The sequence below is a fragment of the Quatrionicoccus australiensis genome, from assembly GCF_020510525.1.
GTDB lineage: Bacteria > Pseudomonadota > Gammaproteobacteria > Burkholderiales > Rhodocyclaceae > Azonexus > Azonexus australiensis_B.
The window spans coordinates 3,909,731-3,967,023 of sequence record NZ_CP075188.1; the positions used below are offsets into that span (position 1 = coordinate 3,909,731).

Below are 57,293 nucleotides of genomic sequence, written 5' to 3' on the forward strand. Positions count from 1 at the left end.
TTCCAGCAGCACCCAGTAGCGCGCCGGCGTCGGCCGGCTGACCTGCGCCTTCAGTTGTGCCGCATGGTTTTCCGTGAAAACGAAGGGTTCACCGCTGTGGAAGTTGGCATGCTCGCCAACGAATTTGCCCAGATTCAGGAGGTCGACCGTTGCCGGATTGATCAATACCGCATTCAGGCCGTAGTTCTCCGCCAGATGATTGGCGTAATGCCCGCCCAGCGAGGAGCCAACCAGCGTCAACGGGCCGTCGGCGGCTTCGACCAGCGCTGAAACGGCAGCCATCGCCTCGTCCGGCACCGGCGACAGTTGCGGGCAGGCAAAGTGTTCCGCCAGCCCGCGCCGCGCCATCTCAGCTTCGAGCAGGCGCGATTTCCACGAAGCCGGCGAAGAACAGAAACCGTGCAGGTAGATGATGCCGGGCGATTTCAATGTGCCGACCACTCGACCCAGCCGAACTGGGCGGTCAACAGCACGACAATGCCGAAAACGATGCGATACCAGGCGAACACCGTGAAATCGTGGCTGGAGATGTAACGCAGCAGCCAGCGCACGCACAGGAAGGCCGAAACGAAGGCAGAAATGAAACCGACCACCCACATGCCGAGATCGTCGGCATTGAGCAGGGCGCGCTCCTTGTACAGCTGATAGGCCGTCGCCACGCTCAGGGTCGGGATCGCGAGGAAAAAGGAAAACTCGGTCGCCGCCTGGCGCGACAGCCCGAACAGCAGGCCGCCGATGATCGTCGCGCCCGAGCGCGAGGTGCCGGGAATCAGCGCCACAGCCTGCGCCAGCCCCATCTTCAGCGCATCGAGCAGGCTCATTTCGTCTACCGTCTGGACCCGGATTTTATGTTCGCGCTTTTCCGCCCAGAGAATGACGAAGGCGCCCAGGATGAAGGTCGTCGCCACCGCATACGGGTTGAACAGATTGGCCTTGATCGCCTTGCCGAAGGCCAGCCCGAGCACGGCGAGCGGCAGGAAGGCAACAAACAGGTTGAGGATGAATTTCTGTGCCGCCGCTTCGTTCAAGGCGCCGCGTGCCACCGTGAGCAGACGCGCCCGGTATTCCCAGACCACCGCCAGGATGGCGCCGGACTGGATGACAATTTCGAACAACTTGCCGCGATCGTCGTTGAAATCGAGCAGATCGCCGGCCAGGATCAGGTGCCCGGTCGAGGAAATCGGCAGAAATTCGGTCAGCCCCTCGACAATGCCGAGGATCAGGGCTTTCAGGAGAAGAATCGCGTCCATGGGATGCAGCCAGTGTTGGGAGGCCGCATTCTACTATTCCGGACGGGTTGCCGCCTCCAGATTCGCCAGCCAAATGAGCGCCTGCTCACGCGATTCGCCGCACATTTCCACCGACGGCTGCAAGCCGCCGCAACAGGCCGGCCGCTCCGGTCGACCGAAAATCAGGCAGCGAAAATCCGCATCCAGATGCCGGCACGGCACGCCAGCCGGCTTGTCCAGCGAGGAAATCGACGGCGCAATGCAGCAGGCGCCGCAGCTGGGGCGGCAATCGAGTACGGGAGATTCGGGGACTTGGGGCACGCGGGTATTGTCGCAGAAAGGGGAGGAATCCTGATTTGGTGACGACAAATGGGGAGGCGCGCTATCGGCCAGAAACGGACAGCGGGGGTATATGCGATATGATTCCAACCCCTAAGAGGGAGATCAGATTGGATACTATCGTCGGACTTATTGGTGGTGTAGCGATTGTGCTGGTTTTGCTCGGCATCGCTCGCAGAGAGTGAAACAATAAAAGCCGTGGCGTCATGACGACGAAGAGGTACTCGGCTCTCTTACCGCTAGCTTTCACTATTCTGGCTGTATGTGGATTCTATTGGTCGTATGCCGCCGCTATGTCAGAACACTACATAGAGGCTGTCTCTCTATTACTTACCTCCATTATTGTCCTACCCAAAAGTGTTCGGGGTTTGTTTTCTCGAACGTAACCCTTTTAGGTGCTACCTACACTACCGTAGGTCAGCTTAGGGCACACAGAAGTCGCCCACCGGTCAACCACCCCAAAACCCCGTTTTTCCCCACCTCACTCATGCCGTAAGGCCTCGATCGGATCAAGCCGGGCCGCCCGGCGCGCCGGGACGTAGCCGAAGATCACGCCGATGGCTGCCGAGAAGCCGAAAGCGGTCAGGTTGATCGCCGGGTTGAACAGGAAGGGCATGTGCATCAGCGTGGACAGCCCGAGGCAGGCGACGAAGGCGAGGGCGATGCCGACCAGGCCGCCGAAGGCGGAGAGGACGACGGCTTCGATGAGGAATTGCCAGAGCACCTCGTTTTCCAGCGCGCCGATGGCCAGCCGGATGCCGATCTCGCGGGTGCGTTCGGTGACCGACACCAGCATGATGTTCATGATGCCGATGCCGCCGACCAGCAGGCTGACCGCGGCGACCGCGCCGAGCAGCGCGGTCATCGTGCCGATGGTGCCGGACAGGGTTTCGGCGATCTGCTTGGTGTCCATCACGTTGAAATTGTCGTCGGCGTTTTCGGCCAGCTTGCGGCGTTCGCGCAGCAGGCTGCGGATCTGGGCGATGGCGACGGTCGAATTGGTGCTGTCCTTGAGCGAGACCATGATGTTGCCGATATCGAGCGAGCCGGTCAGCCGGCGTTGCGCGGTGCGCAGCGGCATCAGCACGGTATCGTCCTGATCCTGCCCCATGCCGCCCTGGCCCTTGGCAACGAGCAGACCGATCACCTCGCAGTCGAAGGTCTTGACGCGAATGCTGCTGCCGACCGGGTTGCCGGCGCCGAACAGCTCCTTCCTGACCGTATTGCCGATCACGCAGACGGCCTTGCCGGCGCGTTCCTCGTCGTCGTTGAACTGCCGCCCGGCGGCGATTTTCCAGTTGCCGGAGATGAAGTAGTCGTTGCTCGTGCCGCTCACCGTCGACGACCAGTTCTGGGTGCCGGCGACCAGCGTCACGGCGCTGCCGACCACGGGTGCGACAGCCTTGAGGCCATTGACCTGCTGCTGGATGGCTTCGACGTCGGCGATCTTGAATTTGGGCGCGCCAGCGCTGTCGCGGCCCGGACCGAGGCGCTGGCCGGGCATGACCATCAGCAGGTTGCTGCCGAGACTGGAAATCTGGTCGGAGACCATTTTCGTCGCGCCGTTGCCCAGCGTCACCATGGTGATCACCGCGCCGACGCCGATCACGATGCCGAGCACGGTCAGGAAGGAGCGCAACAGGTTGCGGCGGATCTCGCGCAGGGCGAGCAGGAGGGCGTTCAGGAGCATGTCGCCTCCTGCATGCTGTCGCTGCTAACCAGACCGTCGACGAAATGCACGATACGGCGCGCGTACTGCGCCATGTCCGGCTCATGCGTGACCATGATGATGGTGATGCCCTGTTCGCTGTTCAGTCGTCCGAGCAGCTCCATGATTTCGTGGCTGCGCTTGCTGTCGAGGTTGCCGGTCGGCTCGTCGGCGAGCAGCACGAGCGGGCTGGTGACGATGGCGCGGGCAATCGCGACGCGCTGCTGCTGGCCGCCGGAAAGTTCGGCCGGGGTATGCGACTCCCAGCCGTCGAGGCCGACCTTGGCGAGCGCGGCGCGCGCGGCGGCGTGGCGCACTTCGGCCGGATCGCCGCGATAGAGCAGCGGTAGTTCGACGTTTTCCTGCGCCGAGGTGCGCGCCAGCAGATTGAAGCCCTGGAAGACGAAGCCCAGGCACTGGCGGCGCAGCAGGGCACGCTGGTTGCGGTCGAGCTGTTCGACGTGGATGCCGCGGAACAGGTATTCACCGGAAGTCGGCGTATCGAGGCAACCGAGCAGGTTCATTGCCGTCGACTTGCCGGAGCCGGACGGCCCCATGACGGCGACAAACTCGCCGGACGCTATCTTCAGGTCCACGCCGCCCAGCGCCTGAAACGCCGTCTGGCCGGTGCCGTAGGTCTTGGTGATGGCGCGCAGTTCGATCAGCGGCGAATTCATGCGCGGCCACCGGTCGACATGGCAAAAACGCCTTTTTTCAGCGGTCGACCGGTAAAAAAGGGCGAAATCACTTCTTCGCCTCCTGGTAATCGGTGATCACCGCCATGCCGGCTTTCAACTCGCCACCGAGCACTTCGGTCTGGCGGCCGTTGCTGACGCCGGTCTTGATCGCCACCGCCTGCGGCCCGCTGTCGCTCATCACCCAGACTTTCGCCTCGCCACTGCCGGCGGCGGCAACGGGCTTCTGCTTGGCCGGGCTGGGCGGCGGGCCGGGCAGCATGCGCGACAGGAAACTGCGCTCCGGCATCTGGGCACCGCCGGCGCCGGGCGGCGTGAAGCGCAGCGCCGCGTTGGGCACGAGCAGCGCGTTCTCGCGCTCGGCGGTGACGATGCTGGCGGTCGCCGTCATGCCTGGACGCAGCACCAGATCGTCGTTATTGACCTGCAAAATGGTCTTGTAGGTGACGACATTGTCGGTCGTCGTCGAGCCGAGACCGACGCGCTTGATCTGCGCCGGAAACTTGCGTCCCGGCCAGGCCGAGACGGTAAACGTCGCTTTTTGCCCGTTTTTAACGTTGCCGACATCGGCCTCGTCGACCTTGACCTGCAATTCCATCTTGGACAAATCCTCAGCCAGCACGAACAGCACCGGCGTCGTCATCGCCGCCGCCACGGTCTGGCCCGGCTCGACCTTGCGGGTCAGCACGACGCCATCGACCGGCGAACGGATGGTCGCCTTGCCGAGATTGGTTTCGTCGGTTTTCAGGGTCGCCCGCGCCTGCACGACATCGGCCCGGGCACTCGCCTCGCTGGCGATGGCGCGGGCCAGCGTCGCCTCGGCGGTATCGAGTTCGCTCTTGGCCGGCACCTTGCCGCCGGAGAGTTCGGCGACGCGCTGCATGCGGCTGAGGGAAGCCCGGCTTTCGGCAACCGTCGCCTGCGCCAGCGCGACGCCGGCCTCGGCCGCAGCCAGCGCCGCCTGCGACTTGGCGACCGAATCGCTCAACTTGGCGGTATCGAGCTGGGCCAGCAACTGGCCTTTCCTGACCACGTCGTTTTCGAGCACCAGCACGCTGGCCAGCGTGCCCGAGAGTTCGGAGCCGACGTCGACCGACTTGGTCGGTTGCAGCGTGCCGCTCGCCGAGGCAGTGACCAGCAGCTTGCCGCTGACCGCCTCTTCGCTGACAAACTGGCCGGTCGGCGCCTTGCTGCCGCCGGCCAGCAGCAAGCCGGCCACGATGGCGACGAACAGGCCGGCCGCCGGCAGACCCCAGCGTTTGAGACGGTTGCCGCCGCTTTTTGGCAGGGCGTTGCGGAGCAGCGCGTTGAGCGCTTCGGTGGAATTGTCGGTCGGGGTCATGCTTTGCCTTCGCCGGCCGCGGGCTGTTGCCAGCCGCCGCCCAGCGCCTTGTAGAGAGTGATCAGACTGGTCAGCACCGTCGTTTCGGCACTCGCCAGGTTGTCTTCGGCGATCAGCCGGGTACGTTCGGTTTCCAGCACCTTCTGGAAGTCGGCGAGACCGGACTCGTACTGGCTGCGCGCCAGCAGTGCGGCGTTCTTGGCCGCTTCCGCCGCGGCGCGCCGGGCGCTTACCCGCTCGCGGGCCTGCGCGTAGGCATAGAGGCTGTTTTCGATTTCTTCCAGCGCGGTCAACACTGCGGATTCGTAGGAAATCAGCGCCTGCTCCTGCACCGCGTTCTGGATTTCGACCTGGGCGCGCAGTCGACCGCCGTCGAACAGCGTCGCTGCGAGCGAACCGGCCAGCGAGCGCGCCAAGGTGCCGCTGCCGCCCAGCGCCGACAGGCCGTAAGCCTGCCAGCCGAAGCTGCCGGACAGCGTCAGGCTGGGGAAGCGCGCCGCGACTTTTTGCCCGACGCGCGCCGTTTCGGCGGCCAGCGTGCGCTCGGCGGCGACCAGATCCGGGCGCTGGCGCAGCACGTCGGCCGGGATGCCGGCGGCGACGCTATCCGGCGCTTCCGGCAAGGGCTTGGTCGCGGCGAGTTCGGCCTGCAGCGCGCCGGGTTGCCGGCCGAGCAGGATGGCGAGCCGGTTTTCGGCGGCGACCAGACCGTTCTGCAGATCGGGAATGCTCGCCCGCGTCTGCTCGCGCGTCGTGCGCGCCTGCTCGACGTCGAGACTGCTCGCCAGCCCGGCCTCGTTGCGCCATTGCGTGATCTGCAGGGTTTCCGCCTGACTGGCCAGATTGGCGCGGGCAATCGCCAGACGCTGCTGGTAGCCGCGCAGTTCGACGTAATTGCGCGCCACTTCGGCGACCAGCGACACGCGCGTGTTGTCGAGGCTGGCCTGACTGGCCGCGAGATCGGCATTGGCCGCCTCGATGCCGCGCCGCGTGCCGCCGAACAGGTCAAGCTCCCAGCTGGCGTCGAATCCGGCCTGGTACAGCGTGTTGACCGTCGCGTTCGGCGCGATCTCGCTGGCGCTCTTGCTGCGCGAAGCGCCGCCCGAGACGCCGACGCTGGGCGCCAGCCCGGCCACCGCCTGACTGCGGCTGGCGCGGGCCTGACGCAAGCGGGCCTGCGCCGCGCGCAAGTCGAGACTAGATTGCAGCGCGGCCGTGACCAGGCCATCCAGTTGCGGATCGTTCAGTTGCCGCCACCAGGTCGCCGGATCGACGGCCGGGGCGGCCATGGCGGCCGGTTCGGCGCGCAGCCAGGCTTGTGGCAGGCGCAGTTCGGGCAGGCGGTAATCCGGCCCGACCAGCGGCTGCAGCAGCGAGCAACCGCCGAGCAAAATGGAAAGGCTGGCGGCCAGCAGGGTTTGTCGGTATTTCATGATTCAGTCAGGCAAGGTCGAAGGCGTATTTTCCGGATGCGAGCGCGCTGCCGGACGGGTACGGATGTAAATCCGGGTAAAGACGCCGGCATCTCATTTGTGCCGCAACTCGCCGAGATCGCCCAGCCAGCGCTCGGCATCGCGCTCCAGCCACTCGCCGGCAAGCGCATCGCGGCGCAGGATGGCATCGAGAAAAGCGACGCTGACGCGCTGCACGGCGACCGCATGCCGCGGGTTATCCGCCGATGCCTGCCGGCTCATGCCGGCACTGCCCGGCCGCTCGCCTGCACCACCGCCCATCCCGCCGCCGGGACCACCCTGACCGCCACCCGGACCGCCTCTCGAGCGGCCGCCGGCATCGGCCCGAGGCGCATCTGCCGCGTCATCCGGCCCGCCGCCGCGCCGGGCATCACCCGACAAGGCGCGGTGCGAACCACCGGCGAGCAGCAACAGGTATTTGTCGCCGGCCGGCATGTAGGTATAGGGCGCCGTGCGCACACTCAGCGCCGTCACGACGCCGAAGCTGTCGCTGTCTTCGCTTGCCGTCGCAAGCAGCACCGGCAGGTGAACATCGCTGAAACGCCGCGCCAGACCCGCGCCGGCACTGGCATAGGGACTGATCACGATGGCCGCGCGCGGCGTCTGCGGCAATGCCGGCAGAACCACGCCGGGCACCTTTTCGCCGGCCAGCGCCTGCACCGTCTGGGCGCCGAGATCGTAGCCGGCAAATACGAGCTGCGCCGTATCGATACGGTCATACGGCGCTTCCCGCCGGTCGACCCGCTTTTTGAGCTCAAAAAGCACGCTGCCAACCGCACGCAAGCGCTCGTTGAGCGCTGCCGTTGCGTAGTTCTCGCGCGCCAGCGCCGTGTAATCGGCATCCTTGGCATAGCGTCCGGGCATCTGCGCGAAGCGCGGCAATTGCAGGGCGAGCACCGCGTAACCCGCTTCCGCCCAGGCGCTGCGCCACTGTTTGCCGGCGTCGGCCGGCTCGCCCAGACCGGGCAGATAGACGATCAGCGGATGCGTGCCGCTGCCACGCGGCACCAGCAGACTGACCGGGACAGGCGCGGGCGCGGCGGGATCGCCGCTCGGCCAAGGCTCGGCCAGGGTATCGAAGCCATGCCGGACTTCCGGCTGGTAAGCGCGCTCGGCGTAGCGCTGCACAGCCGCATCTTCGGCCGGCGGCGCCCGGCGCGGTGCGGTGCAGGCACCGAGCAACAGGCTCATGACGAGCAGCAGCAGGAGCGCAACATGCTCCTGCGGCCGGCCGAAGCCGGGCATCAGCGGAGCATAGGAATAGGACCAGGAAGCGAGCATGGCGGCTTTCTTGAAAGAGGTCGGGACGGCGGCAAAACAGGCCTCAGCCAGCGGTCGACCGGCCGGAAAGGGCAAAAATCAGGGCTACCGAAGCAGCCCCTGATGCTGGCGGCAGCGCACGGCTGCCGTCTGTGTCTCAACGCACCGGCGGCGGATTGCGCCCTTCACCGGCCGGACCGCGCGGAACATCTGCCTGCGCCCTGGTCTCGGCCAGTTGCTTGCGCTGTTCCGGGGTCAGGACGTCGGCAATCTGACGATCCACCTTGACCCGGGCCAGCGCCGACTCGGCAGCCGCCTTGCCGATCGCCTCGCTCAGGGCGCGCGCCTTGGCCTCGCTGTAATCAGGCGCGGCAGCCAGCTTGCGCAACTCCTCGTTGGCCTTCTGCTCGGCCTTGGCCCGCTCGCGCATGGCCGGGGCCTGCGCATGCATGATCTCGAACACCTTGTCGCGCTGCGCCTCGCTCAGATTGAGGCCGCGCAAAGCCAGCATCGGCGACTCCGGCCCACCCTGCGCCATCCGGTCCATAGCACCAGCCCGCTTGCCATGCGGGCCACGACTCTCCATGCCGGCGCAGTCGCCCTGCGGCCCGGGCGCCGCCGACACCGCCAGCGGCACGGCCAGCGCCAGCGCAGCAGCCGCGAGAAAACGTTTCAAAGTGGGGGAGCTGATCTTGTTCATGTCCTGTTCCTTTCGAGGGATAAGCAAGCCGGCAAAAGCGGCGTTGCGACAGGACGAATACTCTTACCAGCACGGGTTAATGGCGGTTAACGGGCTGTAAATGAACGTAAATGCGGTAAGCAAACATTTCATGGACGTAAAAAAAGGCGACTGAATCAGTCGCCTTTTTTGCTGCTTTTTCGCAGTTGACCGTATCAGACCTTGCTATAAACCTCAGCCCCGGCCTTCACGAACTCCACCGACTTCACTTCCATCCCCTTTTCCAGCGCCGCTGCTTCATCCAGCCCTTGCTGCGCCGCGAATTCGCGTACTTCCTGCGTGATCTTCATCGAGCAGAAGTGCGGGCCGCACATGGAGCAGAAGTGGGCGACCTTGGCGGATTCCTTGGGCAGGGTTTCGTCGTGGAATTCACGCGCCTTGTCCGGGTCGAGGCCGAGGTTGAACTGGTCGTCCCAGCGGAACTCGAAGCGTGCCTTGGACAGGGCGTTGTCGCGGATCTGCGCGCCGGGGTGGCCCTTGGCGAGGTCGGCGGCGTGGGCGGCGAGCTTGTAGGTGATGATGCCGGTCTTGACGTCGTCCTTGTCGGGCAGGCCGAGGTGTTCCTTGGGCGTGACGTAGCAGAGCATGGCCGTGCCGTACCAGCCGATCATCGCGGCGCCGATGCCGCTGGTGATGTGGTCGTAACCCGGTGCGATGTCGGTGGTCAGCGGGCCGAGGGTGTAGAACGGGGCCTCGTCGCAGTATTCGAGCTGCAGGTCCATGTTCTCCTTGATCATGTGCATGGGCACATGGCCGGGGCCTTCGATCATGACCTGCACATCGTGCTTCCAGGCGATCTGGGTCAGTTCGCCGAGGGTCTTGAGTTCGCCGAGCTGGGCTTCGTCGTTGGCGTCGTAGATCGAACCGGGCCGCAGGCCGTCACCGAGGCTGAAGGCGACGTCGTAGGCCTTCATGATTTCGCAGATTTCCTCGAAGTGCGTGTAGAGGAAGCTTTCCTTGTGGTGGGCGAGACACCACTTGGCCATGATCGAGCCGCCGCGGCTGACGATGCCGGTCATGCGGTTGGCGGTCAACGGCACGTAACGCAGCAAAACGCCGGCGTGGATGGTGAAGTAGTCGACGCCCTGTTCGGCCTGTTCGATCAGCGTGTCGCGGAAGATTTCCCAGGTCAGGTCTTCGGCCTTGCCGTTGACCTTTTCCAGTGCCTGATAGATCGGCACGGTGCCGATCGCGACCGGGCTGTTGCGGATGATCCATTCACGCGTTTCGTGGATGTTCTTGCCGGTGGACAGGTCCATCACGGTGTCGCCGCCCCAGCGGATCGACCAGGTCATTTTCTCGACTTCTTCCTGAATGCTGGAGCCGAGCGCCGAGTTGCCGATGTTGGCGTTGATCTTGGTCAGGAAGTTGCGGCCGATGATCATCGGCTCGCTTTCCGGGTGGTTGATGTTGTTCGGGATGATGGCGCGGCCGCGGGCGATTTCGCTGCGCACGAATTCCGGCGTGATTTCTTCCGGAATCGAGGCACCGAAGTTCTGGCCGGGGTGCTGGCGGCCGAGCAACTTGGCCATCTTCTCGCCCATCGGGCCCGTATTCTTCAGGCTTTCCATGTAGGCGCGACGATTGTTGTTTTCGCGGATGGCGACGTATTCCATCTCCGGCGTGATGATGCCCTGGCGTGCGTAGTGCATCTGGCTGACGTTCTTGCCGGCCTTGGCGCGCAGCGGCTTGCGGTGCAGGCCGGGGAAGCGCAGTTCGTCGAGGGATTTGTCGTCAGCCCGCTTCTGGCCGAATTCGGAGCTCAGGCCGGGCAGTTCCTCGACGTCGCCACGTTCGGCGATCCAGCCGGCACGCAGGGCGGGCAGACCGGAGCGGATGTCGATCTTGGCGGCCGGGTCGGAGTACGGACCGGAACAGTCGTACACGTAGATCGGCGGGTTCTTTTCGCCACCGAAGGCGGTCGGCGTGTCGTCCTGCGAGATTTCGCGCATCGGGACGCGGATGTCGGGGCGGCTGCCCTCAATGTAAACCTTGCGCGAATTCGGCAGCGGCTGGACAGCGGCCGCGTCCACATGGGCGTTGGCGGCGAGAAATTGTTCGGTGGCGTTCATGGTTCTTCCTTGCGTGGGTGCAACGGGGTAAGACGGGCAAGGAGCGATCAGGTTCCGCGAGTGCGAAATTCGTTTCCCTACGACGGCATGACCCGGTCAGGTTCGAAGGGTTTTTCTCAGCCCTGGGCTTGCCGGGCACCCCTAACGAGTGGGTCGCAAGTTACTGGAAACACAGGCAAAATGCAAGGAAGGCCATTCTGCGCTCAAGATTTCTCGAATCTGGTCGAAATAACGTTACCAAGCGCCAGAATTCAAACGAAAAAGATCAAAGGGGTTTCAGATGCGTCTTCTCACCATTGCCGCCGTCCTGCTCAGCCTGCCCTTCGCGGCCGGCGCAGCGCCGACCTGGCAGACCATTTCCTCCGAGCCGGGCAAGAAGATCGAGCTCGACCGCACCAGCATCAAGCGCGAAGACGGCGACAAGGTGCAGGCACTGGCCCGCGTCATCCTCGACAAGGAGCTGATCGACCAGAAGACCGGCAACAGCTACCGCTTCATCGAGGCCACCACCCGCTACGACTGTGCCGGGCGCAATGCCAGCACACTCAAGCGCGTCCTCAAGAAGGGCGAAGGCGATGTGGTCCGTGAAGAAAACCTGAAGAGTCCCGACCTGCCGGTACGTAGCGGCACGCTCGACGATAAGGTGCTGCGCGAAGTCTGCCGGCCGCAGAAGGAAAGCGCTGCCGAACTCGCGCAAAAGGCCAACGAAGCCGCCGGCCAGCTGAAACAGGCCAACGACGCCCTGCTCCAGAAGCAGCTGGCCAAGACGGAAAAGCCCGCTGCCGCGATCAAGACTGCCGACCAGGGCCAAGCCGCGGAAGCAACCAAGGTGTCGGAAAGCAGTCCGATTCCGTCGATCCGGCCGAATCTGAAAGCCGCCGCCGAGGCCGCCAAGGAAGCCCCCGCCAAGCAGGCTGCGCCAGCCCCGGCAGCGCATGCAGCCCCCGCAGCGCATGCTGCACCGGCGGCCCATGCGGCACCGGCGCCTGTCGCACCCAAAGCCGCCATGGTCGTCGTGCACAGCACCGCCGCAGCCCCCAAGGCGAAAAAGGCAGCGAAGCAGGAAGGCTACATGCTGGAAATCGCGCACAGCGAACCGGCCGTGCAACACGCCCACATTCACTGGGATTACGAAGGTGCCGGCGGCCCGGAAAACTGGTCCAAGCTCGATCCGAAAAATACGGCCTGTGCCATCGGCCAGCGCCAGTCACCGATCGACATCAGGGACGGCATCAAGGTTGACCTCGAACCGATCAAGTTCAACTACCGCCCGTCGACTTTCCGTATCGTCGATAACGGCCACACCGTGCAGGTTGCCGTCGCCGACAGCTCGATCTCGCTGACCGGCAAGACTTACGAACTGGTGCAATTCCACTTCCACCGTCCGTCGGAAGAAAAGGTCAATGGCCAGCGTTTCGACATGGTCGCCCACCTGGTGCACAAGTCCGACGAAGGCCAGCTCGCCGTCGTTGCCGTGCTGCTTGAGCGGGGCAATGAAAACCCCTTCATCCAGACCCTGTGGAACAACATGCCGCTGGAAAAGAATGCCGAAGTGTTGCCGCCCGATCTGGCCATCGACCCGGCCACGCTGCTCCCGTCGAACCGCAGCTATTACACCTACATGGGTTCGCTGACCACGCCGCCCTGCTCGGAAGGCGTGCTGTGGCTGGTCATGAAGCAGCCGGTGCAGGTTTCGGCCGAGCAGATCAACATCTTCAGCCGGCTCTACAAGAACAACGCCCGCCCGATCCAGCCGGCAGCCGGCCGTCTGATCAAGGAAGGTCGTTGACCTGAAACAAACGGCGGTGGTAACTTAATGACCGATCAGTCATTAAGTTACCCATGTCCGTTACCGCACCCCGCAAACGCCGCAAGGAAGCCCGTCCCGCCGAATTGACGGCTGCCGCACTCGGGCTTTTTGTTGAAAAGGGCTTCGCCGCCACCCGCCTTGAAGATGTCGCCGCCCGCGCCGGGGTTTCCAAGGGCACGCTCTATCTCTACTTCGATAGCAAGGAAGCCTTGTTCAAGGCGGTGATCCAGGAAGGCATCATCCCGGTGATGCTGGAGAACGAGGAAATTGCCGCCCGCCATACCGGCTGCAGTTTCGAATTGATGGAAAAACTGCTCGCCAACTGGTGGAGCAAGATCGGGCAAACCGATTTCGCCGGCATTCCCAAGCTGATGGTGGCCGAAGCGCGCAACTTCCCGGAAGTCGCCCAGTATTACTACGAAAACGTCATCCGCCGCGGGCGGGCACTGGTCGGTGCAGCGCTGGAGCGCGGCATGGCCAGCGGCGAATTCCGCCAGCTGGACGTCGAAACGAGCATCGACGTGATCATCGCCCCCATCCTGATGCTGCTGATCTGGCGTTTTTCGCTGGCTTGCTGCCAGAGTGCCGAAGGCGATCCACAGCTTTATCTGCAGATTCATATCGACCTGCTGCGGCAGGGCCTGCGCAGGCTAGCCCCGGAGACTCAGGTATAATTTTGCTTTGTCGGAATCACTATATTAGCTTGTGCTAATATTAAGCCTGCGGAGAACCCCAATGAATATCGAGCAAGCACGCTTCAACATGATCGAACAGCAGATCCGGCCCTGGGAGGTTCTGGATCCGCAGGTTCTTGACCTGCTTTTTGTCGTCAAGCGCGAGGATTTCGTGCCTGCGGCCTATCGCAACCTGGCTTTCGCCGACATGGAAATCCCGCTCGGCAGCGGTCAGGTCATGCTGGCACCGCGCGTCGAAGCCAAGCTGCTGCAGGAACTGGGCGTAAAGAAAACCGACAAGGTTCTCGAAATCGGTACCGGCAGCGGTTACATGGCTGCCCTGCTGGCCGCCCGCGCCGAACACGTCGTCAGCGTCGAATGCCGCCCGGAGCTGGCCGAAATGGCGCGCCAGAATCTCGAACGCGCCGGCATCAGCAATGTCTCGATCGAAGTCTGCGACGGCGCCAACGGCTTTTCCGGCCGCGGCCCCTATGACGCGATTGTCGTTTCCGCCTCTGTTCCGGCCGTTCCGGAAGCCCTGCTCAAGCAACTGCGCGTCGGTGGCCGCCTGGCCATCACGGTCGGCGAAGCGCCGGTCATGGAAGCCCAGCTGATCACCTGCACCGCTGACGGCATCTACAACACGGTCAACCTCTTCGAAACTGTCATTCCGGCGCTGGATGGTACGCCAGCCAAGGCCAACTTCACGTTCTGATGAATCAACTCTCACCCCGCCAACTCGCAGAATGGCTGGCCGATGCCAGCCGCCCGCAACCCTTGTTGCTCGACGTACGCGAGGCGTGGGAGTTCGAGCATTGCCAGCTGGCCGACTCACTGCACATTCCGATGCATGTGGTGCCGGCCCGTTGTGAAGAGCTGAGTCCGGAGCGCGACATCGTCGTGATCTGTCATCACGGTGGCCGCAGCATGCAGGTTGCCATGTTTCTCGAACGCCGGGGTTATGGCGCCGTTCATAATTTGTCAGGCGGCGTCGACGCTTGGGCAACCGATGTCGACCCCAGCCTTCGCCGCTATTGAGGGAATGATGAAAAAACTTGCCTGGCTGATTGTTTCTCCACTGTTCGCGTCGCCGCTCTGCGCAGCCGACCTGATGCAGGTGTATCGCACTGCGCAGGATAACGATCCGACCTTTGCCGCCGCGCGCTCGGTACTCGATGCCGGCCGCGAAAAGGCACCGCAAGGCCGGGCCGGCCTGCTGCCCAACCTGTCGCTGTCGGGCAACACGACCTGGAACGACAATGAAATCAGCCAGCATGGTGGCGGCACGCTGGCCAAGCCGCGCTACAACTCGAACGGTTACCAGCTGACCCTTTCCCAGCCGCTGTTCCGCTGGCAGAACTGGGTCACCTACGACCAGGCCAAGATCCAGGTCGTCCAGGCCGAAGTCAATTTCACGCAGGCCAGACAGGATCTGATCCTGCGCGTCGCCCAGGCATATTTCGACGTCAATTACGCAACCGAAAACCTCAAGGCGGTGAAGGCCAACAAGAGCGCCATCGGTCAACAACTCGAATCGGCCAAAAAGAACTTCGAGGTGGGCACCGCCACCATCACCGACACGCATGAAGCCCAGGCCCGCTTCGACCTCGCCTCGGCGCAGGAAATCGCTGCCGAAAGCGATCTCGAGGTCAAACAGCATGCGCTGGCTGCCATTCTCGGCAAGGAACCCGGCCTGCTCGCCGTCGTCCGCAAGGATGCGCCGCTGACGCCGCCGCAGCCGAACGACATGGGCCAGTGGGTCGCCGCTGCCGAAAAGGACAGCCTCGCCGTCCAGGTGCAGCAGGCCAATGCCGACATCGCCGCGCGTGAACTGGACAAGCAGCGTGCCGGTCACTATCCGACGCTGGACCTGGTGGCCAACAAGGGCTATTCCAAGTCGTTTCTCCAGACCTACGGTGGTGCCTACGACACTGACTTCCAGAACATCGGCCTGCAACTGAACATCCCGCTCTTCCAGGGCGGTCTGGTCGTTTCCCGCCAGCGCGAGGCAGCCGCCAACCGCACTGCCGCAGAATCCAGCCTGGAAGCGACGCGCCGCGGCGCGGCCCTGTCTGCCCGCCAGTATTACCTCGGCGTGGTCAATGGTCTGGCGCAGGTGCGCGCCCTGCAGGCAGCGCTGGTGTCATCGCAATCGGCACTGGAATCGAACAAGCTGGGTTATGAAGTCGGCGTGCGCATCAATATCGATGTGCTCAATGCCGAGAACCAGGTCTACGTGACCCGCCGCGATCTGGCCAAGGCCACGCTCGACACGCTGATGGCGCAACTGCGCCTGAAGGCTGCGGTCGGCGCACTCGGCGACGACGACGTCGCGCAGATCAACAGCCTGCTCGACCCGTCCAGCGCGCAATAAGATCCAGGGTGCGCAAGGCCGCACCCTGATGCGCCGCCGCAAAGCGGCTCGCCGACTGGCGCATCAGCACCAGTTCATTCTCATTCTGCAATAAACCGGCTACCGCCTCGCCCAGCGCAGCCGGGCTGGCGACACGGCGTGCCGCGCCGGCGGCGATGGCATCTTCGGTCGCCTGCAGGAAATTGAAGGTATGCGGCCCGACCAGCACCGGACAGCCGCAGGCGGCCGCCTCGATCAGGTTCTGCCCGCCGAGCGGCAACAGGCTGCCGCCGATGAAGGCGAGATCGGCCAGCGCGTAGTAAGCCGCCATCTCGCCCATGCTGTCACCGAGCCAAACCTGCGTTTCGGCCGTGGGCAAACCCTCGCTGCGGCGTACGCTGCTCAAGCCTTGCCTGGCCAGCAAACCGGCCACCTCACTGAAGCGCTGCGGATGACGCGGCACCAGCACGAGCAGGGCATTCGGCACACTGACGCGTGACCACGCCGCCAGCACCAGTTCTTCCTCGCCTTCACGCGTGCTTGCCGCCAGCCAGACCGGGCGCGGGCCGATGGCGCGCCGCCACTCCGCACCCAGCGCCAGCCTTTCCGCCGCCGGCGTGACGTCGAATTTGAGGTTGCCGCAGACGTCGACCGCTGTGGCGCCGAGCGCCGCGATCCGTTCGGCGTCACCCGGCGTCTGCGCGGCAACCCCGGCCAGCGCGGCAAAAGCCGGCCGCACCAGACTGGCGAGCTTGCCGTAACCGCGTGCCGAACGCTCGGACAGCCGGGCATTGGCGAGCATGACCGGGACCCGGTGATGCAACGCGGCGCGCAGCAGGTTGGGCCAGATCTCGGTTTCCATCAAGACGCCGAAGGCCGGCGAAAAGTGCGAAAAAAAGCGGTCGACCGCACCGGGATAATCGTAGGGCAGGTAAGCCTGGATGACGCGTTCGCCATAGACCTCCTGCCCGGTCGCACGCCCGGTCGGCGTCATGCCGGTAAGCAGGATGCGGTGTTCCGGCCAGCGCGCCAGCAAGCCTTCGATCAAGGGCTGCGCGGCGCGCGTTTCGCCGACCGACACGGCATGCACCCAAATCAGGCCTTGCGGCGGCGTCGACCGGTAGAACCCGTAGCGCTCGCGCAGGTGGTGCAGATACTCCGGCTGTTTGCGGGCGCGCCAGAGCAGACGCAGCCAGACCAGCGGCGTGATCAGGTAGAGGATCAGGGAATACAGCGAGCGGGCCATCAGCCGAGCACCGGCTGCAGTTCGGCGAGCACGGCGGCGACGTCCGGAATCTGCGCCTTGCCGCCGAGGTTGCGGCAAAAGCCGGTGCCGAGCACGCCGGTCAGGCCGGGATCGGTCGCGGTGTACAGCGCCACGGTCGGGATATCCAGCGCCACGGCGAGGTGGGTCAGACCGGTATCGACGCCGATCGCGGCGCGCGCGCCGGCCAGTACCGCGGCCAGATCCGGGATATACATCGGCGGCGCGGCGACGGCACCGGGAATACCGGCCGCCAGCCGGGCCGCCCGCTCGCGTTCGGGCTGCGTGCCGGCCGGCAGCACGGCGCGGATGCCCTGCGCGTGCAAGGCGCGGCCAATTTCCAGCCAGTGTTCGTCGGGCCACAGCTTGTCGTCTCGACTGGTCGCGGTCAGGAAGACGACGTAAGGCGCGGGTGGCAGCCAGTCGGCAGCGGACGGCGCCACCGCGATGCCGTAATCCGGGCCGTCTTCGACGGCGTAACCAAGTGCCGCACCGACCAGCTGGCGGTTGCGCACCACCGCGTGCAGATCGCGGGAAATGCTGAAGTGCTGGCCATAGAGACTGGCCGCCAGCGGCTCGCGCGCCGAATCGGCGGCATAGCCGGCGAGCGGGCCGCGCGCCCGGCGGGCAATGAAGGCGCTCTTGACCAGGCCCTGCGTGTCGATCACCAGATCGTAGCTCTCGCGCTGGATGAGCCGGCCGAAAGCCGAAATCTCGCGCCAGGTCGCACCACTCAACAGCTTCTTGCGCCAGCGCCGGATGGCGACCGGAATCACCTGATCGACCGCCGGATGCAGGCGGGGAATGGCGGCGAAATTCTCCTCCACGCACCAGTCGACCGTTGCGGCGGGGAAATTGCGGCGGATGTCGCTGACCACGGGCAGATTGTGGATGACGTCGCCGAGCGAGGAAGTTTTCACGAGCAGAATGCGCATCGGCAGATAAAATGACGTCTTTTCAAAGTCGCCATTATAAATGCCCGCTTCGCGCCAGCCGCTATCCGTTGCCATCATCACGCTCAATGCGGCAACACAGCTTGAAGCCTGCCTGCACAGCGCCCGCTTCGCCGACGAGATCGTCGTCGTCGATTCCGGCAGCACCGACGGCACGTGCGAACTGGCCGAACGCCATGGCGCCCGCGTCATCGATCAGGACTGGCTGGGCTTCGGGCCGCAGAAACAGTTCGCCGTCGACGCCGCCACCCATGACTGGGTGCTCTGCCTCGATGCCGACGAACGCGTCACGCCCGAACTGCAGGCGGCCATCGAAAAGGCCCTTGTCGCACCGTCGACCGCTGCCTACCGCTTCGCGCGCTGCAACCGTTTTCTCGGGCGCTACCTGCGCCATGGCGAAGGCTATCCGGACTGGAGCCTGCGCCTGTTTGACCGCCGCCAGGCGCGCTGGTCGGACGATGCCGTGCACGAAAAGATCATCACCAACGCCAGCGTCGGCACGCTGACCGGCGACCTGCTGCACGACTCGGCCGAAACGCTGGCCGCCTATCTCGCCAAGCAGAACCGCTACACCACGCTGGCCGCCGAGATGGCACTGGCTGCCGGCAAGCGCACCGGTTTTGCGCGCATCGCGCTCAGCCCGCTGGTGCGCTTCATCAAGTTCTATTTCATCCGCCAGGGCTTCCGCGATGGTCTGCCCGGGCTGATCCACATCGCCATCGGCTGTTTCAACAGCTTCATGAAATATTCCAAGATGCTGGAGCGCAGGAACGACTCTGCTGCGCTGCGGTAAAATCCCGACTTTCCCTCGCAGGATCCTGAACATGAAAATTCTCGTCACCGGCGCCGCCGGGTTTAGTTCCGGCGTAACGCGCCAAGGCGCATTAGCCTTCTCTGAAACCCGCACTGGAGAAAAAGCATGAAAATCCTGGTAACCGGCAGTGCGGGTTTTATCGGCATGAGCACCGCCCTGCGCCTGCTGGCGCGCGGCGACGAAGTGGTCGGCATCGACAACCTCAACGACTACTACGAAGTCTCGCTCAAGGAAGCGCGTCTGGCGCAGTTGCAGCCGCATGCCAACTTCCGCTTCATCAAGCTCGACATCGCCGACCGTCCGGGCATCGAGAAGCTGTTCGCCGACGAGAAATTCGACCGCGTCATCCACCTCGCCGCCCAGGCCGGCGTGCGCTACTCGATCAAGAATCCGCACGCCTACGTGGACAGCAACCTGGTCGGCTTCGTGAACATCCTCGAAGGCTGCCGCCACAACAAGGTGCAGCACCTGGTCTATGCCTCCAGCTCCAGCGTCTACGGTGGCAACACCAAGATGCCCTTCTCCGAGCACGACAGCGTCGACCACCCGGTCAGCCTGTATGCCGCGACCAAGAAGGCCAACGAGCTGATGGCGCACACCTACAGCCATCTCTACGGCCTACCCACCACCGGCCTGCGCTTCTTCACGGTCTATGGCCCGTGGGGCCGCCCGGACATGTCGCCCTTCCTGTTTGCCGGCGCCATCCTCAACGACCGGGCGATCGACGTCTTCAACCACGGCAACATGCAGCGCGATTTCACCTATATCGACGACATCGTCGAAGGCGTCATCCGCACCATGGACCGCGTCGCCGAGCCGAATCCCGGCTACGTGCCGGACGAAGCCGATCCGGCAACCAGCAACGTGCCCTACCGCGTCTTCAACATCGGCAACAACGATCCGGTGCAACTGCTCGACTTCATCGGCGCCATCGAAACCGGCATCGGCAAGAAGGCCGAGAAGCGCCTGCTGCCGATGCAGGACGGCGATGTGCCGGCGACCTACGCCGATACCGCGCTGCTCAACGAATGGGTCGGCTTCGCACCGTCCACCGCTATCCAGGAAGGCGTCAATCGTTTCGTCGCCTGGTATCGCGACTACTACAAGCTTTAAGGAACTCTCATGTGCGGCATCGTCGCGGCAGCAGCCGGCAGCAATATCGTAGGCACCCTCGTTGAAGGCCTGAAAAAGCTCGAATACCGGGGTTACGACTCGGCCGGGCTGGCCGTGATCGGGGCCGGCGGCATCGAGCGCGTGCGCTCGACCGGCCGCGTTGCCGAACTCGAAGCCGCCGCGGCCGGCACCAGCGCCGTGACCGGCATCGCCCACACGCGCTGGGCGACGCACGGCGTGCCGAGCGAACGCAATGCCCACCCGCATGTTTCCGGCAGCATTGCCGTGGTGCACAACGGCATCATCGAGAATTACGAAAGCCTGCGCCGCGAACTGAGCGCTCAGGGTTACGTGTTCACCTCGGACACCGACACCGAAAGCATCGCCCACCTCGTCGAAGCCACGCTGAAGAGCGAACCTGACCTGTTCAAGGCGGTGCAGCTCGCCTGCCGCCGCCTGGTTGGCGCCTTCGCCATCGCCGTGATCGACGCCAAGCAGCCGGGCAAGGTCATCGTCGCCCGCGAAGGCTCGCCGCTGCTGCTCGGCGTTTCCGAAACCGGCAACTACGCAGCGTCCGACGCCTCGGCCCTGCTCCAGGTGACGCGCAACATGGTCTACCTGGAAAACGGCGATATTGCCGAGTTGACCGCTAAAAGCGTCAACATCGCCCGCCTCGACGGCACGCCGGTCGAGCGGCCGGTGCATGTTTCGCAACTGTCGGCCGCCGCCGTCGAACTCGGCAACTACCAGCACTACATGCAGAAGGAAATCTTCGAGCAGCCGGAAGCGCTGGCCAACACGCTGGAAATGATCGGCGGCAGCAAGAGCATCCAGCCCGGCATCTTCGGTGCCGACGCCGCAGCGCTGCTCTCCGACGTCGATTCCATCCTGATCCTCGCCTGCGGCACGAGCAGCCACTCCGGCTACACCGCCCGTTACTGGCTCGAAGCCATCGCCGGCGTGCCGTGCAATGTCGAGATCGCCAGCGAATACCGCTACCGCGTCTCGGTGCCCAACCCGCGCCAACTGATCGTCGCCATCTCGCAATCCGGCGAAACCGCCGACACCCTGGCCGCACTGCGCCACGCCAAGGCGCTCGGCCAGACCAAGACGCTGGCCATCTGCAACGTGCCGGAATCGGCCATCGTGCGCGAATGCGCGCTGCGCTTCATCACCCGCGCCGGCCCGGAAATCGGCGTCGCCTCGACCAAGGCCTTCACCACCCAGCTCGCCGCGCTCTTCCTGCTCGTGCTCGTCGCCGCCAAGGTCAAGGGTCGCCTGAGCGCCGAACAGGAAGCCGCCTACCTCGACCAGCTGCGCCACCTGCCGGTAGCGGTGCACAAAGTTTTGCAGCTCGAAACCGAGATCGTCGCTTGGTCCAAGCATTTTGCCGACAAGCACCACGCATTGTTCCTCGGGCGCGGCCGGCATTACCCGATCGCCATGGAAGGCGCGCTCAAGCTCAAGGAAATTTCCTACATCCACGCCGAAGCCTACCCGGCCGGCGAGCTCAAGCACGGGCCGCTGGCGCTGGTCGACGCCAACATGCCGGTCATTTCTGTGGCACCGAACGACCAGCTGCTCGACAAGCTCAAATCCAATCTCAAGGAAGTCCAGGCACGCGGCGGCGAACTCTACGTCTTCGCCGACGCCGACTCCGAAATCCAGGCTTCGGAAGGCGTGCACATCCTGCGTCTGCCGGAACACTACGGCGAGTTGTCGCCCATCCTGCACGTCATCCCGCTGCAACTGCTTTCGTATCACGTCGCGCTGGTCAAGGGCACGGATGTGGACAAGCCGCGCAACCTCGCCAAGTCGGTCACCGTCGAGTAAATCGGCCGCAATGAGCGATAACACCTGGCAGGCATGGTTTGACGGTGCGACCAAGCACAGCAACCCCGGCCTGCGCGGTATCGGCGCCGTGCTCAAGGGCCCGGCCGGCCAGATCGTCGAGATCGCCCAGGAAATCGGCGAAGGCACCAACAACGAAGCGGAATACTGCGCCCTGATGGCGGTGCTCGACGCCGCCGTCGACGCCGGCGTGCAGGACCTGGTCGTCTATGGCGACAGCCAGCTGGTGATCAAGCAGGTCAATGGCGAATGGCTGATCAACTCGCAAAGCCTGGTGCCGCTCTGCAAGACGGTGCGCGAACTGCGGACGCAGATCGCCAGGGTCCGCCTGTGCTGGATTCCGCGCGAAGAAAACGGCGAAGCCGACGCCCTCTCCAAGCGCGCCATCGGAATTGCCGCCCCCGTAGCGGTCGACCGCTCGGTATGGATGAAAATCACCGAAATCGGCAAACCCTTCGGCCTCTCCGGCGTCGCCCTCGGCAAACGCATGGACGCCGCCAAACTGCGCGAAAACGGCAAACCCACCCAGCTTGCTTTGGAAAAAGGCTGCGCGCTGCGCGTCGAAAACAACTTCGGCCATGAAGATTTCTGGCACCGGAAACTGTTGCCGGCAGCGCTGAAAGAGGCGATGTTGCTGGATTGAGGGGCGGAGGGATTCCGTTTAGAGCCGCCATTCAAGTTTTTCTCCTTGTAGATAGACATGTCTGCCGGAGCCTACCCTCAACGAGTCGAGCAATTATTTTGAATTGCCATGATCCCCGATTGTTTTCATGCGGGCCGCTAGGTCCGTTAAGCAACGGTTCGGAACCACGGAGCGCTCAGTGAACAACGAACAACTGGTCTACCAACACATTGGGGAATTTGAAGTCTCGTTCCAAAGGATTGAGAATAAGCTACGGGAGATTGGATGGTTCGTCATCGATCCAGATCGTTTGAAATGGCCACCTCCGGATCTGCGAAACCTCACCAACGAAAAGCTCGTGGATCGCGTCCATGAACTTTTCTTGCAGGCCCTTCCAAAGTGCAAATTACCCGCAGAATTAGAAGCCGATTTCGAGAATTCCTCTGCATCCTCAGTCAGGCAGTTGCATCAACTACGCAGAGACAGAAACCGGATACTTCATTCAGCGTTCATTGAACTCAAGGCAGGTGAAGAGGATCAAGGAATTCTGCGCTCCAGCCCAAAGCTACAGATTGATGAGGAAACAGGAGAGCCCCTCTTTGATCAAGAGCTCCTCTCTGCGAAATCCTTCACCTCTGAGATGAAGGCTATGGCCGAGTTATCGCTGTTCCTGAACCGTGCCTACATACAACTTATTCATCGGTATCACAGCGGGGGCGCCTAATTCAAGCATTCCTGAGCGTCAGATTCTCAAAGCGGCACACACCCACAAATAGCACTCCATCTCACCACTTCCCCTCCAGCGCCAGCATCACCATCCTTACCCCACGTTCGGTCGGGTTCAGGGACCATGACACAGCGCCGGCGTAGGCTTCCTGCTGGCGGCGGATGTCGGTTTTCAGCAGGTTCTGGCCAGAGAGGCGCAGGTTAAGCGTCTGCATCAAGCACCGACAAAACTCTGCCTTGCGCCCGATACACCATCATTCGCGAATCTTGAAGTCGTCGTGGCAGGCCCGGCAGGCCTGTACCACTTTGCCATACTGCTGCTTGATGGCAGCTACATCCGCCGCTTGGGCAACAGTCAGCAGGGTGCCGGCCTCGCGTGCCAAGGCGCCGGCACGCTCGCCGGCCAATGCCGGATTGCGGAAGATTTCCGGGCGTGCCGTCGTTTCATGCCAGCCGCTTCCACTCTCGCTACCCGGCGGATACAAGCCTCCCATGCCGGCTGTCGCGAGCGCATTGAGCAGGCTGGCCGACCGAATCACCTCGTCACGGCTGAACTGCCCCTCGACGTTGGCACGAATGCGCGAAGTACTCCAGCTCATCACCTGATAGGCCGACTGGCGCCATTTAATGCTCGTTTCCGGCCGGACCTGCTGCGCCTGCAATGGCAGCAGCCAAGACGAAAATAACAGGCCAGCGATCAAAGAAGAGATGCGCTGCATGCTTACCATTTCCCTTCCAGCGTCAGGAGAGCCGAGCGTGGTTGCTTGTCCAGGCTGCCCAACTGCCAGTCCTGTCCACCAGAATAGGCGCGCACCGTGCGCCGGCTGTCATCGCCGAGAATGTTCTGCAAAGTCAGACGAAGATTGACCGAACGGCTGACCTTTCTCACCCAGTAGGCGTCGAGCACCGAACGCGCCTTGTTTTCCGCCCACAACTCTCCGGGAACATCGGTCTTTGTCTTGCCAGTCTGTTGCAGCAGAACGCCGGCATTCGAGGCAAGACTGGACAAGGTCTGATCGTAACCCAGCGTCCAGACATAGCTGGGTACCTCACGCGCCGCGCGACTGACACCCAGACGCCTGTCTTCAACCGTCGCCCGTGGCAGGGTCAGGTGAGTGCGCAAGGAACCGCCGGCCAGGCCGATCAGCTCGCCCTTGATTTTGCCGTCGATTTCGACGCCCCAGTGCCGGGCATCGCCTTCGTTGTAGGGACGCTCGACCCAGCGGGCGCCCTCAAGTACGGTACGGCGTTCGATGAAGTCGGAGGTGTCGCGCACATAGGCATTCAGGCCGACAACCGCAATCTCGCCCGGCCAGTAATGTTCGAGCGCCAGATCCAGGCTGGTCGACTTCTCCGGCCGCAGATCCGGGTTTCCCCGACGATCCGCTTCCAGCGGCGAGTTGGTGCTGACCGAACGGACCGGCGCATTGCTGATTTCTTCGAGTTTTGGCGCTTTCATGCCCATACCGAGCGATGAGCGGAATACCCAGCCCTCGCTGAACTCCCAGCGAGCGGAAATGGAGGGGGAAAGCGCGGCATGCTGTTTGCCCGGAGAATCAGCGGCAAGATCGATCGACTCGCCCCGGACCCCGGTCGTCAGACTAAAGTCCTTGGCAAGCGCCCATTCATCCTGCAACCAGAGCGTTGCCTGCTTTTCTTTCGCGCGGAAAACATCGCTGCCGGTAAAAGTCCCGGTGTAATTCTGACGTTCGGTACGATTCAGGGTGATGTACTCCAGGCCCAAGGCCGAAACGTGATCGGCCCAGCCGTGATCGGCCCGCAAAGCCGCGTTAACTTCATCCTCACCGCGCCGATAGCGCTCTGTCGATCGCACGCCACTGCTGTCGCGCGTCACGTCCCGATTCTGTTCGCTATTGACCAGGGTCAGGCGGGCGGACAACTTGCTGCCCGCCACTACGGTTTCTCCTTCGAAACGCAAGCGCGCCGCCCGCCGGTCGCTTTCTTCCCGGTCATTGCGCTGCAATACGGTACTCGCGCCGGTTCCGAGCACCGGGTCGGCGTATTCGTCACGCGTCAAAGTCGCGGTACGCTCGCCCTTCGCCATGAACAACATCGGCCACAGGCTGAAGCTGCTTTGCCCTTCCTTCCAGTTCAGCTTGGGACCAAGGAAAAGCTCGGATATCTGGTTACGCCCCTGTTCGCGATCCGTTTGCCAGAGCGTGCGTACCCCGGCATTCGACTCCTGTCGAATCAGACGCTTGTCGACCGGGCTGTTCGACTGGCTGATCGACAGGGGAATACTCCACGACCACGCACCACTGCTGCCGGTCTTGGTCAGGGATAGCTGGGCAACCGGCTCGTCACCCCGGACACCGCCTGCCGCCTTGAAAGTCAAAGAATCGTTTCGCCTCGCCTTGTTGGTCACCAGATTGACAGTCACCGGCGTCGAGCTGCCGAATTCGGCCGTCGCGCCTTTCATGATCTCAACCCGCTCCAATTCGCCGGCCGGCATGCGCGCGACAATCAGCAAGGCATGGCGGGCATCACCCGGTGGACGTTCGCCATCGATCAATACTTGTACGGAATCCCTGACCATGCCGCGCGATCGCAAGGCCACCGAACCGTCGCTACTGGGAACTCCGGCATCGATGCCGGGCAGCTTGCTGAGTACTTCGCCCACATACAAACCGCCAGTCGCCTCGATGCCCTGGCGGTCGATGATTGTCTTTTGCGTTGCCGCCTGCCGCCTTTCGTCAATATCGGAGCCGGTCGCGTTGACCGTCACTTCGGCAAGCACCCGCTCCTGGGCTTGAACAGCACCCAGGCAGGAAAGGGCAAGAGGCAGGATAAATACTGGTTTCAACTGATGACTCCGATCTTCAATACAGGCGCAGCAACTGCGTGATGCCCACGGCAACCAGCAAACCTGCGCTAAGTCCTTCCAGACGCGGCAGCCAGGTGCCGAGCCGGGCTCGCAACTGCTCACCGAAATACGCCACCACAACGCCATAAACCAGTGACGGTGCGGTTATCGCCCCCAAACCAAAACACAGACCAAGCAGTGCGCCCAAACCGGAACTACCGGTCGCCGCAGACGAAATCAGAACCGCGCTCAAGGGTGCGCAAGGTGTCAGCGCCATGCCCACCCCCATCAGGAACAGGCCGAACGGCATCATCTGCGTCGCCGCAGGAGGCTTGCGCGATGACCATGCGACAACGGCTTCGCCAGCCGACCCGGCCTTGCACGACGATCCACGGCACCGCCTGGAGAGCAGGGAAACGCCCACCAGCAGCATCGCCAGGCCGATCGCCAGATGCACCACCCAGCCCTCGACCCCAGCCACGAAACGCGCCCCCCACCAACCGCTGATCGCACCGAATCCGGAATAAACCGTCAGTCGCCCGAGCGACAGGGGCAGCAGGATTTTCCAGGACTGCCTGACGCCCTGATCCGCATTCAGGAACACCGGCCCCAGATACGGCAGGCAACTGACCAGACAGGGGCCGAGACCGTAGAGCATGCCCAGCCCCAGTGCCATGGGCAGTCCGATGGCACTGACCGCATCCGGTGCCAGGCTCAAAGCCCGTCCTTCAGATCGGCCAGGTACTCGCTGCGCGCCAGCACCGCCGCGCCGTAAGCCGTCGTGGTCTGCGGATATTCGGGCACCACCAGCTCCCGCTGCAGTTCGTCCTGGATGGCGGCCACCAGGCCCTTGTTGAGCGCCGGTCCACCATCGAAATAGACCCGATCCTCGATCCCGACCCGCTTGGCGAGACGAACCGTGCGCTTGGCAATCGAATAATGGATGCCGGCCACGATCTCTTCCTTGCCGTGCCCGTTGGCCAGCAGCCCGATGATTTCCGATTCGGCAAAGACCGTGCAGGTGCTGTTGATCGACAGCGGCGCCCCTTTGCCGTTGAAGTGGTAATCACCCAGTTCCTCGAGGTCGATATCCATGTTGCGCGCGGCGACATCGAGAAAGCGCCCGGTCCCGGCGGCGCACTTGTCATTCATGACGAAATTCGTCACGCAACCGGCGTCGTCGATCTGGATGGCTTTCGAATCCTGGCCGCCGATGTTGATGATGGTCCGCACCCCGCCATAGGCCTTTCCGGTTTCGTGGGCACCGATCGCATTGGCGGTGATTTCGCTGATCGAGTCATCGGCCTCCTTGAACAGTTTCCGGCCGTAACCGGTGGCAATCAGGTATTTAACCTCGCTGCGGTCGACCCCGCTTTTTTCCAGCAAAACGCGCAAGGCTTCCTTGGCGTTCTTGTGAAAGAGGCTGCCTGAATCGGCGACATGGACACCCTTGATCTTCCCTTCGGCATCAACCAGGGCTACCTTGATGGCGGTCGATCCGATATCGATTCCTGCGAAATAGCTCATGTCCGTTGCTGCCTTTTCCGGGTCTTGATGGATTCGAGAAAAGCCTCGATCCGGGTCGATAACTGCCCCATGTCGTCCGGGCTGTAGTCGGTTTCGATGTACAGCATCGGAATGCCCGCCTTGTTCAGGGCATCCGAAACGCTGCGCTGCTCCATTTCGTAAACCTGGCAACCGGCAAAGGATTGATAGACGACTCCATCGGCCTTGAAAGTGCTTGCCAGTTCGAGCAAGCGACGCAGGCGATCATCGTTGCGGGTAAAGATCGGGCAGGTGCAGGGCTTGAGATACTTGTCGGCCAGACTGTCGACCATGTCGTTGAGCAGCCATTCGTCGACCGCCGTCATGTCGTAGAGCATGCGGTTGGCCGAACAGGTTTCGTCAGCCACCACGACGCCGCCGGCCTGCTCGATGAGCAGGGGCAGCTTCAGGTTCGGGAAGATCGGCGGCGAACCGGTAAACACAATGCGCGGCGCTTTTTTCTGGGCGGCGTTGAAAGCCGCTTTTTCGCGTTCGGCCAATTCGAGATTCAGCACTTCGAGCGCAGCAGTCCACCGCTCGATATCGTCAAAAAAGTAGGCATTGGTGACCAGAAAGGCATCCTTGCCGAGAAATACCGAGGGCGAACTCTTCCGGAAGCCGTTCATCTTCCGGAAAGCAGCCTGGGCGCGGGCCGTCTTGGCCATCGCTGCGCGCAGTTTCGGCTTGGTCAGTTTTTCGCCGGTCAGGGCGCGCAGACGTTCCGAGAACTGTCGGACCGAACGCTGCCAATAGACTCGCGAGGCTTCGCTTTCCTTGACGTTGGGAAACTCCAGGTCATGTACGACATGGCCCATCCCTTCCATCATCGCGCTGGATTTCTTTTTCTGGTCGCAGGTCGTCGGATTGACGATGAGGTCGAGCTTGCCCAGTTTGGGAATGGCGTTCTCGGAACACAGCATGCCCAGTGTCGCCTTGACCAGCGAACAGGATTTGGCCGGCATGAAATCGGCGCCGATCTGGTCGTAGTGATACGACCCATTGCACAGCCGGACCGGCGAGGCGCCGTGCGCATAAATCAGTTCCTCCGGGGCCTGGATGCAGGTGATGCCGACCTGCGGTCCCTGCCTCTCCAGCGACTCGCCGCGGATATAGACCTTGCGGAACAAATCGTAGAAATAGCTCATCCCGGCCGGATTTTCGAGAAAGTCATCGACGATGTGATCAAGCATGACCTCCGCCTCACGCGCCTGCCGGCTCTGGTGAAACGGAACGGGCTGGCGCTCAGGACTTCGGTTGGTCAAGATGGATTCCTTTGTGCATGCGTTTGATGAATCCCGCTTCGGTCGATTCAAAGAAGGTAATGGTGGCAAACTTGGCCTTCAGGGCGCCGGGTTCCGGGCAGGAGGCAACACACTTGAGGCACAGCGTGCAGTCGTCCATCATGATTCGCGGGTTGCTGACGTCGTCGGCAATTTCCTTGATCTCCATGTCGCAAACCCGATAGCAATCACCGCAGCGCGTACATTTGCTGCCGTCCTTTTTCAGGGTGAGCAGGGCCGGTTTGGAAATCAGGTAATGCAGGGCGCTCATCGGGCAGAAGAAGCAGAAGAAGCGCTTCTTGACGAAAGCGCCGACGAAAAACAGGCCAGCGACCACCATGCCCAGGGTTGTCATGACCATTTTTGCCGTCGTCGAGAAGTCGATCGTCCAGTGATCGAATTTTCCGGTCAGGGTCGGAATGATCATCCGGCCGGGACAAATCATGCAGAAAGGCGACCCCATGTCCTTCGAGAACCAGCCGGCGCCGATACCGAGCGGGATCAGCAGCATCAGGGCAAGCAGGACGTACTTGATCTGCGCCAGCACGCGGAATTGTTCCAGGGTATAGCGCCCGTAACGAATGCCCAGGCGGCGGCGCAATGCGGTAATCCAGTCCTGGATCGTGCCGAGCGGGCAGGCCAGCCCGCACCAGCCCTTGTTGAAAACGATGAACCACAGGCCGAAAGTCAGAAAGCCGGTCAGGATGGTCAGGGCGGCGGTGCTGAACAGCTTCTCCCACTTCCAGGCGAACTGGTGTTGCAGCGGGATCAGGTAGCACATCCCGCCGCGTCCTTCGGTGTTGTAGCCGCAGGAAAAGGTCGGCAGGTTGTTGCCGAGATTGATCCCGACATAGCCGCCATAGACGAACAAAATGAAAAAGGACAACTGGAGCCAGAAGCGGAAACGGTTCCAGTCGACCATGTCGAAAGCGGCCTTCACTCGCCCCACCTCAGCTCCCTTCACTGAAGCGGACTTCCTGGAAGGGCTTTACCCGGCGCCGGCGATAGAGATAAACCCCCAGCCCGCCGAAAGCGAGCACGAATACGGCAATACCGAGGCCATAGGCGTAAGACTTGTAGTCATTGGGTGATGGCGCGTATTTGCCGGACAGGGTGGCCTGATAATGGACTTTCTTATAGGCACTTCCCTGGAGCGTGCCGGCCTCGGCCACCTCGCGGTCGGCGACCAGGACAAAGTTTTCCTTGGTACGGCGACGGAAGTCGTTCCAGGCCGGAAAGTAATCGCGAATCAGCGTAAATTCGACGACGCCCTGTTCGTTCGAGATGGCCTTCTTTTGCCAGCCCTGCTGCGTCAGCATGGTGACCGGCACCCCGGCCAGCGGCTGGCCGCGGCCAAGCACGGTGAACTGCAGCGTGTCACCCGAAACGATACGGGTGAACAGCTTCTCCTTGTCCATGTGTTGGCGCACCAACTCGAGCGGCTGCTCCGGATCGCTGATCGCCTTGAGTTGCTCGGGGGCAACCTCGCGTTCGCAGCAACTTCCCTTGAGCACTTCCGCCTTGGCTGTCTGGACCCATAGGGTTTGCTCGCTCAACAACTCACGACGGGCGTAAGCATTGTTGAAGCCGAGTTCCTTGAACTCCATTTTGCTGTGCGCCAGGCCGCTTGCCGGCGTCTGATCGACCGTACTACGCTTACCGAGCGCATCACGCAAAAGCAGTTTGCCGGAGAACGCTTTCTCGTCGAGGTAGGCCGCATCGGACAACTGATCGCCCTCTCGGAACCAAAGGCGCTTGGTCGAGTTGTGAATGGTGTCAGCCTCCTCGCCGTTCATCACGGCATCGGTATTGCCATGCGCGTGCGTCGCCGCAGGCTGTGCCTTTTTCGGTGCGCTGTCGGTCAGCCAGAACAACTCGGGCGCCGCCTGGGCCGCGCCGGGAACGAACAACAGGGCGGCAAGCAATAGCGCAGCAAAATGAACCGGAGATTTCATGGGAAGACCCCTTTCCTGGTTTTGAAAGATATTCACGCTTCGATCGGCGCCGCTGCCTGTTGCTCAGATACCGGTGTCTGGCGCGCCCGGCGCCGCATGGCCAGGTCCTTTTCGCTACGGTGCTTGCGCAACCAGACGTTGAAGCCGGTCACGCACATCGCCAGCAGGGCCAATGAACAGAGACAGATGATGATCTGGCCGGCCAGGCCGAATGCCACGCCGGAATGCAGAGGCATTTGCCAGGCAATAAAGGTATCGGCACCACTGCGATTGGCTGCCAAGCGGGTCGAACTCACTACGCCATCGCGCATGCGGACATACACCGTGTTGTTGCCAATCGGCGCGACATCCGTCGGCAGCTTGAGGCGTACGGCGTATAGCCCCTTGGTGAAATCACGATTTACATAGCTGACCCGGGCCTCCGGCAAAACCTGCAAGGCCGCTGCGGCAGCCTGCTCGGGAGGCACAATCGAGTCGTCCAGCCCGACCTTCCCGGCACTGGCTACGGTCGACGTGCTGGAAATCGGAGAAAACACGCCAATGACCGGTTTGACCAGGTCCGGCAAATTGAAATAGGCCGAGCTGAATGCAACCACGATCATCACCGGCAAGGTCAGCAAACTGGCTGAACGATGCAGGTCATAATTGAGTTTGTATCCGCCCTGGCGGGAGCGAATGCCCAGCAGCGGCCGCCACGCCTTGATGCTGCGCCAGAGTCGCGGCCAGGCCAGCGTCAGACCGAGAAAGCTCGACAGCAGCCAGACCAGGGCACTTCCTCCCATCAGCCAGACGCCCCATTTTTCGAGAAACAGGGAGTAATGCAGACGCAGCATGAAGGGAATGAAGTTGACACGGTCGACCGCGAAATCGGAGGTATTTCTCTGTCCGAGGATTTCACCGCTATACGGATTCACAAATACCTGATTGAAAGCAACGGCCGACTTCATGCCCGGCACATGCTTGTGCACGACATGCGCGTCCATCCGCGATTTCAGGGAAACCCGCAACGCCTCATCCGGTGCTGCCGGATAAGTCAGGGTCGAAACCAAAGCGTCGGGAAAGGCTGTCTCGATCCGCCCGATCAGCTCCAACTGTGGCAAGGCCTTGTCCCCCGGCTGAACCTTGAACAGTTGCGGGTTCAGAAAGGCGTCGATTTCCCAGCGAAAGGAAACAAATACGCCGGTGAACGCAGCCACAAAAAGAAAGGCCAGCAGGGCGAGCCCGCTCCAGCGATGGAGCTTGGTGATCAATTGCCGGCTCTTGCCGGTCAGCGCCAGGGAAGACATAGCTTGCCTCGTCATATCGGGATAACGGAAAGAACGTCGGACAGGGGCGCGACCGGGGCCGGCACCTGTCCGAGCGATCAGAAGGAGGCCGAGACCTGCAGCGCCAGATTGCGTCCCGGCATCAGGTAATACTCGTAGTACTTCTTGTCGAAGACGTTGTTCACCAGGAAGCTCGCCTTGAAGTTCCTGTCGATTTGATAGGAGAGCTTCATGTCGGATACCCAATACTTCGACACCCCGCCATAGACGTTCTTTTCGGTGTCGCTGTTGGTCGCATTGGAATAAGTCAGACCGCTATAGCGCGACAGCCAGCTGCCGGACCACTGGTGATACTTGGCGTCCAACCCCAGGCTGGCCATGTTCTTCGGAACAAATACCAATTGCTTGTCGAGCAGGCCGGTACCGGTGTTGTCCTTGGTGATCCGCGCATCGGTATAGGTATAGCTGGCACTGGCCCGCAGCCAGCGCGTCAGCGGCATGTCGCCGCTCAGCTCCACCCCTTTGGTCAGGCCTTCGGCGGCGTTGGTTTTCTGGCTGAGAATGGTGACCGTAGCCGGAATGGATGCCGTGTAAGGCCCGGTGTAGGTGGTTTCCTTCGAATAGATCATGTCGCTGATCTTGGTATGGAAATACGCCATCCGGATGTTTGCTCCATTCTTCAGGTTGATTTCCGTTCCCAGATCCCAGGCCTGGGCTTTTTCCGGCTTGAGATTGAAATCGGAAGTAATCAGCTTGGCACCGGAAACAGTATCGGCGGCATACAGGTCGTACAGGGTCGGCGCGCGGAAAGCATTCCCCATCGACGACTTCAGGGTCACCCCGTCAATCAGCTTGTAGACCAGGGCAACACGCGGGCTCAGTGCTGAATAGGAGTGCTCATCGACATTGACCAGCGGATTGATGCCCGCCGGCTTCTTGATCGTTCCATGCGTAGACCAGTCGTCATAACGCGCCCCGAGATAGAGGGTAGCGGCGGAGGTGAGGCTGTATTGATCCTGGATAAAAATCGAATTGGTCCGGGTGTAACCATCTGCACTGTCCGTCGTTGCCGTTTTGCTGTCGTCGTTACGCCAGTCGGAAACGGTATAGACCCGGCGATTGAGTTGCCCGGTATTGACGGCCAGCCCGGTAACGATGAAATGATCGTTGCCGGCGCCAAAGCTCAACTGAAGCTGTGCATCGTTCGTGATGTTCGGCGTATGCGTTGCCGTACCTGGACCACCGGAATAGGAAGTTGCCGCTGTAGTCCCCTTGGACAGGTAGAAAGCATCGCGGTCGAAACGGGAAACGTCGAACTTGAGCAAATAGTCGCCGAAGATCTTGCCTTCGTAACCGGCAAAATAGCGCTTATCAACTTTCGAGTTCTCACCGGGCAGGGAAAGCGAGGCTTCCGTCAGGCTGGCAATGCGTTTTCCGTCAATCTGCAGGTTGGTCGCTGGAAGAGTGACGTCACCGGCCGCACTCTTCAGGTAAAGGTTGTACGGGCTGTAACCGATCTTGCTGTCATAGTAGGTAAGCCCTGCCTTGACCTTGCTATCCGGCGAGATGTCATAAAACAGGGTGGCATTGAAATTCTGGGCGGTCGATGCAACCGCCCCCTTGTCACCGATGATGTACTGCGTCACACCCGTGTTATCGACTGTCTTCGTCCACCCCGAAACCGCTGTCGTACATGTGCCGCAAGCACCGGGCTTGACCGTGAGAAAGTCATTCTTGGCATATCCCTCCATCTTCTGGTGGTAATAGCTCAAGGAAACTCCGAGGCCGCTCGCGAAGCGATCGCGATAGCCAAACTCATACTTGGTCCGCTCGCCATCGCCAAAGCCCTGCGTATAGCCGGCATTGATCTCGCGTTTGGTCGGTGCCTTGGTGATCACGTTGATCACGCCACCAATGGCATCGCTGCCATATAGCGAGGAGGAAACGCCGGGCACGACTTCGATCCGCTCGACATCCCCCAGGCCAAGCGTGGAGAGATTCAGGTTGCCCGAATTAGCATCGGCCAGGCTAGCCACGCCGTCGATCACCACCTTGGTTCTTGCCCCGTAGGCCCCGCGCAGCGAAATGATGGACGATCCGGCATCGCGGCTCGTATTGCCGACCGCGCCTCCGCGCAGATAAAGAGCAGGAACCTGAGCCGTCAGCACGTCGCCGAGGCGAATTGCATTCGAGTTTTCAATCTTGCTGGCGGTAATCACCGAAACATTGGACGGCGCTTCGGCTGTCGCTTGTTCAATCTTTGAAGCACTGACTACAACGTGGGAAAGCTGGCTGTCTTCATCGGCAAACGCTGGTGCAAATGTGCCGGCAAAAGCGCTGGCCACCAGCGCGCCTAGTATTTTCCGACGAAAGGCAGGGGCGCAGACGTCAGGCAGGTGCGTATTTTTCATGAGAAGGTATTTCCGGAAATATCGGATGAAATAAGAAGGAATAGCGGGAATCAGCGCGCTTCCTGCGGCTGCGTCACGAATGCGATCTTCATCAGGCCGTTGCGCTGCGCTGCTGCCATCACGTCGGCGACGACTTCGTAGCGGGTCGAGCGGTCGGCGCGCAGGTGCAACTCGGGGTTGCCGGCGGTGAGTCCGGCGAAGCGCGCATCGAGTGCGTCGCGGTGCACCGCCTCGCCGTCGAGGAAAACGATGCCTTGCGCGTCGATCGCCAACTGGATGACGAGCGGCTTGTCGTCGAGCTTGCTCGAGCTGACCTGCGGCAGATCGACCGGGATCGCCTGGTGAAAGAGCGGTGCGGTGATGATGAAGATAACGAGCAGGACGAGCATCACGTCGACCAGCGGCGTCGTGTTGATGTCGGCCATGGGCATGTTCTGGCCTTCGCCGAAGGAACCGAAAGACATCGCCGCTCCCTACGCTGCTTTGGCCAGCGCATAGCGCGAGCCGGTGGTCAGGAATGTATGCAGGTCGTGCGCGAAGCCGTCGAGGTAGGCGGCCGACAGGCGGTTGGCGCGGTTCAGTGCGTTGTAGGCGAGCACAGCGGGAATCGCGACGAACAGGCCGGCGGCCGTCATGATCAGCGCCTCGCCGACCGGCCCGGCGACCTTGTCGAGCACCACCTGGGTGGCGCCGGAGAGACCGACCAGCGCGTGGTAGATGCCCCATACCGTACCGAACAGGCCGATGAAGGGCGCCGTCGAACCGACCGAGGCGAGCAGGGTCAGGCCCGATTCACAGCGCGCCTGGGCATGCACCATGTAGTTGCGCAGGCTGCGCGTCAGCACTTCGCTGACCGAGATGCCGCCGCCTATCGTCACTTCCTTCTGCTGCGCATGCATTTTCGCGACATGCGCCGCGGTATCGGCCATGCCGGCAAAGATGCCGGTCGTATCCTTTTCCCGGATGGCGGCCAGGCCGCGCTCGAGATCGGCGGCGCCCCAGAAGGCGTCGAAGGCCTGATCGATGCTACGGTTGAGCTTCAACTGGGCAAAGAAGCGGCTGCCGATGATCGCCCAGCTGAGCAGCGAAAGAATGGCCAGCACGACCGCGATGGAATGGGTGACGATATCGCCCTGGTTCCAGAAATGCATGATGCCCATGAATGACTCCTGATCTTAAGAAAGGGAAAAAACAACCGGCACGACCACCCAGGAAGCGACCTGGAGCGTGCCGCGCTTGGCCGGCACGAAGCGCCACTGGGCGACGGTGTCGAGCGCCGACTGGTCGAGCCGGGGAAAACCGCTGCTGCGCTTGAGTTCGACCTTGAGCGCCTGGCCCTCGGGGCCGACATGGACGCGCAGATAGACGGTGCCGGTTTCGGCAAGCTGGCGCGAAGCGCGCGGATAGGGCGGCTTCGGGTTGGACAGGTAATCGGCGTCGAAACGGGCCTCGACCAGCGGCTCGACCGCAGCAACGGCGACCGGCGCCGGAGCCGGCGCTGGCAGAGCGGCGGGAACGGGCGGCTGGACCGGCACGACGAAATTGCTCGTGGCGCTTTCCGTCTTGCTGGCAAGAATCGGTACCGGCTGGGTTTTCTGCGGCTGGCGTGGCAGCACCTTGGGCGGTGGCGGCAACACTTTCTTCTCTTCCGGCCGAACCGCCTCGACCATGCGCACGGCGAGCGGCCGTGCCACGTCGATCACGCTGTCGGCGTGGCCGATACCCAAAACGACGAGGGCCACCAGCAGCCCATGCACGAGCAGGGCCGAACCGATGCCGCCGGCGGCATGCTCGCGACCGGATGGATTGCCGTAGCTGCGCGGAAAAAACAAGGACACGCCGTAACCCCTTCCCTGAAATTCGGAGATCGCACCGGCGGGCATTTCTTGTGTTTTTTGCGCGTCGACCGGTACGGGCGGCAATTTGCCGCGGGGCGCATTGTTACCATTCGTTACACAAGCCGAAAGTGGCAAATTGTCGCAGGAGGGGTGCGACAATTTGCCACTTTCCCCTTGTTTTTCAGGCTGTTATGGTCCGCGCTTTTCCATCCCGGACGAGGCAAAATGACACAGGGAACGGGTTTGGCGGCAAGCCGCGTGCTGGTCATCGACGATGACAACGTCTTTCGCCACAGCCTGGCGCGCGCCTTGCGGCGGCATGGCCTGGTGGTAAGCGACACCGGCCATTACGCGGCGGTACTGCGGCTGGCTGAAGAGCAGCAGCCGGATTTCGTACTGCTCGACCTCAATCTCGGCGACGACTCGGGCATCAACCTGATTGCGCCGCTGCGCGCCGCCCTGCCCGCCTGCCGCATCGTCGTGCTGAGCGGCTGCGGCAACCTGCCGGTTGCCGTCAATTGCATCAAGCAGGGCGCCGCCGACTACCTGGTCAAACCGGTCGAGGCGAGCGCCATCCTCGCCGCACTCTTCAAACGCGATCTTGCCGCCCGGGCCGTGCCGAGCAGCGAGCGCATGCCGCTCGAAGCGCTGGAAAGGGCGCATATCAGCCAGGTGCTGGCCGAGAACGACGGCAACATCAGCCGCACGGCCGAAATCCTGAAAATGCACCGGCGCACCCTGCAGCGCAAGCTGTCGAAATTCCAGCCGGCCAGCCGGGGCAACGAAGCCGGCGCCAGGGACGTCCGGCGCAGCGGCTGCACTGGCGAGACGCCCGGCCCGGCCTGAGCCGGACGCGCTTATTCCTCGACCGGCACCGCCTTCGGCACGAAACGGTCGAGATAGAGATAGACGACCGGCGTCAGGTAGAGGGTCAGGAACTGCGACAGCAGCAGGCCGCCGACCACGGCCAGGCCGAGCGGCCGGCGCACTTCGGCACCGGCGCCGATGCCGAGCGCGATCGGCAGGGTGCCGGCGAGCGCCGCCATGGTCGTCATCATGATCGGCCGGAAGCGGATGATGCAGGCGTTGAAAATCGCTTCGCGCGCGGCGACCAGCTTGTTGCGCTGCTGATCAAGCGCGAAGTCGATCATCATGATGGCGTTTTTCTTGACGATACCGATCAGCATGATGACGCCGACGAAGGCGTAGAGACTGAGATCGACGCCGAACAGCAGCAGCGTCACCAGCGCACCGAGACCGGCCGCCGGCAGGCCGGAAAGAATGGTCAGCGGGTGAATGAAGCTCTCGTACAGGATGCCGAGCACGATATAGACGACCAGGATGGCGATCAGCAACAGCACGCCGAGACCCTTCAACGATGACTGGAAGGCCTGCGCCGTGCCCTGCAGGCTGGTATTGAGCGCCACCGGCAGGCTGATCCGGCTTTCCATGCCCTTGATGCGGTCGACCGCATCGCCCAGCGAAACGCCGGGCAGCAGGTTGAAGGAAATCGTCACCGAGGGCAGCTGGCCCTGGTGATTGACGGTCAGCGCCTGCGTCTTGCGGCTGATCCGCGCCACCGTGTCGAGCGGCACCAGCTTGCCGCCGCTCGCCCGCACATAGAGGCGCGACAGCATCGCCGGCTCGGCCTGGAATTCGGGCGCCACTTCGAGAATCACCTGGTACTGGTTGGCGGCACCGTAGATGGTCGAGATCTGGCGCGAGCTGAAAGCGCTCTGCAGCGCATCCTCGACCTGGGCATAAGTCAGGCCGAGCGAGGACAGCTTGTCGCGGTCGATGTCGAGCGCGACGACCGGGCTCTGGTTGTTGAGATTGCTGGTGACATCGACAAAACCGGGCAGCTTGCGGATTTCGCCGAGCAGCTTGCCGGTCCACTCGTAAAGTTCGTCAAGATCGGTGTCCTGCAGTGTGTATTGGTACTGCGCCGCGGTCAGCTGGCCGCCGATGCGGATCACCGGCGGATTCTGCATGTACACCTTGAGGCCGGGAATGGCAGCGAGCTTGGGACGCAGTTGCTGGATGATCTGGTCCGGCGTCAGCTCGCGCTCGTCGCGCGGCTTGAGCAGCATGAAGATGGTGCCGGTATTCGACGTCGGCCGGATGCCGCCGCTGCCGACCGAGGACATGAAGGAACGGATGTTCGGGTCCTGCGCGACAATCGCCGCGGCCGCCCGCTGATGCTCGACCATGGAAGCGAAGGAAGCATCCTGCGCGCCTTCGGTGAAGGCAATCAGCTGGCCGCTGTCGCCGCTCGGGATGAAGTCCTTGGGCACCGAGACGAAGGCCAGCACGGTCAACGCCAGGCTGAGGAAGAAACTGGCCAGAATCAGGCGCGGCCGCGCCATTGCCCAGGACAGGCTGCGCTCGTAGGCATTCTTCATCGCCTCGAAGAAACGCTCGAAGGCATTGAAGACGCGACCGTGCTGCTCGGCCTCGATGTGCTTGAGATAGCGGCTGCACAGCATCGGCGTCAGGGTCAGCGAGACGAAGCCGGAGACCAGGATGGCGGCGCAGATGGTGACCGCGAATTCGTGCAGCAGGCGACCGACGATGCCGCTCATGAAGAGCACCGGGATGAACACCGCGATCAGCGAAATGGTCATCGAGATGATCGTGAAGCCGATTTCGCGCGCCCCCTTGATCGCCGCCTCGAATGGCGTTTCGCCGGCTTCCATGTGGCGCACGATGTTCTCGAGCATGACGATCGCGTCGTCGACAACGAAACCGACCGCCAGCGTCAGCGCGAGCAGCGACAGGTTGTCGAGGCTGTAGCCGAGCGCGTACATCACGGCGAAGGTGCCGATCACCGAAATCGGCAGCGCCAGACCGGGAATCACCGTCGCCGACAGGTTGCGCAGGAAAAGCAGGATGACCAGGATAACCAGGGCGCCGGCCAGCAGCAGCGTGAACTGCACGTCGTCGATGGCCTCGCGGATCGAGATGCTGCGGTCGTACAGCGTCGTCATCTCGATCGCCGCCGGCAGCTTGGCCTGGAAGCCGGGCAGGATCTTCTTGATCGAATCGACCGTCTCGATGGTGTTGCTGCCCGGCTGGCGCTGGATGGCGAGCACGATGGCGCGCTTGTCCACGTTCCAGCTGGCGATTTTGTTGTTCTCGACGGCGTCGACCGGTGTGGCGACCTCTTCCAGGCGGATCGGCGCACCGTTACGCCAGGCAACGATCAGCGGCCGGTAGGCGGCGGCATTGGCAAGCTGGCCGTTATCCTTGATCGCGAAGGTCTGGCGGATGCCGTCAAAAATCCCGACCGGCTGGTTGACGTTGGCCTGGCTGATCGCCTGCTGCAACTCGTCGATACCCATGCCGCGCGCTGCCAGCTGATCCGGGTTGGCGCGGATGCGGACGGCGAATTTCTGGGCGCCGTACACCTGCACCTGCGCCACGCCGGGCACCGTGGACAGTCGCTGCGCAAGCTGCGTCTGGGCGTATTCGTCGACCACCGGCAGCGGTAGCGTCGGCGACGACAGCGCGATGTAGAAGACCGGCGAATCGGCCGGATTGACCTTGCGGAAGGACGGCGGCGTCGGCATGTTGGGCGGCAGCTTGCGCAGCGCCGCGGAAATCGCCGACTGCACGTCCTGCGCCGCCGCATCGATATTGCGCTCGAGCGAGAACTGCAGCGTGATCGAGGTCGAGCCCTGGGCGCTGGTCGAGGTCATCGAATCGAGCCCGGCAATCGTCGAGAACTGCCCTTCGAGCGGCGTTGCCACGGCGGCCGCCATGGTTTCCGGCGAGGCGCCGGGCAGGCTGGCACTGACCGAAATGGTCGGAAAATCGACGCTGGGCAGTTCGGAAACCGGCAGTGCGCGGTAGGCAATGACGCCAAAGATGACCGCCGCCGCGATCAGCAGCGTCGTCATCACCGGCCGGCGGATACACAGTTCAGGCAGTTGCATGCGCGGCTCCGCTTATTTGGCCGGAACGGCAGCCGGCGCCGCGGCCGGCTTCTTCGCCACCACTTTGGCGCCTGGCGTCAGGCGCAGCTGACCATCGGTAACCACCGTTTCGTCGGCGGCAATCCCCTTGAGCACGGCCGTCGCACCGGCATGACTGGCACCGACCTCGATCTTGCGCACGGCCACCTTGTCTTCCGCCTCGACGACATAGACGAAGGCGCCATCCGGCCCCTGCTGGATCGCCTCGCTGGGCACCGCAACGACGTTATCCAGCGTATCCAGATTCAGCGTCAGGTTGAGAAACTGGCCGGGCATCAGGGCTTCGTTGCGGTTCTCGAACAGGGCCTTGAGCAAAATCGTGCCGGTGGCGGCGTCGACCGTATTGTCGACAAAGCGGACCTGGCCGGTAAAAGTCGTCTGCCGCTCGCCGGGCAGATTGACGCTGACCGTCAGCCCCGCCCTCTCGACCTTCTCGGCCTTGGCTTGCGCGGCGCGCAGACGCGGCAGGTATTTTTCCGGCAGCGCGAAGCCGACATAGAGCGGCTGCACGCGATTGATCACGGCCAGCCCGGTGTCGTTGGCCTTGACTGTAGCACCGGGAAACACCAGCTTGGCGCCGACCACACCGGCAAACGGCGCGCGGATGCTGGTGTAGGAAAGCTGCGAGCGGGCCAGCTCCAGCGCCGCCTGGTCGGCGCGGCGGGTGGCGCTCAGCGCGGCCTCGTTGCTGCGCATTTCATTGACCTTTTCCTCGGAGACGAAGTTGCGCGCACGCAGCGCAACATAGCGCTCGGTGTCGGCCTTCGCCTTGGCCAGTTGTGCATCGTCGCGCGCCAGCGCCGCCTCGGCCTGCTGCAGGCGGAGGGTGAAATCATTGCCGTCAAGGCGGATCAGTTCCTCGCCCTGGCGCACATGCTGGCCTTCAGTGAATTGCAGGCTGGCGACCTGGCCATCGACCCGCGACTTGACGGTCACCGTCTCGTAAGCCTCCGCTCGTCCCACTGCGGTCAGGACGACCGGCATGTCCTGGGCGACGGCTTTGGCCAGCACCACCGGTACCGGTGGCGACACCTTGGCAACGGCCGTGTTCCCCGCCGAGGAGCTCCAGTACCACCAGGCTGCGCCGGTTGCGACGGCCGCAATGCCGACCATCAAGGGCAAGTTCTTCTTTTTCATGTTTTATTCTGCGAACTGAATAATTGATTAAACCGGATGGTAACGACAATTCTGCCGAATATGTCGGCTCGTCACGCAGTGACCGGTCCCGACTGCGGATTACTTGACGAGAACCACCGATTCGCCAACCGCGCAATCGACCTGGAAGACCTGACGGTCCTCGAGGCGCACCGCGGTCAGATGGCCGCCCCACAGGCAGCCGGAATCGAGCGCCAGCATGTTGTCGGAAAGGCGGAAACCGAGCGCCGACCAGTGCCCGGTGACCAGCACCGACTTGGCGCTCTTGCGCCCGGGCACTTCGAACCACGGCATGTAGCCGGCCGGCGCCCGCGCCAGCTCGCCCTTGACCTTGAAATCCATGACACCGTCGGCGCTGCAGAAGCGCATCCGGGTCATCGCATTGACCACGGCGCGCAGACGCGGCCAGCCTTCGAGATCATCGGACCAGCGATCGGGTTGGCTGCCCCACATGTTGGCAATGAATTCGCGGTATTGCTCGCCCTGCAGCGCCGCCTCAACCTCGCGCGCCAGCTTGCGCGCCTTCTTGATGCTCCATTGCGGCAACAGGCCGGCATGCACCATGCAGTAGTCGTCCTCGACATGGCAGAGCGGCTGCTGCCGCAGCCAGTCGAGCAGTTCGGCACAATCCGGGGCATCGAGAATGGGCTGCAGCGTGTCGTCCTTGCCGCGCGCCTTGGCGCCGCCTTCGGCGACCATCAACAGGTAGAGATCATGGTTGCCAAGCACGGTCAGCGCCGCCTTGCCCAGACTCCTGACAAAGCGCAGCGTCTCCAGCGAGCGCGGCCCGCGGTTGACCAGGTCGCCGACCAGCCAGAGCCGGTCACGGGCGGGATCGAAGGCGCATTTGGCGAGCAATTGCTGCAGTGAATCGAAACACCCCTGAATGTCGCCTATGGCGTAAGTAGCCATGCCTCACCAATCCGCAAAAATTAAGTGCCGGGCCGGGCTGACGGATGCCGGCTGGCGAAGACCTGATTTTCTCCCAAATCAGGAGATAGGCGAAATCTGCTTTGCGCAGCGGTCGACCGCTGAAATCAGGCCAAATCTGCGGAACTGGTCAGCGGCTGGCTGGCGGCAGGTGCGCTGACCGGCAAATCGGCGGCTGGCGCCTCGACCAGCGGCAAGCGCGCGCCCAGCGCAATCGCTTCGCGCGCTTCGGCCGCAACCTGCCGGCGGTCTTCGCCCTGCAGGCCGCGCAAGGGCGTGGTCACCAGACGGGCAATCAGCCGGCGCCGGCCAAGAATGGCCCGTGTGCATTGGCCGAGCGAAATATCGCCGTCGTAACGCGGCGCCAGGCTGCGCTCACCGTCCAGTTCCCAGTAGGAAAGCGCCACCGGCAGCACCGGTCGGCCGGCACTCAGCGCCGGTTGCAGCAGCGCGGCGTGGAAATGCAGCAGGCTGCGCCCGTCCGTCGTCGTGCCTTCAGGGAAGACGGCGACATGCCGGCCGCGTCCGAGCAGGGCCGCGATCTCGTCATTGACGATGCGGGCATGCCCGCGACTGCCGCGACGCAGGAAGATGGTGTCGTTCTTCGCCGCCAGCCAGCCGATCAGCGGCCAGTTGCGCACTTCCGCCTTGGAGACGAAAGCCGAAGGCAGCGCCGCATTGATGACGTAGATGTCTATCCACGAAATGTGGTTGGCGACCACCAGCGCACCGGGCGCGACGTGCGTCAGATCGGCCTCGACCTCGATGCCGAGGCTGTCGAGCAGGGCAATCGCCCAGCTCGACTTCAGGCGCAGACGCGCCGCCTCGGTACACAAGGGAAAAATCGCGAAACTGATCAGTACGCCGGCAATGACCAGCAGCGTCAGGCGAAGGATCCGGAAACAGCGGATCGGAAAGTTGGTTTGGTTCAGTCTGCTTGCCCCAGGTAATGCTTGGCGTAACGATTGGAAACCTTGGCCATCGGCAACAGGATGGGCAGGTCGGCCGTGTTGAAATCGGGATCCCATGCCGGCTCACCGCAAATCCACGCGCCGGCACGCAGGTAACCCTTGATCAGCGGCGGCGTTTCGGCCGGCCGGTCCTGCTGCAGGGCGGCCAGCGGCAGCGGGCAGCGCGGGAAAACGCGGTATTCCTGCGGTCCCAGATATTCGGACAGGCGATTATACAAGCTGGCAGCAGCATGTCCGCCGTCGGCCATGCTGATCGAGGCGCAGCCGGTCAGGTAGTCGTAGCCTTTCTCGGTCATGTACTGGGCGAGGCCGGACCAGAGCAGGGTAATCGTCGCGCCGGTGCGGTAATCGGGATGCACGCAGGAGCGGCCGATCTCGACCAGGCGCGGCCGCAGGTGCTGCAGGCGGGTCAGGTCGAATTCGTTTTCGGAGTAGTAGCCGATCTGGCGCGCGTTTTCCGGCGACAGGATGCGATAGGTACCGACCACTTCGCCGCTTTGCGTGTCGCGCACCACCAGGTGCTCGCAGTACGGGTCGTAGATGTCGTGATCGACGCCCGGCGTACGGCTCGGCAGGTTGGCACCCATCTCGCCGGCGAAGACGCGGTAGCGCAGGCGCTGCGCTTCGAGAATGTCACTCGGGCTGCGCGCAAAACCGACCGCGAGCTGATGGCGTTTGGGACGATCGCGACCCGCTTCCTTGCGGATATTTTCCATTTTGTTCTCCTTGTTTGTCTGGAGAACAAGTCTGGATGAGCGTTGTTACATACGCGTTGCCCGAAGATGACGCGTATGTTTCAAGCGAGTGCCTCTTACCAGGGCAGGGAACCGAAAGCGCGCTGGTAACGCGCACCGATCTCCTCGCGGCTCGGCTGGTGGTTCTGGCCGCCGCGATGCGCGATCTTGATCGCGCCCATCACCGCCGCCAGACGGCCGGTCGTCAGCCAGTCGTAGCCATTGACGATGCCGTAGAGCAGGCCGGAACGGTAGGCATCGCCGCAACCGGTCGGATCGAGCACCTGCTCGGCTTCGACGCAGGGAATTTCGATACGCTGGCCATCGGCGTAGATCTCGGAACCTTCGCCACCGCGGGTGACGATCAGCGCCTTCACTTCCTTGGCGAGCTGTTCCAGGCTGCGCCCGGTGCGGTCGCAAGCCAGCTTGGCTTCGTAGTCGTTGAAACAGGCGTAGTCGGCGAGCTGCAGGAAATCGAGCAGCTCGTCGCCGTTGAACATCGGCAGACCCTGACCCGGATCGAAGATGAACGGCACGCCGGCCGCAGCGAAGTCGCGCGCGTGCTGCATCATGCCTTCACGGCCATCCGGTGCGACGATGCCGAGTTTGGCGCCCTTGACCTGCTCGACCTTGTTGAGGTGCGAGAACGTCATCGCGCCCGGGTGGAAGGCGGTGATCTGGTTGTCGTCGAGGTCGGTAGTGATGAAACACTGCGCCGTGAAAGTACCAGGCACCTGACGGACATGTGTGCGCGGCAAACCAAACTTGTCGAGACGCTCAAGATAGGGCATCGCGTCATCGCCGACCGTGGCCATGATCATCGGCTCGCCACCAAGCAACATCAGGTTGTAGGCGATATTGGCGGCGCAGCCACCGTATTCGCGGCGCAGTTCGGGCACCAGAAAGGAAACGTTCAGAATGTGGATCTGCTCGGGCAGGATGTGGTTCTTGAAGCGGTCGGGAAAGACCATGATGTTGTCGAAAGCCAGCGAACCGCAGATCAGGGTAGTCATCGAGAATTCTCAGGGATAAAAGACGTAAAGCCGGTAACCGGCAGCGCCGATGTCACGCGCCTCGATCCACAAGCGAACGGCAGTCTCGCCATTGGCTGGGAACGCGGCCGGCGAAACACCCGGCGGCAAATAGTCGACCGCCGCCAGCACGCGCCGCGAAACGACGGTGTCGTGGGTATCGGTCAGGGTCAGTTCAAGGGCCGGCCAGTCCTGCGCATAGGTGGCGCGATTGCGCAGCGTCGCCTGCAACACGAACATGCCGCGCTGATTGTCGGCCTGCAGATCGGAGGCTTCGATCGTGACCAGCTCGACATTGCGCGACAAGGGCACGTCGACCTCCAGCAGCTCGTAGAGCGCGGCAGCATCCGGCAAACGGCGCACGACATCGGTGCGGAAATGGAACAGCAACTGCGCCAGCAAAGTCAGCAGGAGCAGGAAGGAAACCAGCACGAACGGCCAGACGGCCGGCCGGGCATGGCCACTGTCGAAAGCCCCCAGACCGCTGCTGGCCAGGGTACCGGCGGCCCAGCGGTTGTGGCTTTGACTGTCGGTGAGCTCGCGTATGGCAACCAGACCCGCCTCGCGGGCGGCCAGCGTGCTCTCTTCGGGCGACTCGGCGAGCTCGGCATCAAGACGCTCGACCGGTGGCAAATCGGGCTCTTCCGGCAGGTCGACCGCTGGCTCGGTCACAACTTCGGCCGGCGCCTCAGGCTCAGGCTCAGGCTCAGGCTCAGGCTCAGGCTCAGGCTCAGGCTCAGGCTCAGGCTCAGGCTCAGGCTCAGGCTCAGGTTCCGGTTCCGGTTCCGGTTCCGGTTCCGGTTCCGGTTCCGGTTCCGGTTCCGGCAGGATTCTGTCTTCTACTTCGGCGAACGTGGCAGGATTTTCCGGAATATCGCTGCCAGCAACAAGCGCCGGAGATTCATCAACCGCCGGCACCGGTGCCGCTTCAACCGGTGCCGTTTCGGTAATCAGCTGATCAAAGGCATTGAACAGGGTCTGGCAATGTCCGCAACGGACCTTTCCCGCCTTGAGGCGCAACTGCTCGGAGGTAACACGGAAAACCGTGTTGCAAGCCGGGCAGCGTGTCCGCATCAGGGCTTGACCCCACTCAGGCAGACCCAGTCCTCGCGCGTATCGGCGACCTGCAGCGGCAGCCACTGCGCGTAGATGCCGATGATTTCCTCGGCCTGCTCGCGCAGGATGCCGGACAGCGCCAGACGACCGCCGGAGCGGACATGGGCACAGATCGCCGGCGCCAGCACGCGCAAGGGGTTGGACAGGATATTGGCAACGACCAGATCGTACTCGCCGGCCACCGGCTGCGCCGAATCGGCGAACAGGGCGGTAACGCCGTTACGCTCGGCATTGGCCTTGGCCGCCTCAACCGCCTGCGGATCGATGTCGACCCCGGCAACACGCCCGGCACCCAAACGTGCCGCAGCAATCGCCAGAATGCCGGAGCCGCAGCCATAGTCGAGCACGGTGCAATCGGCACTGACCGTACGCTCCAGCCACTCCAGGCAAAGCCGGGTGGTCGGATGCGAACCGGTGCCGAAGGCCATTCCCGGGTCGAGAATCAGGTTGACCGCTGCCGGATCGGGCGATTCGTGCCAGGACGGCACGATCCACAGACGTTCGGAAACGCGGATCGGATCGAACTGCGACTGGGTCAGCTGCACCCAATTCTGCTCTTCGACCGTTTCGATGGAAAACGCGGGCACCTCGTCCAGACCGATCGCTGCACCAGCCTCGGCAAGCAGCGCATGCGCATCGGCATCGGCCTCAAGCAAGGCAACGACGCGCGAATGCGCCCAGCCCGGCGAGTTGACCGAGCCCGGCTCGCCGAACTGCGGCTGCTCGTCCGGCGTGCCGGCGTCGGCATCCTCGATGCTGGCTGCCAGCGCACCGGCTTCGAGCAGGGCGTCGCAGAGCGGTTCGGCGCGCGAGGCGTCGGTCAGGAAACTGACACTTTGCCAAGCCATGTCAGTTCTTCACTTCGCCCTTGTCGGCGAGTTTCTGTTCGAGGTAGTGAATGCTCGTGCCACCTTCGACGAAGCGCGCGTCCTGCATCAGTTCCTGATGCAGCGGGATATTGGTCTTGATGCCCTGGATGCTCATCTCGGACAGCGCGATACGCATGCGACGGATGGCCTGCTCGCGGGTATCGCCGTAAGCGATGACCTTGGCAACCATGGAGTCGTAATGCGACGGCACGGTATAGCCTTGGTAGATGTGCGTATCGACACGGATACCGGGACCGCCGGGCGGGTGATAGAACTCGATCTTGCCGGGACAGGGCACGAACGTGAAGGGATCTTCGGCGTTAATGCGGCATTCGATGGCATGACCACGGAACACGATGTCCTTCTGCTTGTAGCGCAGCTTCTCGCCGGCCGCAACGCGGATCTGTTCCTGGACGAGATCGACGCCGGTGATCATTTCGGTCACCGGGTGTTCGACCTGGATGCGGGTGTTCATTTCAATGAAATAGAACTCGCCGTTTTCATAGAGGAATTCGAAAGTGCCAGCGCCACGGTAACCGATCTTGCGGCAGGCTTCGGCACAGCGCTCGCCGATGCGGGCGATCAGACGGGCCGGAATATGCGGGGCCGGCGCTTCTTCGATGACCTTCTGGTGGCGGCGCTGCATCGAGCAGTCGCGTTCGCCGAGATAGATCGCACTCTTGTACTCGTCGGCGAGAACCTGGATTTCCACGTGACGCGGGTTTTCCAGGTACTTTTCCATGTACACCGCCGGGTTGCCGAAGAAAGTGCCGGCTTCCTGACGGGTCATCGCCACGGCATTGACCAGCGCAGCTTCGGTATGCACGACACGCATGCCGCGACCACCGCCGCCACCGGCTGCCTTGATGATCACCGGGTAGCCAACGGCACGGGCAATCTTGACGATTTCCTTCGGATCTTCCGGCAGGGCGCCATCGGAACCGGGAACGCAAGGGACGCCGGCTTCCTTCATCGCTGCCTTGGCAGAAACCTTGTCGCCCATCAGGCGGATGGTTTCGGCACGCGGCCCGATGAAGACGAAACCGGAGGTTTCGACGCGTTCGGCGAAATCGGCGTTTTCCGAAAGGAAGCCGTAGCCCGGGTGAATGGCCTGGGCATCGGTCACTTCGGCAGCCGAAATGATCGCCGGCACATTGAGATAGCTCAGCGTCGACGAAGCCGGGCCGATACAGACCGATTCGTCGGCCAGCTTGACGTACTTGGCGTGACGGTCGGCCTCGGAATAGACGACGACGGTCTTGATGCCAAGTTCGCGGCAGGCGCGCTGAATCCGCAGGGCAATTTCCCCGCGGTTGGCGATCAGAATTTTTTCAAACATGGCCATGATTAGCCAATCACGAACAGCGGTTCACCAAATTCGACCGGCTCGCCGTTGTCGAGCAGGATGGCCTTGACCACGCCGGAAGCGTCGGCTTCGATCTCGTTGAGCAGCTTCATGGCTTCGATGATGCACAGGGTTTCGCCCTGCTTGACGCTCTGGCCGACCTGCACGAAAGCTTCGGCACCCGGCGACGGCGAGCGGTAGAAGGTACCGACCATCGGCGACTTGACGACGTGGCCTTCCGGCAGATCATCCTCGTCATCGAGGTTGACCGACGAGGCGGCCGGCGCACCCGGTGCAACCGGAGCCGGTGCGGCGTAGTACTGCTGCGGCGCGGCGGCAACGGCGCCGTAATGCTTGGCGATACGGACTTTTTCTTCGCCCTCGGTCACTTCCAGCTCGGAGATACCCGATTCCTGAACGAGGTCGATAAGTTTCTTGAGTTTACGCAGATCCATGGAGACTCCCTTCGATATTGCGCCAGTTCGACGCAAGAAGCCGGCTTTTGGCCGGACTATTCAATGTTGATCTTGTTGAGCAGGTACTCGAGCGCCAGCAGGTAGCCCTCGTGACCCAGCCCGCAAATGACGCCGACGGCCAGATCGGAAAAGTACGAGTGATGCCGGAAGGACTCCCGCGCATGCACATTGGACAGATGCACTTCGACAAACGGAATGGCCACTGCGGCCAGCGCATCGCGCAGCGCCACGCTGGTATGCGTGTAGGCGGCAGGATTGATGATGATGGCGCGCACGCCCTGTTCGCGAGCGGCATGGATGCGCTCGATCAAGGCCCCTTCGTGATTGCTCTGGAAGGCCTCGAGATCAACCTCGGCAGCTTCCGCCATGCGGGCCAGTGCCATGTTGATGTCGGACAGGGTAACCCGACCGTAATGCTCGGGTTCACGAGTGCCAAGCAGGTTCAGATTCGGACCATGCACCACCAGGATGCGAGCCCTTTCGACCGGCTTGGAAGCGGTTTTTTGCTTCTTCATAGCTGCAAGTTTGCCGTAAATGGCCGCATTTTGTCCAGCCTATTCCAAAAGTAAGGCGCGCAGGCCTTCGGCGCGAATGCGCTCGCGCGGATGGCCGTCGCGATGCTTCATCGTCACCCGCTCCATCTGCGGCGGCAGGATCACCAGATTGACATCGGCAACCTCGGTTTCCAGCACCAGCACCGCCTCGGCCCTGTCGTTGCGCGCCTCGGCATGCTCGAAGTCGATATTGCGGTTAAGCAGGAAAATCTCGACCTCTTTCGCACTGTCGGCAAAGAGCAGGATATCGATGGTCGAATACTCGCCCGCCGTGCCATCGAGCACAGAACCGGTCAGGTAGGGCCGGAAAGCTTCCAGCAATTCGAGGATGTGCAGGGCCGCCTGACGCTGCGCCAGCAGCAGTTCGGCATGCCCTTCCTCCTCGAACAGGCTGCGATAAGCACGCAACTCGACATCGATCTCGGCGTTATCGGGATAGGTCGTGTGTTCAGGCAGGCCGAGCTGCCGGGCCGCCTTGCGTTTGGCGAGGTGATAATCGGTAATGCCGTCCTCCACCATCAGGCGGGCGGCGGCGGCGGCGATACTGGCCCGGGCATGGGTACTCGGGCGCTGCCTGTCATGACGGGGCATAGATGCTCAATCAGGGTAAAATCGCCCCCATTCTAACGGGCTTCTGTGACATGCACATTCACATTCTGGGTATCTGCGGCACCTTCATGGGCGGCGTCGCCCAACTGGCGGTTGCCGCCGGCCATCGCGTCACCGGCTGCGACGCCAATGTCTATCCGCCGATGAGCGACCAGTTGCGCGCTGCCGGGGTCGATCTGATCGAAGGTTTCGGTATTGAACAGCTGGCACTGAATCCGGACGTATTTGTCGTCGGCAACGCCATTTCGCGCGGCAACCCGCTGCTCGAAGCCGTGCTCGACAAGGGCCTGCCCTATGTTTCCGGACCACAATGGCTGGCCGAAAACGTGCTGCAGGGACGCTGGGTGCTCGGCGTCGCCGGCACGCACGGCAAGACGACGACCAGCTCGATGCTGGCCTGGATCCTCGAAGACGCCAATATGGCACCGGGTTTCCTGATCGGTGGCGTGCCGCTCAATTTTGGCGTCTCGGCCCGCCTCGGTGACACGCCCTTCTTCGTCATCGAAGCCGACGAATACGACACCGCCTTCTGCGACAAGCGCTCCAAGTTCGTGCATTACAAGCCGCGCACCGTGGTTTTGAACAACCTGGAATTTGATCACGCCGACATCTTCGCCGATCTGGCTGCCATCGAAACGCAGTTCCACCACCTCGTGCGCACCCTGCCTGCCTCCGGCCTGATCGTCTCGAATGCCGGCGAAGCCAGTCTCGAACGCGTGCTGGCGCGCGGCTGCTGGACGCCGGTCGAACGCTTCAACGATACGGCCGGTTATCGCGTCACTGGCGACGATGCCAGCGGCGAGCTGGTATTGCATGGCCCGCAAGGCGAGATCGGGCGCTGCACCTGGGCGCTGTCCGGCGAGCACAACCGCGCCAATGCCTGCGCCGCGCTGCTCGCGGCGCGCCACGTCGGCGTGCCACTGGACAAGGGGCTGGAAGCGCTTTCCCGTTTCGTGAATGTCAAACGCCGCATGGAAGTGCGTGGCGAAGTGCGCGGCATCACCGTGTATGACGATTTCGCACACCATCCGACGGCCATTGCCACCACGGTCGCCGGCCTGCGCCGCAAGGTGGGTGCCGCCCGCATCCTGGCCGTTTTCGAGCCGCGCTCCAACACCATGAAACTGGGCACGATGAAAAGCCAGTTGCCGGACAGCCTGCGCGAGGTCGATCTCGCCTTCTGCTACGGCGGCAATCTCGGCTGGGATGCCCGCGAAGCGCTGGCCCCGATGGGCGAACGCGCGCAGGTTGAAGACAATCTCGACGAACTTGTCGGCAAGATCGTTGCCGCGGCTCGTCCCGGCGACCAGATCCTGGTCATGAGCAACGGCGGTTTCGGCGGCATACACGGCAAGTTGCTGGCCGCATTGGCCAATTAGGCGGCCGCCAGCGGTCAACCGCCGCAAAAAGGCAAAAATGAAAATGGCGCAGGAAGGTTTCCCCTCCTGCGCCATTTTTGCGTCTGCAGTCGCTTAGCGTTCCATCGACTCGACCACGGCCAGCGCCGTCATGTTGACCAGGCGACGCACGGTGGCGGTCGAGGTCAGGACATGCACCGGACGTGCCGCGCCGAGCAGGATGGGGCCGATCGTCACGCCTTCGCCAGCCGTCATCTTCAACAGGTTGTAGGAGATGTTGGCGGCGTCGATGTTGGGCATGATCAGCAGGTTGGCTTCGCCCTTCAGGGTCGATTCCGGATGTGCAGCCAGACGGACATCTTCGGACAATGCCGAATCGCCATGCATTTCGCCGTCGATTTCCATTTCGCCATGGGTCATCGCCGACACCAGCGCCGAAGCACGACTCATCTTGTGCGCCGACTCGGAGCTGCCGGAACCGAAATTGGAGTGCGAAAGCAGGGCAACCTTCGGGTGCAGGCCAAAACGCTTGACCTGTTCAGCAGCACTGATCGTCATTTCGGCGATTTCTTCTGCCGTCGGGTTCTCGTTGATGTGGGTATCGCAGATGAACAGCGAGCGACCCGGCAGCATCAGGTAGTTCATCGCGGCCAGCGTATTGACGCCCTGGCGCTTGCCGATGACTTCCTTGACCACGCCCATGTGATGACTGAACTGACCGGTCATGCCGCAGATCAGGCCGTCGGCGTAGCCGAGCTTCAACAGCATGGCACCAATCAGCGTCGGCTTGCGGCGCAGGGCTTCCTTGGCAATGGCCGGCGTCACGCCACGGCGCGCCATCAACTGGTGATAGGCCGTCCAGCATTCGCGATAGCGCTCGTCGGATTCCGGATTGACGATGTCGAAGTCGACACCGGACTTGATGCGCAGATTGGCCTTGGCCAGACGATGTTCGATGACTTCCGGACGACCGATCAGGATCGGACGGGCGAATTTTTCTTCGATCACGACCTGAACGGCGCGCAAAACGCGCTCATCTTCGCCTTCGGCATAGATGATGCGCTTGCCCTGGGCCTGACGGGCAGCCTGGAAAATGGCGCGCATGCCGACACCGGTGTGATAGACGAATTCCGACAGCTTGGCACGGTAGGCATCCCAGTCGGTGATCGGACGGGTAGCAACGCCGGAATCGATGGCAGCCTGGGCGACGGCCGGCGCAATCTTGACGATCAGGCGCGGGTCAAAAGGCGTCGGAATCAGGTATTCGGGGCCGAAGCTCAGATCACGGCCAGGGTAGGCCATGGCCACTTCGTCAGTGACTTCGGCTTCGGCCAATTCGGCAATCGCACGCACCGAGGCCAGCTTCATCTCTTCGGTAATGCGCGTCGCGCCAACATCGAGCGCACCGCGGAAGATGAAGGGGAAACACAGCACGTTGTTGACCTGGTTCACGTAGTCGGAACGGCCGGTGGCGATGATCGCATCCGGGCGGACTTCCTTGACCAGTTCCGGCATGATTTCCGGCGTCGGGTTAGCCAGCGCGAAGACCATCGGCTTTTCGGCCATGCTGACGACCATTTCCTGCTTGACAACACCGGCAGCAGAGAGACCGAGGAAGATATCGGCGCCGACCAGCGCTTCGCCCAGCGTGCGCTTTTCGGTGTTCTGGGCGTAGCGGGCCTTGGTTTCGTCCATGCCACCCGGACGACCGACGTAGATGACGCCCTTCGAGTCGCAAATGGTAATGTTCTCGCGCTTGACGCCAAGATCGCACCACAGGTTCACACAGGAAATGGCAGCCGCACCGGCGCCGGAGACGACGACCTTGACCTCTTCGATCTTCTTGCCGACGACCTTCAGGCCGTTGAGCATGGCGGCGCCGGAAATGATCGCCGTACCGTGCTGGTCATCGTGAAAAACGGGGATATTCATCCGCGCCTTGAGCTTCTCTTCGATATAGAAGCATTCCGGCGCCTTGATGTCTTCCAGATTGATACCGCCGAGCGTCGGCTCCATGGCGGCGATCATGTCGATCAGCTTGTCCGGATCGTTTTCCGACAATTCAATGTCGAAAACGTCGATGCCGGCGAATTTCTTGAACAGGCAACCCTTGCCTTCCATGACCGGCTTGGCGGCGAGCGGGCCGATGTTGCCGAGCCCGAGCACGGCGGTGCCGTTGGTGATGACGCCGACCAGATTGGCGCGCGAGGTGTACCAGGCGGCGGTGGCCGGATCTTCGACGATCGCGTCACAGGCGGCGGCAACGCCAGGAGAGTAGGCCAGCGCCAGATCGCGCTGGTTGGTCAGGCCCTTGGTCGGGCGCACGGAAATCTTGCCCGGGGTGGGCCAGCGATGGTATTCGAGAGCGGCTTCGCGCAGATCCTTTTCCACGGATTCTCCTGAGGGTTTGTCTGTTAGGGAAAACCCCGTAGATTACTCCAACTTATTGGGGCCCGAAAGCGTAATTATGAATTACAGTTACAATTACGTACAATCCGAAAGGCCTTTGCAGGCCGCTCTGACGCAGCTGCCCCCTAACCTAGAAGCGATGCGAGACGGTCAGGCGGAAGCTGCGCGGTTCGCTCGGATGAATATGCCGGTCGTCGTAGCCACCGGCCGTTCCGTCGGCGCAACCGGCCGGGTTGGCCGCCTCGCCGGCAGTGCGCGAGCAATACCAGTACTCGATGTCATTCACCTTGCGGTCGAACAGGTTGTACACGTCGAGCGCCAGTTGCGTGCGCTTGTCGATCTTGTAGCCGATGCGCAGGTTGGTCAGCGTCGATGCCGAAGAGCGCACCGAATTGTCCTCGATCAACGGCCGCGGCCCGAAGTAGCGCAGGCGCAGGGCGCCGTACCATGGGCCGAGGTTGTCCAGGGTCAGGCCGAGATTGGCCGTGCCGGTCACCGCCCCCGGAATGTAGTCACCGACGACCGGATCGTGGTCGCGGAAGCGGGCATGCGACCAGGCGAGGTCGGCATCGAGGGCCAGCCAGTCGGACAGCACGTAAAGATTGGTCCATTCGACACCGTAACGCCGCGACGGGCGCGACGCTTCGGTGGTCCCGGCATCGCCGACGAAGAGCAGTTCGGAGGCGGCCGTCAGTTGCCAGAGCGCGACGGTCGACTGCCAGCCAGGCAGGATTTCCGAACGCAGGCCAATTTCGTAGCCGCGCGTGCGCACCAGCGGCTGCACCTTGCTGACCGGCGTCACACCGTCGGCCGGATCGACGCGTATCGTCGTGCCGCGCGCATCATTGGAATGAAAGCCGTGGCCGTAATTGAAATAAAGCTCGGTCTTGCGCCACGGCCCGAGGACGAGTGACAGCTTGGGGGTCAGCATCTGGTCGCTGGCCCGGCCGGAATTGGCTCTTAAACTGGCGTCGACCGTAAAGTCGTAGGCATCGGCGCGCAGGCCCTGGATCGAACGGAACCAGTCGGTCCACCGCGTCTCGTTCTGCGCCCACAGCCCGATGCTGCGCTGCGTGACCTTGTCTTCGCGGATGGTGGACAAGGTTTCGCGATTGCTCGTCGCGTACAGCCCGACCGGGCTCAGACGGTCGACGCGCGTTTGCAGGCCAAAACTGTTCGTCACATCAAAACCGGCCCAGTTGTCGAAGACCGCATGCGATGCCGAGAAACCACCGGCCTGACGATGTTCGGACTGCTTGAACTGATCGCCCGGCGGGCAGCCGTTGTTCAGGCAGTACTGGAAGTTGGACCACAGGTCGAGGTTCGATTGCAGCCACCAGACATTCGCCCTGCTCTGCGCCTTGCCCCAATGCTTCGCCCATTCGCCGGACAGGCTGTAGCGCTGCGTCTCGCCGCCAGTGCTCGAATCGAGCGAACCGTAGCGGTCGACCGCGCCGCTGTCGATGGCGCGCTGGGCGATCTGATCGGTCGAGGTCCAGCGCCCACGATAGGCCATGCCGGTGATGGCAAAACCGTTGTTGCGCGTCCCCTGGCTGTAACTGAGCACGCCGTTCAGCTTGCGGTAATGCTCGTCGACCTGCCACGGACCGTCGTTATGGAACAACTCCAGGCCGTAGAGCAGATGGCCGCCGGCCAGTTCCGGCGAACTGGCGAGCAGGCTGCGCGCGTAGCCGTTCTGGCCGAGCGTCAGTTGCGCTAGCGTGCCGTCGATACGCCGGCGGTAATCGATATGCGCCGCGCCGGCCGAGGAGAAATCGCCTTCCGACGCGTAATACGGTCCCTTGCGAAAACTGATGCGGTCGACCAGTTCCGGGATCAGGAAATTGAGATCGGTATAGCCCTGGCCATGCGCATGTGTCGGCATGTTGACCGGCACGCCGCCGACGTAGGTCGCAAAATCGGTGCCGTGGTCGAGATTGAAACCGCGCAGGAAATACTGGTTGGCCTTGCCGTCGCCGGCATGCTGCGTGACGATCAGGCCGGGCACCATCTCCAGCGCCTCGCCGGGTCGCAACATCGGTACGGCGGCCAGACGCTGGCTGGACACCACGCCCGCGCTGCCCGCCGTCGCGATGCCTTCGAGATTTTCGGTCTGCGCGCGTACTTCGACCGGCGAGAGCTGGACCGCCTCTTCCGCCGCCACACCGGCACAGGCGAGCAAAAAATATGAGCAAATTAATTTTTGTCTTAACGGCATCGTCAAAAAAAGCCGGTTGCCCGGCCATCCCCTCAATAAATCAGTCAGGCCACGGCCGGCCGACGCGTCAGGCGCACTGCCGCAACAAAACTCAAGGCGATGATCGCCACCAGCATGAACCCGAAAACCAGCTCCTTGCCCTCGCTCCAGGCATCGACCGCCGGCGACAGCAGCTTGGCAGCGCCGAAGGCGGCGACCAGCAGGCTGATGCCGGAAACGACCAGGCCCATGACGCGCGAGGCGACCAGCGCCACCTGGTCGGCGCGGGCGATCAGGCGGGCAATCCACAGGCCGTTGATGCCGTCGGTGAGCAGCATGCCGAGCATGAACAGTGAAGCGAGGATCAGCGCGTGTTCCCAGCCGCCAAACTGGGTTGCGGTCAGCGCAAAGAAGGCAGCCTGCGACAAGGTATCGAAGGACAGCGCGAACAGGGCGCCGACCAGTGCAATCAGGGCCGGATGCGAAACATGCCGCAGATTGCCGAGCAGCTTGCCCTTGAGGCCGACCGGCTGGACGATCTCGTCCGGTCCGGCGGCGAGCACGGCAGCCAGGTTGAGGCTGCCAAGCGCAACCAGGAAGGCGATGGAAATCACGGCGCCGAGCAGGCCGAACCATTCCGGCACTTCCCAACGCCCGGCGATGGCCGAGACGCCGAGCGCGATGGCCATGACCACAGCGCCATGGCCGAGCGAGAACAGGGTGCCGCAATAGCGCGCCAGAGCCGGCCGCTGCCGCGCGTTGTAGCGGGTCAGACCGTCGATGGTGGCGAGGTGGTCGGCGTCGAAACCGTGCTTCATGCCGAGCACGAAGGTCAGGATGAGCAGCGACAGCCAGTCGGTGGGCAGGGTTTCCATGGCGTCCGTATGAATGATTTTATTATCTTCATACAATTTGCGTGCCAGCGCAATAAGTCATTGTTCGTATTGCTTCTGCCCGGTTTTGCCGCGACCTCGTGCTGGCAAAGTGGTCAGTGACTTTCCAGCGGCAGTGACAAGACGAATTCCGCCCCGCCATCCGGCGCATTGCCGGCTGTCAGGCGGCCGCCGTGCCGTTCGACGATGCCGTAGCTGATCGACAGGCCGAGCCCGGTGCCCTGGCCAACCGGCTTGGTGGTGAAAAACGGCTCGAACAGCCGGCCCAGATATTCCGCCGCAATGCCCGGCCCGTTGTCGATGAAATGCAGGAAGGCCATGCCGTCGGCGCGACTGCCGACAATCTTCAGCGTCGCCGGCGACTGGTTGGCGGTGGCATCACAGGCATTCTGGATCAGGTTCATGACCACCTGCTGCAACTGGCCGGACGAACCGGAGCAGCGCAAATCGGCCGGCAAATCGAGGTCGACCGCAAATTTGCTCGCCGCGCTCTGCACCACCCAGCGCATCGAGCGCTC

53 protein-coding genes and 1 riboswitch (2 of these 54 running past the window's edge) are annotated in these 57,293 nt (G+C 62.7%); of the genes, 12 read left to right on the top strand and 41 right to left on the bottom strand.

Annotated elements, in window-relative coordinates; genetic code table 11:
- The 10 genes from KI612_RS18490 to thiC form a co-directional block, all read right to left on the bottom strand.
- Nucleotides 1-429 carry the 5' portion of a YqiA/YcfP family alpha/beta fold hydrolase gene (locus KI612_RS18490; protein WP_226441522.1) on the bottom strand. 141 nt of this gene lie to the left of the window's left edge, so 429 of the gene's 570 nt are visible here — the first part of the coding sequence; its start codon is at nucleotides 427-429; its stop codon lies off the left edge, out of view.
- Entirely contained in the window at nucleotides 426-1,250 is an 825-nt protein-coding gene (locus KI612_RS18495; RefSeq protein ID WP_226441523.1) for an undecaprenyl-diphosphate phosphatase, read from the bottom strand. The genes KI612_RS18490 and KI612_RS18495 overlap by 4 nt, the downstream gene beginning before the upstream one ends.
- A gap of 33 nt (nucleotides 1,251-1,283) precedes the next feature.
- A complete protein-coding gene (locus KI612_RS18500) occupies nucleotides 1,284-1,550 on the bottom strand; it encodes a YkgJ family cysteine cluster protein (RefSeq protein WP_226441524.1) in 267 nt (88 codons plus the stop codon).
- Between the two features lie 499 nt (nucleotides 1,551-2,049).
- Nucleotides 2,050-3,258 (bottom strand): ABC transporter permease, encoded by a 1,209-nt coding sequence (locus KI612_RS18505; protein WP_226441525.1) that lies wholly within the window; start codon nucleotides 3,256-3,258, stop codon nucleotides 2,050-2,052.
- The gene (locus tag KI612_RS18510) at nucleotides 3,249-3,953 is read right to left on the bottom strand and encodes an ABC transporter ATP-binding protein (protein WP_319002963.1); all 705 of its coding nucleotides are present in this window, start codon (nucleotides 3,951-3,953) and stop codon (nucleotides 3,249-3,251) included. The genes KI612_RS18505 and KI612_RS18510 overlap by 10 nt, the downstream gene beginning before the upstream one ends.
- Before the next feature lie 67 nt (nucleotides 3,954-4,020).
- On the bottom strand, nucleotides 4,021-5,313 hold the full coding sequence (locus tag KI612_RS18515) for an efflux RND transporter periplasmic adaptor subunit (RefSeq protein WP_226441526.1): 1,293 nt from the start codon (nucleotides 5,311-5,313) through the stop codon (nucleotides 4,021-4,023).
- Complete coding sequence (locus tag KI612_RS18520; RefSeq protein ID WP_226441527.1) at nucleotides 5,310-6,746, bottom strand: efflux transporter outer membrane subunit; 1,437 nt, start codon at nucleotides 6,744-6,746, stop codon at nucleotides 5,310-5,312. The genes KI612_RS18515 and KI612_RS18520 overlap by 4 nt, the downstream gene beginning before the upstream one ends.
- A 93-nt stretch (nucleotides 6,747-6,839) precedes the next feature.
- Nucleotides 6,840-8,066, bottom strand: a complete 1,227-nt coding sequence (locus KI612_RS18525; RefSeq protein ID WP_226441528.1) for an alpha/beta hydrolase family protein — start codon at nucleotides 8,064-8,066, stop codon at nucleotides 6,840-6,842.
- Nucleotides 8,067-8,202: 136 nt separating this feature from the next.
- Nucleotides 8,203-8,745: a Spy/CpxP family protein refolding chaperone gene (locus KI612_RS18530; protein WP_226441529.1), complete on the bottom strand. Its 543-nt coding sequence runs from the start codon at nucleotides 8,743-8,745 to the stop codon at nucleotides 8,203-8,205.
- 194 nt (nucleotides 8,746-8,939) lie between these two features.
- The gene (gene thiC / locus KI612_RS18535; RefSeq protein WP_226441530.1) at nucleotides 8,940-10,856 is read right to left on the bottom strand and encodes a phosphomethylpyrimidine synthase ThiC; all 1,917 of its coding nucleotides are present in this window, start codon (nucleotides 10,854-10,856) and stop codon (nucleotides 8,940-8,942) included.
- Between the two features lie 57 nt (nucleotides 10,857-10,913).
- Nucleotides 10,914-11,009, bottom strand: a riboswitch (TPP riboswitch).
- A gap of 127 nt (nucleotides 11,010-11,136) precedes the next feature.
- Here thiC and KI612_RS18540 point away from each other — a divergent pair.
- The 5 genes from KI612_RS18540 (at nucleotide 11,137) to KI612_RS18560 (ending at nucleotide 15,714) form a co-directional block, all read left to right on the top strand.
- Nucleotides 11,137-12,645, top strand: coding sequence for a carbonic anhydrase (locus KI612_RS18540; RefSeq protein WP_226441531.1), 1,509 nt, complete (start codon nucleotides 11,137-11,139; stop codon nucleotides 12,643-12,645).
- A gap of 53 nt (nucleotides 12,646-12,698) precedes the next feature.
- Entirely contained in the window at nucleotides 12,699-13,340 is a 642-nt protein-coding gene (locus KI612_RS18545) for a TetR/AcrR family transcriptional regulator (RefSeq protein ID WP_226441532.1), read from the top strand.
- Between the two features lie 61 nt (nucleotides 13,341-13,401).
- Nucleotides 13,402-14,055, top strand: a complete 654-nt coding sequence (locus tag KI612_RS18550; protein ID WP_226441533.1) for a protein-L-isoaspartate O-methyltransferase family protein — start codon at nucleotides 13,402-13,404, stop codon at nucleotides 14,053-14,055.
- A complete protein-coding gene (locus KI612_RS18555) occupies nucleotides 14,055-14,378 on the top strand; it encodes a rhodanese-like domain-containing protein (RefSeq protein WP_226441534.1) in 324 nt (107 codons plus the stop codon). Before KI612_RS18550 ends, KI612_RS18555 begins: the two co-directional genes overlap by 1 nt.
- Before the next feature lie 7 nt (nucleotides 14,379-14,385).
- Nucleotides 14,386-15,714 (top strand): TolC family outer membrane protein, encoded by a 1,329-nt coding sequence (locus tag KI612_RS18560; protein ID WP_226441535.1) that lies wholly within the window; start codon nucleotides 14,386-14,388, stop codon nucleotides 15,712-15,714.
- Here the strand turns inward: KI612_RS18560 and waaA are convergent.
- Both waaA and waaC read right to left on the bottom strand, forming a co-directional pair.
- Nucleotides 15,680-16,942 (bottom strand): lipid IV(A) 3-deoxy-D-manno-octulosonic acid transferase, encoded by a 1,263-nt coding sequence (gene waaA, locus KI612_RS18565; RefSeq protein WP_226444314.1) that lies wholly within the window; start codon nucleotides 16,940-16,942, stop codon nucleotides 15,680-15,682. The two genes, KI612_RS18560 and waaA, sit on opposite strands and share 35 nt — an antisense overlap.
- Nucleotides 16,939-17,877: a lipopolysaccharide heptosyltransferase I gene (gene waaC, locus KI612_RS18570; RefSeq protein WP_264180760.1), complete on the bottom strand. Its 939-nt coding sequence runs from the start codon at nucleotides 17,875-17,877 to the stop codon at nucleotides 16,939-16,941. Before waaC ends, waaA begins: the two co-directional genes overlap by 4 nt.
- A 55-nt stretch (nucleotides 17,878-17,932) precedes the next feature.
- On the opposite strand from waaC, the gene KI612_RS18575 reads away from it, so the two are divergent.
- The 5 genes from KI612_RS18575 (at nucleotide 17,933) to KI612_RS18595 (ending at nucleotide 23,034) form a co-directional block, all read left to right on the top strand.
- Nucleotides 17,933-18,703, top strand: coding sequence for a glycosyltransferase family 2 protein (locus KI612_RS18575; protein ID WP_226441537.1), 771 nt, complete (start codon nucleotides 17,933-17,935; stop codon nucleotides 18,701-18,703).
- A 126-nt stretch (nucleotides 18,704-18,829) separates the two neighbouring features.
- A complete protein-coding gene (locus KI612_RS18580) occupies nucleotides 18,830-19,837 on the top strand; it encodes an NAD-dependent epimerase (RefSeq protein WP_226441538.1) in 1,008 nt (335 codons plus the stop codon).
- A 9-nt stretch (nucleotides 19,838-19,846) separates the two neighbouring features.
- Entirely contained in the window at nucleotides 19,847-21,670 is a 1,824-nt protein-coding gene (gene glmS / locus KI612_RS18585; RefSeq protein WP_226441539.1) for a glutamine--fructose-6-phosphate transaminase (isomerizing), read from the top strand.
- 10 nt (nucleotides 21,671-21,680) lie between these two features.
- Nucleotides 21,681-22,331, top strand: coding sequence for a ribonuclease HI family protein (locus KI612_RS18590; protein WP_226441540.1), 651 nt, complete (start codon nucleotides 21,681-21,683; stop codon nucleotides 22,329-22,331).
- Between the two features lie 178 nt (nucleotides 22,332-22,509).
- Nucleotides 22,510-23,034, top strand: coding sequence for a hypothetical protein (locus tag KI612_RS18595; RefSeq protein ID WP_226441541.1), 525 nt, complete (start codon nucleotides 22,510-22,512; stop codon nucleotides 23,032-23,034).
- A gap of 61 nt (nucleotides 23,035-23,095) precedes the next feature.
- Here the strand turns inward: KI612_RS18595 and KI612_RS18600 are convergent, their stop codons facing one another.
- From KI612_RS18600 to KI612_RS18660, 13 genes are all read right to left on the bottom strand, one after another.
- Nucleotides 23,096-23,254, bottom strand: coding sequence for a hypothetical protein (locus tag KI612_RS18600; RefSeq protein WP_226441542.1), 159 nt, complete (start codon nucleotides 23,252-23,254; stop codon nucleotides 23,096-23,098).
- 36 nt (nucleotides 23,255-23,290) lie between these two features.
- Entirely contained in the window at nucleotides 23,291-23,755 is a 465-nt protein-coding gene (locus KI612_RS18605; protein ID WP_226441543.1) for a c-type cytochrome, read from the bottom strand.
- A gap of 2 nt (nucleotides 23,756-23,757) precedes the next feature.
- Entirely contained in the window at nucleotides 23,758-25,860 is a 2,103-nt protein-coding gene (locus KI612_RS18610) for a TonB-dependent receptor plug domain-containing protein (protein ID WP_226441544.1), read from the bottom strand.
- A gap of 16 nt (nucleotides 25,861-25,876) precedes the next feature.
- Nucleotides 25,877-26,578, bottom strand: coding sequence for a sulfite exporter TauE/SafE family protein (locus KI612_RS18615; RefSeq protein WP_226441545.1), 702 nt, complete (start codon nucleotides 26,576-26,578; stop codon nucleotides 25,877-25,879).
- On the bottom strand, nucleotides 26,575-27,387 hold the full coding sequence (locus KI612_RS18620) for an acyl-CoA dehydratase activase (RefSeq protein WP_226441546.1): 813 nt from the start codon (nucleotides 27,385-27,387) through the stop codon (nucleotides 26,575-26,577). The genes KI612_RS18615 and KI612_RS18620 overlap by 4 nt, the downstream gene beginning before the upstream one ends.
- A complete protein-coding gene (locus KI612_RS18625) occupies nucleotides 27,384-28,667 on the bottom strand; it encodes a double-cubane-cluster-containing anaerobic reductase (RefSeq protein ID WP_226441547.1) in 1,284 nt (427 codons plus the stop codon). The genes KI612_RS18620 and KI612_RS18625 overlap by 4 nt, the downstream gene beginning before the upstream one ends.
- Nucleotides 28,648-29,625 carry a 4Fe-4S binding protein gene (locus KI612_RS18630; protein WP_226441548.1) on the bottom strand — a complete coding sequence of 326 codons (978 nt, stop codon included), beginning with the start codon at nucleotides 29,623-29,625 and terminating at the stop codon, nucleotides 28,648-28,650. The genes KI612_RS18625 and KI612_RS18630 overlap by 20 nt, the downstream gene beginning before the upstream one ends.
- Before the next feature lie 10 nt (nucleotides 29,626-29,635).
- On the bottom strand, nucleotides 29,636-30,640 hold the full coding sequence (locus KI612_RS18635) for a hypothetical protein (RefSeq protein ID WP_226441549.1): 1,005 nt from the start codon (nucleotides 30,638-30,640) through the stop codon (nucleotides 29,636-29,638).
- A gap of 32 nt (nucleotides 30,641-30,672) precedes the next feature.
- On the bottom strand, nucleotides 30,673-31,926 hold the full coding sequence (locus KI612_RS18640; RefSeq protein WP_226441550.1) for a PepSY-associated TM helix domain-containing protein: 1,254 nt from the start codon (nucleotides 31,924-31,926) through the stop codon (nucleotides 30,673-30,675).
- A gap of 77 nt (nucleotides 31,927-32,003) precedes the next feature.
- Nucleotides 32,004-34,316 (bottom strand): TonB-dependent receptor, encoded by a 2,313-nt coding sequence (locus KI612_RS18645; RefSeq protein ID WP_226441551.1) that lies wholly within the window; start codon nucleotides 34,314-34,316, stop codon nucleotides 32,004-32,006.
- 50 nt (nucleotides 34,317-34,366) lie between these two features.
- Complete coding sequence (locus tag KI612_RS18650) at nucleotides 34,367-34,780, bottom strand: ExbD/TolR family protein (RefSeq protein WP_226441552.1); 414 nt, start codon at nucleotides 34,778-34,780, stop codon at nucleotides 34,367-34,369.
- A gap of 9 nt (nucleotides 34,781-34,789) precedes the next feature.
- Complete coding sequence (locus KI612_RS18655; RefSeq protein WP_226441553.1) at nucleotides 34,790-35,476, bottom strand: MotA/TolQ/ExbB proton channel family protein; 687 nt, start codon at nucleotides 35,474-35,476, stop codon at nucleotides 34,790-34,792.
- 15 nt (nucleotides 35,477-35,491) lie between these two features.
- On the bottom strand, nucleotides 35,492-36,154 hold the full coding sequence (locus KI612_RS18660; RefSeq protein WP_226441554.1) for an energy transducer TonB: 663 nt from the start codon (nucleotides 36,152-36,154) through the stop codon (nucleotides 35,492-35,494).
- 225 nt (nucleotides 36,155-36,379) lie between these two features.
- Between KI612_RS18660 and KI612_RS18665 the strand changes: the two genes are divergently transcribed.
- Entirely contained in the window at nucleotides 36,380-37,000 is a 621-nt protein-coding gene (locus tag KI612_RS18665) for a response regulator transcription factor (protein WP_226441555.1), read from the top strand.
- Between the two features lie 11 nt (nucleotides 37,001-37,011).
- Here KI612_RS18665 and KI612_RS18670 read toward each other — a convergent pair whose 3' ends face one another.
- The 12 genes from KI612_RS18670 to KI612_RS18725 form a co-directional block, all read right to left on the bottom strand.
- Nucleotides 37,012-40,089: an efflux RND transporter permease subunit gene (locus tag KI612_RS18670; RefSeq protein ID WP_226441556.1), complete on the bottom strand. Its 3,078-nt coding sequence runs from the start codon at nucleotides 40,087-40,089 to the stop codon at nucleotides 37,012-37,014.
- A gap of 12 nt (nucleotides 40,090-40,101) precedes the next feature.
- Nucleotides 40,102-41,265, bottom strand: coding sequence for an efflux RND transporter periplasmic adaptor subunit (locus KI612_RS18675; protein WP_226441557.1), 1,164 nt, complete (start codon nucleotides 41,263-41,265; stop codon nucleotides 40,102-40,104).
- A 99-nt stretch (nucleotides 41,266-41,364) separates the two neighbouring features.
- Nucleotides 41,365-42,195: a symmetrical bis(5'-nucleosyl)-tetraphosphatase gene (locus KI612_RS18680; RefSeq protein WP_226441558.1), complete on the bottom strand. Its 831-nt coding sequence runs from the start codon at nucleotides 42,193-42,195 to the stop codon at nucleotides 41,365-41,367.
- Between the two features lie 125 nt (nucleotides 42,196-42,320).
- Nucleotides 42,321-43,049 (bottom strand): lysophospholipid acyltransferase family protein, encoded by a 729-nt coding sequence (locus KI612_RS18685; RefSeq protein WP_226441559.1) that lies wholly within the window; start codon nucleotides 43,047-43,049, stop codon nucleotides 42,321-42,323.
- A 92-nt stretch (nucleotides 43,050-43,141) separates the two neighbouring features.
- Nucleotides 43,142-43,900 (bottom strand): GNAT family N-acetyltransferase, encoded by a 759-nt coding sequence (locus KI612_RS18690; RefSeq protein WP_226441560.1) that lies wholly within the window; start codon nucleotides 43,898-43,900, stop codon nucleotides 43,142-43,144.
- Nucleotides 43,901-43,995: 95 nt separating this feature from the next.
- Nucleotides 43,996-44,931, bottom strand: a complete 936-nt coding sequence (locus tag KI612_RS18695) for a carbohydrate kinase family protein (RefSeq protein ID WP_226441561.1) — start codon at nucleotides 44,929-44,931, stop codon at nucleotides 43,996-43,998.
- A gap of 9 nt (nucleotides 44,932-44,940) precedes the next feature.
- A complete protein-coding gene (locus tag KI612_RS18700) occupies nucleotides 44,941-46,023 on the bottom strand; it encodes a DUF3426 domain-containing protein (protein ID WP_226441562.1) in 1,083 nt (360 codons plus the stop codon).
- Entirely contained in the window at nucleotides 46,023-46,913 is an 891-nt protein-coding gene (gene prmA / locus KI612_RS18705) for a 50S ribosomal protein L11 methyltransferase (protein WP_226441563.1), read from the bottom strand. The genes KI612_RS18700 and prmA overlap by 1 nt, the downstream gene beginning before the upstream one ends.
- A gap of 1 nt (nucleotide 46,914) precedes the next feature.
- A complete protein-coding gene (gene accC, locus KI612_RS18710) occupies nucleotides 46,915-48,273 on the bottom strand; it encodes an acetyl-CoA carboxylase biotin carboxylase subunit (protein WP_226441564.1) in 1,359 nt (452 codons plus the stop codon).
- Nucleotides 48,274-48,281: 8 nt separating this feature from the next.
- On the bottom strand, nucleotides 48,282-48,734 hold the full coding sequence (gene accB / locus KI612_RS18715) for an acetyl-CoA carboxylase biotin carboxyl carrier protein (protein ID WP_226441565.1): 453 nt from the start codon (nucleotides 48,732-48,734) through the stop codon (nucleotides 48,282-48,284).
- 56 nt (nucleotides 48,735-48,790) lie between these two features.
- On the bottom strand, nucleotides 48,791-49,270 hold the full coding sequence (aroQ, locus tag KI612_RS18720; protein ID WP_226441566.1) for a type II 3-dehydroquinate dehydratase: 480 nt from the start codon (nucleotides 49,268-49,270) through the stop codon (nucleotides 48,791-48,793).
- A gap of 39 nt (nucleotides 49,271-49,309) precedes the next feature.
- Nucleotides 49,310-49,900, bottom strand: a complete 591-nt coding sequence (locus KI612_RS18725; protein WP_226441567.1) for a hypothetical protein — start codon at nucleotides 49,898-49,900, stop codon at nucleotides 49,310-49,312.
- 50 nt (nucleotides 49,901-49,950) lie between these two features.
- Between KI612_RS18725 and mpl the strand changes: the two genes are divergently transcribed.
- On the top strand, nucleotides 49,951-51,297 hold the full coding sequence (gene mpl, locus KI612_RS18730) for a UDP-N-acetylmuramate:L-alanyl-gamma-D-glutamyl-meso-diaminopimelate ligase (RefSeq protein ID WP_226441568.1): 1,347 nt from the start codon (nucleotides 49,951-49,953) through the stop codon (nucleotides 51,295-51,297).
- A 93-nt stretch (nucleotides 51,298-51,390) separates the two neighbouring features.
- Here mpl and KI612_RS18735 read toward each other — a convergent pair whose 3' ends face one another.
- From KI612_RS18735 to KI612_RS18750, 4 genes are all read right to left on the bottom strand, one after another.
- Nucleotides 51,391-53,667, bottom strand: a complete 2,277-nt coding sequence (locus KI612_RS18735; RefSeq protein ID WP_226441569.1) for an NADP-dependent malic enzyme — start codon at nucleotides 53,665-53,667, stop codon at nucleotides 51,391-51,393.
- Between the two features lie 148 nt (nucleotides 53,668-53,815).
- Complete coding sequence (locus KI612_RS18740) at nucleotides 53,816-55,867, bottom strand: TonB-dependent receptor (RefSeq protein ID WP_226441570.1); 2,052 nt, start codon at nucleotides 55,865-55,867, stop codon at nucleotides 53,816-53,818.
- 80 nt (nucleotides 55,868-55,947) lie between these two features.
- Nucleotides 55,948-56,757 (bottom strand): HoxN/HupN/NixA family nickel/cobalt transporter, encoded by an 810-nt coding sequence (locus tag KI612_RS18745; protein WP_226441571.1) that lies wholly within the window; start codon nucleotides 56,755-56,757, stop codon nucleotides 55,948-55,950.
- A 113-nt stretch (nucleotides 56,758-56,870) separates the two neighbouring features.
- A protein-coding gene (locus KI612_RS18750; RefSeq protein WP_226441572.1) for a PAS domain-containing sensor histidine kinase crosses the window boundary here: on the bottom strand, nucleotides 56,871-57,293 show its end. The gene runs 936 nt beyond the window's last position; the window shows 423 of its 1,359 coding nt (coding positions 937-1,359); its start codon lies off the right edge, out of view — the gene reads right to left on this strand; its stop codon occupies nucleotides 56,871-56,873.

Excerpts from the sequence above, each read along its gene's own strand:
- KI612_RS18495 (WP_226441523.1), bottom strand. The coding sequence starts at position 1,250 with ATGGACGCGATTCTTCTCCTGAAAGCCCTGATCCTCGGCATTGTCGAG.
- KI612_RS18505 (WP_226441525.1), bottom strand. The coding sequence starts at position 3,258 with ATGCTCCTGAACGCCCTCCTGCTCGCCCTGCGCGAGATCCGCCGCAAC.
- KI612_RS18510 (WP_319002963.1), bottom strand. The coding sequence starts at position 3,953 with ATGAATTCGCCGCTGATCGAACTGCGCGCCATCACCAAGACCTACGGC.
- KI612_RS18515 (WP_226441526.1), bottom strand. The coding sequence starts at position 5,313 with ATGACCCCGACCGACAATTCCACCGAAGCGCTCAACGCGCTGCTCCGC.
- KI612_RS18520 (WP_226441527.1), bottom strand. The coding sequence starts at position 6,746 with ATGAAATACCGACAAACCCTGCTGGCCGCCAGCCTTTCCATTTTGCTC.
- KI612_RS18525 (WP_226441528.1), bottom strand. The coding sequence starts at position 8,066 with ATGCTCGCTTCCTGGTCCTATTCCTATGCTCCGCTGATGCCCGGCTTC.
- KI612_RS18530 (WP_226441529.1), bottom strand. The coding sequence starts at position 8,745 with ATGAACAAGATCAGCTCCCCCACTTTGAAACGTTTTCTCGCGGCTGCT.
- thiC (WP_226441530.1), bottom strand. The coding sequence starts at position 10,856 with ATGAACGCCACCGAACAATTTCTCGCCGCCAACGCCCATGTGGACGCG.
- KI612_RS18540 (WP_226441531.1), top strand. The coding sequence starts at position 11,137 with ATGCGTCTTCTCACCATTGCCGCCGTCCTGCTCAGCCTGCCCTTCGCG.
- KI612_RS18545 (WP_226441532.1), top strand. The coding sequence starts at position 12,699 with ATGTCCGTTACCGCACCCCGCAAACGCCGCAAGGAAGCCCGTCCCGCC.
- KI612_RS18550 (WP_226441533.1), top strand. The coding sequence starts at position 13,402 with ATGAATATCGAGCAAGCACGCTTCAACATGATCGAACAGCAGATCCGG.
- KI612_RS18555 (WP_226441534.1), top strand. The coding sequence starts at position 14,055 with ATGAATCAACTCTCACCCCGCCAACTCGCAGAATGGCTGGCCGATGCC.
- KI612_RS18560 (WP_226441535.1), top strand. The coding sequence starts at position 14,386 with ATGAAAAAACTTGCCTGGCTGATTGTTTCTCCACTGTTCGCGTCGCCG.
- KI612_RS18575 (WP_226441537.1), top strand. The coding sequence starts at position 17,933 with ATGCCCGCTTCGCGCCAGCCGCTATCCGTTGCCATCATCACGCTCAAT.
- KI612_RS18580 (WP_226441538.1), top strand. The coding sequence starts at position 18,830 with ATGAAAATCCTGGTAACCGGCAGTGCGGGTTTTATCGGCATGAGCACC.
- glmS (WP_226441539.1), top strand. The coding sequence starts at position 19,847 with ATGTGCGGCATCGTCGCGGCAGCAGCCGGCAGCAATATCGTAGGCACC.
- KI612_RS18590 (WP_226441540.1), top strand. The coding sequence starts at position 21,681 with ATGAGCGATAACACCTGGCAGGCATGGTTTGACGGTGCGACCAAGCAC.
- KI612_RS18605 (WP_226441543.1), bottom strand. The coding sequence starts at position 23,755 with ATGCAGCGCATCTCTTCTTTGATCGCTGGCCTGTTATTTTCGTCTTGG.
- KI612_RS18620 (WP_226441546.1), bottom strand. The coding sequence starts at position 27,387 with ATGAGCTATTTCGCAGGAATCGATATCGGATCGACCGCCATCAAGGTA.
- KI612_RS18635 (WP_226441549.1), bottom strand. The coding sequence starts at position 30,640 with ATGAAATCTCCGGTTCATTTTGCTGCGCTATTGCTTGCCGCCCTGTTG.
- KI612_RS18640 (WP_226441550.1), bottom strand. The coding sequence starts at position 31,926 with ATGTCTTCCCTGGCGCTGACCGGCAAGAGCCGGCAATTGATCACCAAG.
- KI612_RS18645 (WP_226441551.1), bottom strand. The coding sequence starts at position 34,316 with ATGAAAAATACGCACCTGCCTGACGTCTGCGCCCCTGCCTTTCGTCGG.
- KI612_RS18650 (WP_226441552.1), bottom strand. The coding sequence starts at position 34,780 with ATGTCTTTCGGTTCCTTCGGCGAAGGCCAGAACATGCCCATGGCCGAC.
- KI612_RS18655 (WP_226441553.1), bottom strand. The coding sequence starts at position 35,476 with ATGGGCATCATGCATTTCTGGAACCAGGGCGATATCGTCACCCATTCC.
- KI612_RS18665 (WP_226441555.1), top strand. The coding sequence starts at position 36,380 with ATGACACAGGGAACGGGTTTGGCGGCAAGCCGCGTGCTGGTCATCGAC.
- KI612_RS18670 (WP_226441556.1), bottom strand. The coding sequence starts at position 40,089 with ATGCAACTGCCTGAACTGTGTATCCGCCGGCCGGTGATGACGACGCTG.
- KI612_RS18675 (WP_226441557.1), bottom strand. The coding sequence starts at position 41,265 with ATGAAAAAGAAGAACTTGCCCTTGATGGTCGGCATTGCGGCCGTCGCA.
- KI612_RS18680 (WP_226441558.1), bottom strand. The coding sequence starts at position 42,195 with ATGGCTACTTACGCCATAGGCGACATTCAGGGGTGTTTCGATTCACTG.
- KI612_RS18690 (WP_226441560.1), bottom strand. The coding sequence starts at position 43,900 with ATGGAAAATATCCGCAAGGAAGCGGGTCGCGATCGTCCCAAACGCCAT.
- KI612_RS18695 (WP_226441561.1), bottom strand. The coding sequence starts at position 44,931 with ATGACTACCCTGATCTGCGGTTCGCTGGCTTTCGACAACATCATGGTC.
- KI612_RS18700 (WP_226441562.1), bottom strand. The coding sequence starts at position 46,023 with ATGCGGACACGCTGCCCGGCTTGCAACACGGTTTTCCGTGTTACCTCC.
- prmA (WP_226441563.1), bottom strand. The coding sequence starts at position 46,913 with ATGGCTTGGCAAAGTGTCAGTTTCCTGACCGACGCCTCGCGCGCCGAA.
- accC (WP_226441564.1), bottom strand. The coding sequence starts at position 48,273 with ATGTTTGAAAAAATTCTGATCGCCAACCGCGGGGAAATTGCCCTGCGG.
- accB (WP_226441565.1), bottom strand. The coding sequence starts at position 48,734 with ATGGATCTGCGTAAACTCAAGAAACTTATCGACCTCGTTCAGGAATCG.
- aroQ (WP_226441566.1), bottom strand. The coding sequence starts at position 49,270 with ATGAAGAAGCAAAAAACCGCTTCCAAGCCGGTCGAAAGGGCTCGCATC.
- KI612_RS18725 (WP_226441567.1), bottom strand. The coding sequence starts at position 49,900 with ATGCCCCGTCATGACAGGCAGCGCCCGAGTACCCATGCCCGGGCCAGT.
- mpl (WP_226441568.1), top strand. The coding sequence starts at position 49,951 with ATGCACATTCACATTCTGGGTATCTGCGGCACCTTCATGGGCGGCGTC.
- KI612_RS18745 (WP_226441571.1), bottom strand. The coding sequence starts at position 56,757 with ATGGAAACCCTGCCCACCGACTGGCTGTCGCTGCTCATCCTGACCTTC.